Source organism: Sphingomonas sp. CROZ-RG-20F-R02-07, assembly GCF_022662335.1.
GTDB lineage: Bacteria > Pseudomonadota > Alphaproteobacteria > Sphingomonadales > Sphingomonadaceae > Sphingomonas.
Genome location: NZ_JAKNQJ010000014.1, coordinates 1 through 55,103, shown reverse-complemented (window position 1 = coordinate 55,103; position 55,103 = coordinate 1). Strand labels below are relative to the sequence as shown.

Annotated in this window: 61 protein-coding genes, 1 tRNA gene and 1 pseudogene (1 of these 63 running past the window's edge); 44 read left to right on the top strand and 19 right to left on the bottom strand. The window is 65.4% G+C overall.

Going from position 1 to position 55,103, the window contains the following annotated elements:
- The 3 genes in view from L8H00_RS16070 to L8H00_RS16060 are tightly spaced (at most 11 nt apart) and all read left to right on the top strand, a layout consistent with a single transcriptional unit that may run on beyond the window.
- Positions 1–484 carry the end of an efflux transporter outer membrane subunit gene (locus tag L8H00_RS16070; protein ID WP_242098317.1) on the top strand. The gene continues 917 nt to the left of window position 1, outside the view, so the window shows 484 of its 1,401 coding nt (coding positions 918–1,401); the start codon falls outside the window, past its left edge; the stop codon is at positions 482–484.
- Positions 481–1,641 (top strand): efflux RND transporter periplasmic adaptor subunit, encoded by a 1,161-nt coding sequence (locus tag L8H00_RS16065; protein ID WP_242098316.1) that lies wholly within the window; start codon positions 481–483, stop codon positions 1,639–1,641. The genes L8H00_RS16070 and L8H00_RS16065 overlap by 4 nt, the downstream gene beginning before the upstream one ends.
- Before the next feature lie 11 nt (positions 1,642–1,652).
- Positions 1,653–3,200, top strand: coding sequence for a DHA2 family efflux MFS transporter permease subunit (locus tag L8H00_RS16060; protein ID WP_242098315.1), 1,548 nt, complete (start codon positions 1,653–1,655; stop codon positions 3,198–3,200).
- 54 nt (positions 3,201–3,254) lie between these two features.
- Here L8H00_RS16060 and L8H00_RS16055 read toward each other — a convergent pair whose 3' ends face one another.
- Positions 3,255–3,590 carry a WYL domain-containing protein gene (locus L8H00_RS16055; protein ID WP_242098314.1) on the bottom strand — a complete coding sequence of 112 codons (336 nt, stop codon included), beginning with the start codon at positions 3,588–3,590 and terminating at the stop codon, positions 3,255–3,257.
- Between the two features lie 102 nt (positions 3,591–3,692).
- On the opposite strand from L8H00_RS16055, the gene L8H00_RS16050 reads away from it, so the two are divergent.
- Positions 3,693–4,229 carry a biliverdin-producing heme oxygenase gene (locus L8H00_RS16050; RefSeq protein WP_242098313.1) on the top strand — a complete coding sequence of 179 codons (537 nt, stop codon included), beginning with the start codon at positions 3,693–3,695 and terminating at the stop codon, positions 4,227–4,229.
- Here L8H00_RS16050 and L8H00_RS16045 read toward each other — a convergent pair.
- Positions 4,226–6,355: a histidine kinase dimerization/phosphoacceptor domain -containing protein gene (locus tag L8H00_RS16045; RefSeq protein ID WP_242098312.1), complete on the bottom strand. Its 2,130-nt coding sequence runs from the start codon at positions 6,353–6,355 to the stop codon at positions 4,226–4,228. The genes L8H00_RS16050 and L8H00_RS16045 overlap by 4 nt on opposite strands.
- Positions 6,356–6,478: 123 nt before the next feature.
- Between L8H00_RS16045 and L8H00_RS16040 the strand changes: the two genes are divergently transcribed.
- Both L8H00_RS16040 and L8H00_RS16035 read left to right on the top strand, forming a co-directional pair.
- Complete coding sequence (locus tag L8H00_RS16040) at positions 6,479–7,588, top strand: catalase family protein (RefSeq protein WP_242098311.1); 1,110 nt, start codon at positions 6,479–6,481, stop codon at positions 7,586–7,588.
- Entirely contained in the window at positions 7,585–8,337 is a 753-nt protein-coding gene (locus L8H00_RS16035) for a metallophosphoesterase (protein ID WP_242098310.1), read from the top strand. Before L8H00_RS16040 ends, L8H00_RS16035 begins: the two co-directional genes overlap by 4 nt.
- A 4-nt stretch (positions 8,338–8,341) precedes the next feature.
- Here the strand turns inward: L8H00_RS16035 and L8H00_RS16030 are convergent, their stop codons facing one another.
- From L8H00_RS16030 to rpoB, 5 genes are all read right to left on the bottom strand, one after another.
- Positions 8,342–9,088, bottom strand: coding sequence for a hypothetical protein (locus tag L8H00_RS16030; protein WP_242098309.1), 747 nt, complete (start codon positions 9,086–9,088; stop codon positions 8,342–8,344).
- On the bottom strand, positions 9,088–9,309 hold the full coding sequence (locus tag L8H00_RS16025) for a helix-turn-helix transcriptional regulator (protein ID WP_242098308.1): 222 nt from the start codon (positions 9,307–9,309) through the stop codon (positions 9,088–9,090). Before L8H00_RS16025 ends, L8H00_RS16030 begins: the two co-directional genes overlap by 1 nt.
- Positions 9,309–9,827, bottom strand: a complete 519-nt coding sequence (locus L8H00_RS16020) for a DUF2975 domain-containing protein (RefSeq protein WP_242098307.1) — start codon at positions 9,825–9,827, stop codon at positions 9,309–9,311. The genes L8H00_RS16025 and L8H00_RS16020 overlap by 1 nt, the downstream gene beginning before the upstream one ends.
- A 178-nt stretch (positions 9,828–10,005) precedes the next feature.
- Positions 10,006–14,295, bottom strand: coding sequence for a DNA-directed RNA polymerase subunit beta' (gene rpoC / locus L8H00_RS16015; RefSeq protein WP_242098306.1), 4,290 nt, complete (start codon positions 14,293–14,295; stop codon positions 10,006–10,008).
- A 73-nt stretch (positions 14,296–14,368) separates the two neighbouring features.
- Positions 14,369–18,547, bottom strand: coding sequence for a DNA-directed RNA polymerase subunit beta (gene rpoB, locus L8H00_RS16010; RefSeq protein WP_242098305.1), 4,179 nt, complete (start codon positions 18,545–18,547; stop codon positions 14,369–14,371).
- A 343-nt stretch (positions 18,548–18,890) separates the two neighbouring features.
- Here rpoB and L8H00_RS16005 point away from each other — a divergent pair, with 343 nt between their 5' ends.
- A complete protein-coding gene (locus tag L8H00_RS16005; RefSeq protein ID WP_242098325.1) occupies positions 18,891–19,988 on the top strand; it encodes a hypothetical protein in 1,098 nt (365 codons plus the stop codon).
- 25 nt (positions 19,989–20,013) lie between these two features.
- Here L8H00_RS16005 and L8H00_RS16000 read toward each other — a convergent pair whose 3' ends face one another.
- The 8 genes from L8H00_RS16000 to L8H00_RS15965 all read right to left on the bottom strand — a co-directional run bounded on the left by L8H00_RS16000 (position 20,014) and on the right by L8H00_RS15965 (position 24,904).
- Entirely contained in the window at positions 20,014–21,342 is a 1,329-nt protein-coding gene (locus L8H00_RS16000; protein ID WP_242098304.1) for a pilus assembly protein TadG-related protein, read from the bottom strand.
- Positions 21,343–21,344: 2 nt separating this feature from the next.
- Complete coding sequence (locus L8H00_RS15995) at positions 21,345–21,878, bottom strand: TadE/TadG family type IV pilus assembly protein (protein WP_242098303.1); 534 nt, start codon at positions 21,876–21,878, stop codon at positions 21,345–21,347.
- A complete protein-coding gene (locus L8H00_RS15990) occupies positions 21,875–22,462 on the bottom strand; it encodes a TadE/TadG family type IV pilus assembly protein (protein ID WP_242098302.1) in 588 nt (195 codons plus the stop codon). The genes L8H00_RS15995 and L8H00_RS15990 overlap by 4 nt, the downstream gene beginning before the upstream one ends.
- 128 nt (positions 22,463–22,590) lie before the next feature.
- Positions 22,591–23,283 (bottom strand): 50S ribosomal protein L1, encoded by a 693-nt coding sequence (rplA, locus tag L8H00_RS15985; protein WP_242098301.1) that lies wholly within the window; start codon positions 23,281–23,283, stop codon positions 22,591–22,593.
- A 4-nt stretch (positions 23,284–23,287) separates the two neighbouring features.
- Complete coding sequence (rplK, locus tag L8H00_RS15980; RefSeq protein ID WP_242098300.1) at positions 23,288–23,719, bottom strand: 50S ribosomal protein L11; 432 nt, start codon at positions 23,717–23,719, stop codon at positions 23,288–23,290.
- A gap of 199 nt (positions 23,720–23,918) precedes the next feature.
- Positions 23,919–24,455: a transcription termination/antitermination protein NusG gene (gene nusG / locus L8H00_RS15975; protein WP_242098299.1), complete on the bottom strand. Its 537-nt coding sequence runs from the start codon at positions 24,453–24,455 to the stop codon at positions 23,919–23,921.
- An 11-nt stretch (positions 24,456–24,466) separates the two neighbouring features.
- Positions 24,467–24,664, bottom strand: coding sequence for a preprotein translocase subunit SecE (gene secE / locus L8H00_RS15970; RefSeq protein WP_242098298.1), 198 nt, complete (start codon positions 24,662–24,664; stop codon positions 24,467–24,469).
- A 163-nt stretch (positions 24,665–24,827) separates the two neighbouring features.
- Positions 24,828–24,904, bottom strand: a tRNA-Trp gene (locus L8H00_RS15965).
- 85 nt (positions 24,905–24,989) lie between these two features.
- On the opposite strand from L8H00_RS15965, the gene L8H00_RS15960 reads away from it, so the two are divergent.
- Entirely contained in the window at positions 24,990–26,012 is a 1,023-nt protein-coding gene (locus L8H00_RS15960) for an alpha/beta hydrolase (RefSeq protein ID WP_242098297.1), read from the top strand.
- Here the strand turns inward: L8H00_RS15960 and L8H00_RS15955 are convergent.
- Positions 25,943–26,590, bottom strand: a complete 648-nt coding sequence (locus L8H00_RS15955) for a hypothetical protein (RefSeq protein ID WP_242098296.1) — start codon at positions 26,588–26,590, stop codon at positions 25,943–25,945. The two genes, L8H00_RS15960 and L8H00_RS15955, sit on opposite strands and share 70 nt — an antisense overlap.
- Before the next feature lie 244 nt (positions 26,591–26,834).
- Here L8H00_RS15955 and rpsL point away from each other — a divergent pair, with 244 nt between their 5' ends.
- From rpsL to L8H00_RS15780, 35 genes and pseudogenes are all read left to right on the top strand, one after another.
- Entirely contained in the window at positions 26,835–27,206 is a 372-nt protein-coding gene (gene rpsL, locus L8H00_RS15950; RefSeq protein WP_029936467.1) for a 30S ribosomal protein S12, read from the top strand.
- A gap of 42 nt (positions 27,207–27,248) precedes the next feature.
- Positions 27,249–27,719, top strand: coding sequence for a 30S ribosomal protein S7 (rpsG, locus tag L8H00_RS15945; RefSeq protein WP_242098295.1), 471 nt, complete (start codon positions 27,249–27,251; stop codon positions 27,717–27,719).
- A gap of 97 nt (positions 27,720–27,816) precedes the next feature.
- Entirely contained in the window at positions 27,817–29,913 is a 2,097-nt protein-coding gene (gene fusA / locus L8H00_RS15940) for an elongation factor G (RefSeq protein WP_242098294.1), read from the top strand.
- A gap of 164 nt (positions 29,914–30,077) precedes the next feature.
- Complete coding sequence (gene tuf / locus L8H00_RS15935) at positions 30,078–31,271, top strand: elongation factor Tu (RefSeq protein ID WP_242098293.1); 1,194 nt, start codon at positions 30,078–30,080, stop codon at positions 31,269–31,271.
- Positions 31,272–31,417: 146 nt separating this feature from the next.
- Positions 31,418–31,726, top strand: coding sequence for a 30S ribosomal protein S10 (gene rpsJ, locus L8H00_RS15930; protein ID WP_007406109.1), 309 nt, complete (start codon positions 31,418–31,420; stop codon positions 31,724–31,726).
- A 256-nt stretch (positions 31,727–31,982) separates the two neighbouring features.
- Positions 31,983–32,846 carry a 50S ribosomal protein L3 gene (gene rplC / locus L8H00_RS15925; RefSeq protein ID WP_242098292.1) on the top strand — a complete coding sequence of 288 codons (864 nt, stop codon included), beginning with the start codon at positions 31,983–31,985 and terminating at the stop codon, positions 32,844–32,846.
- 5 nt (positions 32,847–32,851) lie between these two features.
- The gene (gene rplD / locus L8H00_RS15920) at positions 32,852–33,478 is read left to right on the top strand and encodes a 50S ribosomal protein L4 (protein ID WP_242098291.1); all 627 of its coding nucleotides are present in this window, start codon (positions 32,852–32,854) and stop codon (positions 33,476–33,478) included.
- Entirely contained in the window at positions 33,471–33,782 is a 312-nt protein-coding gene (locus L8H00_RS15915; protein WP_242098290.1) for a 50S ribosomal protein L23, read from the top strand. Before rplD ends, L8H00_RS15915 begins: the two co-directional genes overlap by 8 nt.
- A 5-nt stretch (positions 33,783–33,787) precedes the next feature.
- A complete protein-coding gene (gene rplB, locus L8H00_RS15910; RefSeq protein WP_242098289.1) occupies positions 33,788–34,624 on the top strand; it encodes a 50S ribosomal protein L2 in 837 nt (278 codons plus the stop codon).
- Positions 34,625–34,628: 4 nt separating this feature from the next.
- On the top strand, positions 34,629–34,904 hold the full coding sequence (gene rpsS / locus L8H00_RS15905; RefSeq protein ID WP_242098288.1) for a 30S ribosomal protein S19: 276 nt from the start codon (positions 34,629–34,631) through the stop codon (positions 34,902–34,904).
- A complete protein-coding gene (rplV, locus tag L8H00_RS15900; protein WP_242098287.1) occupies positions 34,904–35,284 on the top strand; it encodes a 50S ribosomal protein L22 in 381 nt (126 codons plus the stop codon). Before rpsS ends, rplV begins: the two co-directional genes overlap by 1 nt.
- Positions 35,284–35,991, top strand: coding sequence for a 30S ribosomal protein S3 (gene rpsC / locus L8H00_RS15895; protein ID WP_242098286.1), 708 nt, complete (start codon positions 35,284–35,286; stop codon positions 35,989–35,991). The genes rplV and rpsC overlap by 1 nt, the downstream gene beginning before the upstream one ends.
- 28 nt (positions 35,992–36,019) lie before the next feature.
- Positions 36,020–36,454, top strand: a complete 435-nt coding sequence (gene rplP, locus L8H00_RS15890) for a 50S ribosomal protein L16 (RefSeq protein ID WP_242098285.1) — start codon at positions 36,020–36,022, stop codon at positions 36,452–36,454.
- Between the two features lie 4 nt (positions 36,455–36,458).
- A complete protein-coding gene (gene rpmC, locus L8H00_RS15885) occupies positions 36,459–36,665 on the top strand; it encodes a 50S ribosomal protein L29 (protein ID WP_276589085.1) in 207 nt (68 codons plus the stop codon).
- A gap of 11 nt (positions 36,666–36,676) precedes the next feature.
- Entirely contained in the window at positions 36,677–36,949 is a 273-nt protein-coding gene (gene rpsQ / locus L8H00_RS15880) for a 30S ribosomal protein S17 (RefSeq protein WP_242098284.1), read from the top strand.
- Positions 36,950–37,113: 164 nt separating this feature from the next.
- The gene (gene rplN / locus L8H00_RS15875; RefSeq protein WP_242098283.1) at positions 37,114–37,482 is read left to right on the top strand and encodes a 50S ribosomal protein L14; all 369 of its coding nucleotides are present in this window, start codon (positions 37,114–37,116) and stop codon (positions 37,480–37,482) included.
- Positions 37,482–37,799 carry a 50S ribosomal protein L24 gene (gene rplX, locus L8H00_RS15870; RefSeq protein ID WP_242098282.1) on the top strand — a complete coding sequence of 106 codons (318 nt, stop codon included), beginning with the start codon at positions 37,482–37,484 and terminating at the stop codon, positions 37,797–37,799. Before rplN ends, rplX begins: the two co-directional genes overlap by 1 nt.
- The gene (gene rplE / locus L8H00_RS15865) at positions 37,792–38,373 is read left to right on the top strand and encodes a 50S ribosomal protein L5 (RefSeq protein ID WP_242098281.1); all 582 of its coding nucleotides are present in this window, start codon (positions 37,792–37,794) and stop codon (positions 38,371–38,373) included. The genes rplX and rplE overlap by 8 nt, the downstream gene beginning before the upstream one ends.
- A 64-nt stretch (positions 38,374–38,437) precedes the next feature.
- Complete coding sequence (gene rpsN, locus L8H00_RS15860) at positions 38,438–38,743, top strand: 30S ribosomal protein S14 (protein WP_242098280.1); 306 nt, start codon at positions 38,438–38,440, stop codon at positions 38,741–38,743.
- 9 nt (positions 38,744–38,752) lie between these two features.
- Positions 38,753–39,148: a 30S ribosomal protein S8 gene (gene rpsH / locus L8H00_RS15855; protein WP_242098279.1), complete on the top strand. Its 396-nt coding sequence runs from the start codon at positions 38,753–38,755 to the stop codon at positions 39,146–39,148.
- On the top strand, positions 39,148–39,681 hold the full coding sequence (gene rplF, locus L8H00_RS15850; protein ID WP_242098278.1) for a 50S ribosomal protein L6: 534 nt from the start codon (positions 39,148–39,150) through the stop codon (positions 39,679–39,681). Before rpsH ends, rplF begins: the two co-directional genes overlap by 1 nt.
- The gene (gene rplR / locus L8H00_RS15845) at positions 39,681–40,037 is read left to right on the top strand and encodes a 50S ribosomal protein L18 (RefSeq protein ID WP_242098277.1); all 357 of its coding nucleotides are present in this window, start codon (positions 39,681–39,683) and stop codon (positions 40,035–40,037) included. Before rplF ends, rplR begins: the two co-directional genes overlap by 1 nt.
- 2 nt (positions 40,038–40,039) lie before the next feature.
- Positions 40,040–40,849 (top strand): 30S ribosomal protein S5, encoded by an 810-nt coding sequence (gene rpsE / locus L8H00_RS15840; protein ID WP_242098276.1) that lies wholly within the window; start codon positions 40,040–40,042, stop codon positions 40,847–40,849.
- Between the two features lie 5 nt (positions 40,850–40,854).
- Entirely contained in the window at positions 40,855–41,031 is a 177-nt protein-coding gene (rpmD, locus tag L8H00_RS15835; RefSeq protein WP_242098275.1) for a 50S ribosomal protein L30, read from the top strand.
- Between the two features lie 94 nt (positions 41,032–41,125).
- On the top strand, positions 41,126–41,668 hold the full coding sequence (gene rplO / locus L8H00_RS15830) for a 50S ribosomal protein L15 (RefSeq protein ID WP_242098274.1): 543 nt from the start codon (positions 41,126–41,128) through the stop codon (positions 41,666–41,668).
- Between the two features lie 126 nt (positions 41,669–41,794).
- Entirely contained in the window at positions 41,795–43,159 is a 1,365-nt protein-coding gene (secY, locus tag L8H00_RS15825) for a preprotein translocase subunit SecY (RefSeq protein WP_242098273.1), read from the top strand.
- Positions 43,160–43,190: 31 nt separating this feature from the next.
- Complete coding sequence (locus tag L8H00_RS15820; RefSeq protein WP_242098272.1) at positions 43,191–43,838, top strand: adenylate kinase; 648 nt, start codon at positions 43,191–43,193, stop codon at positions 43,836–43,838.
- A 282-nt stretch (positions 43,839–44,120) separates the two neighbouring features.
- On the top strand, positions 44,121–44,813 hold the full coding sequence (locus L8H00_RS15815) for a response regulator transcription factor (RefSeq protein WP_242098271.1): 693 nt from the start codon (positions 44,121–44,123) through the stop codon (positions 44,811–44,813).
- Complete coding sequence (locus L8H00_RS15810) at positions 44,810–46,150, top strand: HAMP domain-containing sensor histidine kinase (protein ID WP_242098270.1); 1,341 nt, start codon at positions 44,810–44,812, stop codon at positions 46,148–46,150. Before L8H00_RS15815 ends, L8H00_RS15810 begins: the two co-directional genes overlap by 4 nt.
- 201 nt (positions 46,151–46,351) lie before the next feature.
- The gene (gene rpsM, locus L8H00_RS15805; protein WP_242098269.1) at positions 46,352–46,720 is read left to right on the top strand and encodes a 30S ribosomal protein S13; all 369 of its coding nucleotides are present in this window, start codon (positions 46,352–46,354) and stop codon (positions 46,718–46,720) included.
- 107 nt (positions 46,721–46,827) lie between these two features.
- Complete coding sequence (gene rpsK / locus L8H00_RS15800; RefSeq protein WP_242098268.1) at positions 46,828–47,217, top strand: 30S ribosomal protein S11; 390 nt, start codon at positions 46,828–46,830, stop codon at positions 47,215–47,217.
- An 85-nt stretch (positions 47,218–47,302) separates the two neighbouring features.
- Positions 47,303–48,370 carry a DNA-directed RNA polymerase subunit alpha gene (locus L8H00_RS15795; RefSeq protein ID WP_242098267.1) on the top strand — a complete coding sequence of 356 codons (1,068 nt, stop codon included), beginning with the start codon at positions 47,303–47,305 and terminating at the stop codon, positions 48,368–48,370.
- 207 nt (positions 48,371–48,577) lie between these two features.
- Entirely contained in the window at positions 48,578–49,000 is a 423-nt protein-coding gene (gene rplQ, locus L8H00_RS15790; RefSeq protein ID WP_242098266.1) for a 50S ribosomal protein L17, read from the top strand.
- Between the two features lie 91 nt (positions 49,001–49,091).
- Positions 49,092–50,648: a glutamine-hydrolyzing GMP synthase gene (gene guaA, locus L8H00_RS15785; RefSeq protein ID WP_242098265.1), complete on the top strand. Its 1,557-nt coding sequence runs from the start codon at positions 49,092–49,094 to the stop codon at positions 50,646–50,648.
- Between the two features lie 315 nt (positions 50,649–50,963).
- Positions 50,964–52,220 (top strand): annotated as a pseudogene (locus tag L8H00_RS15780) (tyrosine-type recombinase/integrase).
- Here L8H00_RS15780 and L8H00_RS15775 read toward each other — a convergent pair.
- From L8H00_RS15775 to L8H00_RS15765, 3 genes are all read right to left on the bottom strand, one after another.
- Positions 52,198–52,440 carry an AlpA family phage regulatory protein gene (locus L8H00_RS15775; protein WP_242098323.1) on the bottom strand — a complete coding sequence of 81 codons (243 nt, stop codon included), beginning with the start codon at positions 52,438–52,440 and terminating at the stop codon, positions 52,198–52,200. The pseudogene L8H00_RS15780 and the gene L8H00_RS15775 sit on opposite strands and share 23 nt — an antisense overlap.
- A gap of 176 nt (positions 52,441–52,616) precedes the next feature.
- Positions 52,617–52,802: a hypothetical protein gene (locus L8H00_RS19010; protein WP_347340746.1), complete on the bottom strand. Its 186-nt coding sequence runs from the start codon at positions 52,800–52,802 to the stop codon at positions 52,617–52,619.
- Between the two features lie 131 nt (positions 52,803–52,933).
- Entirely contained in the window at positions 52,934–53,542 is a 609-nt protein-coding gene (locus L8H00_RS15765; protein WP_242098263.1) for an SOS response-associated peptidase, read from the bottom strand.
- A gap of 259 nt (positions 53,543–53,801) precedes the next feature.
- Here L8H00_RS15765 and L8H00_RS15760 point away from each other — a divergent pair, with 259 nt between their 5' ends.
- Entirely contained in the window at positions 53,802–55,016 is a 1,215-nt protein-coding gene (locus L8H00_RS15760; RefSeq protein ID WP_242098262.1) for a DUF932 domain-containing protein, read from the top strand.
- The last annotated feature ends 87 nt before the right edge of the window (positions 55,017–55,103 follow it).

Genomic DNA, 55,103 nt, shown 5'->3' with positions numbered 1-55,103 from the left:
CAACGTCAACCTGATGGCGCTGGCGGGTCTGCAGGCGATCGGCATCGGCAACGTGCTGACCGGCGATGCGGTGACCGCGGGCGGCGGCGCGGCGGTGCATCTGCCGATCTTCGACAATGGCCGGCTAAAGGCGCAATTGGCGGGCGCCACCGCCTTGGTCGATCTGGCCATCGCCGATTACAACGAGCGAGTCGTGCGCGCGGTGCGCGAGGCGGCGGATGCGAGCGCGCGGATCGGTGCGCTGGACGCCGAACGTCAGCGCTCGCGCGAGGTCGTGCGCGGCTTCTCCGCCACCGGCCGGCTGAACGCGATCCGCGTGTCGAGCGGTCTCGATTCCAAGCTCGACCTCGTCGACAACGACGTCCGCACGCTCGCTGCCCAACAGGACGATGCCGATCTCGCCGCTGATGCCGCCGACGCCCGCGTGGCGCTCGTGATGGCGCTGGGTGGCGGCTATGACAATCGACAGGAAACCCCGCGATGACCGATACCGAAACATCCGCCCCGCTGCCGCCGGCCGCCAAGCCGCGCGCGCGGCGCAACGGATTGCTGCTGCTGGGTGCCGTGGTGGTGATCGGCGCGATCGTCTGGGCGGTATTCCACCTGCTGCTCGCCACCCCCGAACAGGAGACGGACGACGCCTATGTCGCGGGCGACGTGGTGGCGATCACCGCGCGCGATGCGGGGCAGGTGACCGCGATCCACGCCGACAACACGCAGGCGGTGAAGGCGGGACAGCCGCTGCTCGACCTCGACGCCGCGACCGCCAATGTGAACCTGGCTGCGGCCGAGGCTGAGCTGGCGCGTGCGGTGCGATCGACCCGGTCCGACTTCTCGAAGCTCAACCAGACCGGCGCGGCCGTCGTGCAGGCGCGTGCCGAGCTGGCGCGCACACGCGACGATCTGGCCCGTCGCCGCGGTGCCGCCGCGCAGGGTGCGATCTCGGGCGAGGAACTGGCGCATGCCGAGGATGCGGTGAAGGTGGCGCGCGCCACGCTCGATCTCGCGCTCAGCCAGCAGGCGCAGTCGCAAACCGGCGTGCAGGGCACCACCGTTTCGACCAACCCTGCCGTGCTCGCCGCGATCGCCGCCTATCGCCGCTCCGCGATCACGCTCAGCCACATGCACATCGTCGCGCCGATCGACGGCGTGGTGGCGCAGCGCACCGTGCAGCTTGGCCAGCAGGTCGCGGCGGGAACGCCGCTGATGGCGGTCGTGCCGCTCGACCGGGTGTGGGTCGATGCCAATTTCCGCGAAACGCAGCTGAAGGATCTGCGCATCGGCCAACCGGCGACCGTGGTGGCCGATATGTATGGCAGCGGTATCGCCTATCATGGCCGGGTGATCGGGCTGGGCGCTGGCAGCGGCAACGCCTTCGCGCTGCTGCCGGCGCAGAATGCCAGCGGCAACTGGATCAAGATCGTCCAGCGCGTTCCGGTGCGAATCGGGCTCGACAAGGGCGAATTGCGCCGCAACCCGCTGCGCGTCGGCCTGTCGGTGAATGCGACCGTGGACACGACCGACGCCTCGGGCGCGCGGATCGGCGCGCCGGCGCAGGCTGCTTATAAGGGGCTCGCGAGCGACCAGACCGACCCCGCGGTCGAGGCGCGCATCCGCCAGATCATCGCGGCGAACCGGTGACGGAGCGATCGATGTCCGCCCCCAATCCTCCCGCGATGCCGGCGCCGCTGCAAGGCGCCTCGCTCGCGTTGATCGCGTTCGCGCTGGCGCTCGGCACCTTCATGCAGGTGCTCGACACCACGATCGCCAACGTGTCGTTGCCGACAATCGCGGGCAATCTCGGCGTCAGCAGCGACAATTCCACCTGGATCGTCACCGCCTTTGCGGTGGCGAACGGTGTTGCGGTGCCGCTCACGGGTTGGCTGATGGGGCGGTTCGGCGTGGTGCGCACCTTCTGCACCTCGGTGTTGTTGTTCACGATCGCGTCGTTCCTATGCGGGATCGCGTGGAATCTGCCTTCGCTGATCCTGTTCCGCGTGATCCAGGGCGGCGTGTCGGGGCCGATGATCCCAGGCAGCCAGGCGCTGCTGATCGCGATCTTTCCGCCGCATAAACGCTCCACCGCGCTCGGCATCTGGTCGATGACGACGCTGGTCGCGCCGATCATGGGGCCGATCCTCGGCGGCTATATCTCCGACAATTATCATTGGAGCTGGATCTTCCTCATCAACGTGCCGGTCGGGATCTTCTGCGCGTTCATATGCTGGCGCGGCCTGAAATCGCGCGAGACGCCGCTTCGCGTGCTGCCGATCGACCGGATGGGGCTGATCCTGCTCGTCATGTGGGTGTTCGCGCTGCAATGCGTGCTCGATCTCGGCAAGAACGACGACTGGTTCCAGTCGCAGCGCATCGTGATCTTCGCGGTCGTCGCCGCGATCGGCTTCGTCGCATGGCTGATCTGGGAACTGACCGATGCCAGCCCCGCGGTGAACCTGTCACTGTTCAAGAGCCGCAACTTCGCGATCGGCACCATCGCCTTCTGCCTCGGCTATGCGGTGTTCTTCGCCAACACGCTGCTGCTGCCGCTCTGGCTGCAGACGCAGATGGGCTATACCGCGACCTGGGCCGGGCTCGTCGCCGCACCCAGCGGGGCGGTGGCGGTGTTGCTTACACCCTTCGTCGCGCGGCTGTCGGGCAAGATCGATGCGCGGATCCTGGCGACGGTGGCGTTCGCCTCGTTCGCCTATTCCTATTATCTGCGCTCGGGCTACACCACCTATGCGAGCTTCTACGATCTGGCGCTGCCGATGATGGTGCAGGGGATCGCGATGAGCACCTTCTTCCTCGCGATGCTCACCATCTCGCTCGACCGCATTCCGGCGGAGCGTCTGCCATCGGCGACGGGCATCTCGAACTTCGCGCGGATCACCGCGGGCAGCTTCGCCGCGTCGCTCATCACCACGGCCTGGGACCGGCGCGAGACGCTGCACCAGAGCCGGCTGTCGGAAGCGGTGTCGACCGGTGCGCCGTTCCAGGCCGCGCGCGATCAGTTGATGCGGATGGGAATGACGGACGTGCAGGCCGCCGGCGCGATCACGCGGCAGATGGTGGGGCAGGCGTATCTGCTCGCCTCGACCGATCTGTTCCGCCTCTCGGCTTGGCTGTGCCTGGTGCTGGTGGCGATCGTCTGGTTCACCCGGCGCGCTTCGCCCCCACAAGGGCCCGTAGCGGCGGACTGATGCGGAGGTGGCACCGTCTCTCCACCCGTTTTCTACTGGGTGGAGAGAGGGCTGTCAGGCGTTGGCGGGGGCGGCGTCCACGGCGAACAAGGTCACGCCGCGATATTTCTCGGCGGCCGGATCGAAGATCGGCTCCGGATGGAACGGATTGCCGGCAAAGCCCAGCGCGCGCAGGCCATCGAGCTTGAACGTCCCGATCTTCTTCTCGCGTGGCGGCTGGCCGTCGCGTTCGAGCGTCACCGCATCGACATAGAGCTCGTCGTGGCGCGTGTAGAGGATGTGCGGGGCCAGCTTCACGACCATCCGGTTATAGGTCGCCTCGACGCACTTGCGCAGCGCGATGGCTTCGAGAAGGAGCGCACTGGGATTGGCGGGCGCTTGGGCGGACATGGGGATCTCCGGCATTTTGTGCGTTGCAGCATAGCGCATGGGGGGGCGTCAAGTTCCATCTTGGCTGGACAAGGTTACCGTCGGATTGCAGGCGTGCAATCGATGACCGCCGTCCAGAAACTTCGCGCTTCCACTGCCCCCGACCACGACATCGTCGATGCCGCTTTCGGCGGCTTCGATCTGGCCGACCGGCGCGATTACACCGCGTTCCTGATCGCCCATGCGCGCGCGCTGCCGGCGGTGGAAGCGGCGATGGCAGGGATCGCGGGCTTGCCTGCCACCCCCGCGCGTACTGCGCTGCTTGCCGACGATCTCGCCGCGCTGGGCGTGCCGATGCCGCCGCCGCTGCCGTTCGCGATCGGTCCGGCCGCTGCCTGGGGCGCGCTCTATGTCGCGGAAGGGTCGCGGCTGGGCGGGATCATGCTGGCCGGCCGGGTGGGGCAGGGGCTGCCGGCGGCCTATCTGTCCGCCCGGCATGGCACGGGCGCGTGGCGGGTGCTGCTTGCCGCGATCGATGCCGCGGTCCTGGGCGAGGACGCGATCGCCGCCGCCGTCGCGGGCGCACGCGCGACCTTCGCGCTCTATGCGGCGGCGGCCGGCGTCGCGCCCGATGACGGCCCGACGCGGCCCGGTCGTTAGCGGCTGGGTTCCTCGATCGGCACCGTCAGGATCACGCGCAGCCCCGGCGCGTTGTCGGCGAAATCGATCGTTCCGGACAGCCGCTCCACCATCGCGTTCATCATCCGGCTGCCGAAGCCTTGCCCCGTTCCGGTCTTGCCGCGCCCGTGATCGGCGACGATCAGGCGCATCCGGGTGCGATGCTGCTGCACCGCGATCGTCAGGGGGCCGCTCGCGCCGTCATAGGCATATTTGGTCGCGTTGATGACCAGTTCGGTCAGGATCAGCCCGATATTCACCGCGCGATCGGTCGGCATCAGCACGGGCGCGAGGTCGAGGCGGATGTTCCCGGCCCATTCGGCGCCGAGCGATCCCTTCATGTCGCCCACCAGCTCGTCCACGTACCGCGAGAGATCGACCGTCTGGACCTCGTCGTCGCGGTAGAGTCGGCGATGGACCAGCGCCACGGCCGAGAGCCGCGCCTGTGCTTCGGCCAAGTGATCCGCCGCCTCGCCCGGCCCCGCCGCCTTGGATTGCAGGCGCAGGAACGCGGAGACGAGCTGAAGGCTGTTCTGGACGCGGTGGTTGACCTCCTTCATCAGGATGTCCTTCTGCGCGATCAGCGCGTCCTTTTCGGCCAGCGCACGCTGCAGATCGCGGTTGAGCGCAAGCAGGCGGCGGTTGCGATAGGCGTCGGCGAAGGCGCGGCGCAGGCGTTGGGCAGCGGCCACCTCTTCCAGCGTCCAGCGCTGCGATCGGCCGCGCACGGTCTGCGTCCAGCTGTCGAAGGAGGCGCGGGGCGACAGCGTCTCGCCGGGCGTCAGGGTGACCGCCTTGTGCGGGTTTCCGGCCCATTCCACCTCTTCGACTAGCTCGGCACGAAACCACAGCAGGGTCGCACCGCCCTCGGGCAGCGGCATCGCCAGCAGCCCGCTCGCCTGCGCGCGCCATTCGGTCATGGCGGGCATCAGTGCGGACAGCTCGTGCGTGGCGAGCGGCTCGCCGGTGCCGCGGGCGCGCAGCCAGCAAGCGATGTCGTCCACCACGTCCGTATCGGGGCAACTGCCATAACGGTCGATGGTGCCGCCTTGCACGAACGCGACTCCGTCAGCGGTGAACATCCGGCACAGATCGTCGCTCATGCCCTGCACGATGTCGCGCAGCGGCAGATCGACCGCGAGCCGCGCCGTCAGCAGCGTTTCGTCGGCATGGAGGCGCAGCCGCTCGCGATAGGTTTCGGCCTCTTCCTTCGCGCGGATCTGGCGTGCGAGCCCGCCCGCCAGCGTCGCGGCGGTGGTCCGCATATCGGGCGGCAGCATCCGCGGGCTATGATGGTGGCAGGCGATCAGCCCCCACAACAGCCCGTCCTTCACGATCGAGATCGACGCGGAGGCCTTCACCCCCATGTTACGCAGATACTGGATATGGATCGGCGAGACGCTGCGCAGCGCCGCGTCACCCAGATCGAGATCGGCGAAACCCTCCGGACGGATCGGTGCGGGCGTATAGTCGATATCGGGAATGGCGCGCGTCCGGTTGCGCACATACAGCGCGCGCGCCTGCGCCGGAATGTCGGTCGCCGGGAAATGATGGTGGAGAAAGCCGTGCAGATGCGGTGCACGATCCTCGGCCAGGACGCGTCCGGCCTCGTCGTCGAGGAACCGGTACACCATGACGCGATCGAAGCCGGTCAGGCCGCGAAACGCGATGGCGGCGCGTTCGCACAGCGTCTGCAGATCGCCCGCGCGTTCGAACCCGGCGGCGGCGGCATCCAGCCAGCCGAGCACCGTGGCGGCGCTTGCCGGCTCGCCGATAACGGGCTCCAGCTCGATGAGCCACCGGTCTCCCGCGCGGTGGATCGTCACCGCGAAACGCTCGGTCGTGCCTTCGACGATGGCGTGGCCGGTGATTCGGTCGCCTTCCGCCGCGGCGATGGTCGCCATTACGGCCGGACCGACCAGCGCGTCGAGCGGCCGGCCCAGCCATTCCCCGGCGAGCCGCGCTTCTATGGCGCCGGCACCGGCAACGACCGCCAAGGTGGCGGCGTCCACGACGAGCAGAAGCCCGTGCGGCTGGATCGAGCCCGGAATGTGGATGGGTTCGCGGTCGCACGCGGTGATGTCGACGGCCGAGGCAGAGAGGTGCATATGGGTCCGTCGTTGGTCGGTTGATCCTGCCATTGCACGCGATCCGCGGCAGATCAACAGGTTGCGGTAACGGAACTCAAGCGCCGCCCTAGGGTTGGATGGAGGTCGCCAAAGGAGCCCCGGATGTCCAACCAGCCCGTTAACCACTCGACGCCCGTTCTTTATTCGAACGACGTCGAAACCATTCCTTCCGACGAGGCGGAGACGATCCGGCAACTGGAGGAACAGTTTCGATCGATCTTGGAGACCACCTCGCAGGATTACGATCACGCGGTGCGTGCCGTGCACGCGAAGGCCCACGGCATCGCACGTGGCACGCTGACCATCGCGGAGGGGCTGCCCGCGGCACTCGCGCAAGGCATGTTCGCGAAACCCGGCAGCCACGAGGCCATCCTGCGCATCTCGACCAATCCCGGCGACATTCTCGATGACAGTATCGCGTTGCCGCGCGGTCTCGCACTCAAGATCCTCGACGTTCAGGGCGAGCGCCTGCCGGGATCGGAGGGCGACACGACGCAGGATTTCATCATGGTCAACGGTCCCGTTTTCGCCGCGCCCGAACCCAAAGCCTTTCTCAAGAACCTGACGCTGCTGTCCAAGACGACGGATCGGGCCGAGGGTGCGAAAAAGGCGCTCTCGGGCGTGCTGCGCGCGTTCGATGCGGTGTTGAGCAGCGTCGGCGTGGAATCGGCGACGATCCGGCAATTGGGTGGTGCCCCGCAGGTCCACCCGCTCGGCCAGACCTATTATTCGCAGACGCCGTTCCGCTATGGTAACAACATCGCCAAATTCGCGCTCTTCCCGGTGTCCGAAGGGCTGACCAGCCTCACCGACACCACCATCGACGCGAGCGGCAAGCCCGATGCGATCCGCGAGGCGGTGCGCGAGGATCTGATCGAGCAGGGCGGCACCTGGGAGTTGCGCGTGCAGCTTGCCACCGATCTCGACGCCATGCCGATCGAGGATGCTTCCAAGGAATGGGACCAGAAGGCGAGCCCCTTCGTGACCGTCGCGACTTTGGTGGTGGAGCCGCAATTGTCGTGGGAGCATGGCGTCACCGAACATACCGACGACGCGCTTTCGTACAGCGTGTGGCATGGCATCGCCGAGCATCGGCCGCTCGGCGGCGTCAACCGCGTTCGCAAGGATACCTACAAGTTCTCCGCGAACTTCCGCGGGTCGTTCAACGGCTGCCCGATGCACGAGCCGGGCCGGTTGGCCGAACTCGCGTGATTCGACTGTTCCACGTCAGCGACGTTCATTTCGGCGCGGAGGATCCTGCCGCGATCGCCTGGTTCGACGGGCTGGTCGCGGCGGAGCGTCCCGATGCGGTCATCATGACCGGTGACCTGACGATGCGCGCGACCAAGCGCGAGTTCGAGGCGGGGGGGGCGTGGCTGCGCGGGCTGGGCGTGCCGGTCACGCTCGAGATCGGCAATCACGACATCCCCTATTATTGGGATCCGTTCCGCCGGCTTTTCTCTCCCTATCAGCGTTACCACGCCGTGGAGCGGATGATCGAGCGGCCGCTCGAATTGCCGGGCGTGACGATCGTGCCGCTCACGACCATCGTGCGCGCGCAGTGGCGGTGGAACTGGTCGAAGGGCCGCGTGAGCCCGGGCGCGCTGCGCCGCACGCTGGCGTTGATCGCGGCGGCGCCGAGCGGCAACCTGATCCTCGTCGCCGCGCATCACCCCCTGATCGAGGGGCCGACCAAGGGCTCCGCGCGCACCCGGCATGGCGACGCCGCGTTGATCGCGCTGGCCGAAGCCGGCGCCGATGCGGTCCTGTCGGGCCACGTCCATGATCCCTTCGACGTTCCCGTCGAGCGCGCCGGTCGCACGCTGCGCATGATCGGCGCAGGCACGCTGTCCAAACGCGTCCGCCACTCGCCCCCGGCGTTCAACGAACTCCGCATCGAGGCCGGCCGGCTGGAAACGATCGCCCGGGCGATGGAGGCGGCGGACCAACGGATGGGTTGATCCGTCAGGGCTTGCGATCCCAGCCGCGCCAATTCGGCCCGTAGCGAAATCCGACGAACGCCGCCGATCCGACGAGCGCCGCGAACAGGCCGACGAACAGCGCGTCCCAGATCATGATCGGCATGACGACTGCCAAGGGTGATCCGATCGCGAGCCGATGATCGAGCAGGTGCAGAAGCTGGCATGGGACGAAGACGGTAACGGCAAGCAAGGTCATCATGACGGCCTTCGGCCATCCCGCCGTGAAGCTCCAGCGAAGGGTAATGCGCTCGTCGTCGAGCAGCGCACCCATGAGGTAGAGCGTCAGCGCGGTGGAGATCAGGAAGTCAATGATGCTTGCCGCCACCGCGATCGGGCCGCCTTGGCGAGCGAGTCCGTGGTCGGCCGCGGCGATCGCGAACGAAGCGAGTATCCCGAGCGCCAGCCGCCCACCGGCACGACCACTGATCCGCGGTATGCGCGCCATCACGCCATCCACCGCCCAGAAACGCGCCACCAGCAGCGTCGTAAGCAGGAAGCCAGCGACCTTTGCATAGCCGAACGCCCACCGTGTCGGATCCATCGCCAATCCGCGAAAGGCGGCCAACGACGCGAACATGCCGAGATGAATCTCCGCGGCATGCTGCACAAGCTCGGTGACGATCGCCGGGAAGACGAGCATGGGCGCAAAAACCAGCGCTCGGCCGCCAAGTCGATAGGCGAGGGCGATGCGTCTTGCGCTTCCTCCCGCCGCGCTGCGGATGATGGTCATCATGGCTCGTCCCCCGCTTCGGCCTCGACGGCCAGAATGTCGCCCGGCTGGCAGTCGAGCGCCAGGCAGATCGCTTCCAGTGTCGAGAAGCGGATCGCCTTTGCCTTGCCCGTTTTCAGGATCGACAGGTTCGCCAGGGTGATGTCCACTGCCTCGCTGAGCTCGGTCAGTGTCATGCGCCGATCATAAAGCCGTGCATCGAGATGGATGCGCACCGGCATCAGATGGTGCCCTCCAGATCGGCGCGCAGGGCGGCGCCCTGCGCAAATACCTGCGCAAGCACGAACGCAACGAGCACGCCGAGCCAGCCAGTCAATGACGGCGTCCAGTCGAGCACGCGCATATGCTCCGATTTCGCCCACCAAATCGTCAGACCCAGCATTGCATCGACTATCTGGAGTGCGAGAAGCGCCCAGCCGATGATTCGCAGCCTGCCGGCATTGGCCGCCGCGAACGGCTCGCCTCGACGCAGCGTTCCGATCACATCGGCAAGCGCGCGGAACAGCCGCTCGGCGATAAATGCGAGCGGTGCAGAGCTGATCATCAGAACGCGGATGTAGAGCAGCGCGGCGTGACCGGTGGGGCCATATTGCCCCCGCAGATGCTCCAGCAGCGGAGTCGCCCACACGAACGTAGCCGTGAGAGCGAGGATCGCGATGCCTAGAACCGCGATGTTGGCGACACGCAAGATGCCGATGATGGTGCCGAACATTGCTATCAGCCGCGACCGTTTCCGCATGCCTGCCTCCTGTCGCTTCAGAATGGCAGTTTATCGATAAACGGCAAGAGGATTATTGATTAGCAATATGAACATACCAGGCGATTGGTTTTCCGAGTAGCGGAACTGCAAACAAAAAGCCGCCGCCCGGCATCCCGGGCGGCGGCTTCTAGATCCCGGCACCGCAGTGCCCGGCGGATCAGTCGTTCAGATACTCGCCGGCATCCGCATCGGTGCCGGTGCCCGAGGTGACGACCTCGGCGAGCGGATCGCTGCCGGTGCCTTCGCTGTCACGGGCCGAGCGGGCCAGCTCGGCGTCATGCTCTTCCTTGGCGCTGGCGGGTGCCACCAGCGACACTTCGGCCATGCGGCGCTGCTGCACGCGGAGTGCGGCATCGCGGCTGGAGGCGGCGACGCGGAGGCGGTTCATGCCCGCACCCGTGCCCGCCGGAATGAGCCGGCCGACGATGACATTCTCCTTCAGGCCGTTCAGCGAGTCGATCTTGCCCTGCACCGAAGCCTCGGTGAGAACGCGCGTCGTCTCCTGGAACGAAGCCGCCGAGATGAAGCTGCGGGTCTGCAGCGACGCCTTGGTGATGCCGAGCAGGACGGGCTTGCCCTGGGCCGGCGTCTGGTTCTTCTCCAGCTTCTCGTTCGTGGCGTCCATCTCCTCGCGGTCGACCTGCTCGCCCTTCAGCAGCGTGGTGTCGCCGCCATCGGTGATCTCGACCTTCTGGAGCATCTGACGGACGATCGTCTCGATGTGCTTGTCGTTGATCTTCACGCCCTGAAGACGATAGACCTCCTGGATTTCGCTTACCAGATATTCGGCCAGGGGCTCGACACCCATCGTCTCCAGAATGTCGTGCGGATCGGGGCTGCCGCCGATCAGGTTATCGCCACGCTTGACGTAGTCGCCTTCCTGAACGTCGATCACCTTCGACTTGGGCACGAGATACTCGACGACCTCGCCGCCATCCTCGGGCTGGATGCCGATCTTGCGCTTCGCCTTATAGTCCTTGCCGAACACGACGCGGCCCGAAACCTTGGCGATGATCGCCGAGTCCTTCGGAATGCGCGCTTCGAACAATTCGGCGACGCGAGGCAGACCGCCCGTGATGTCGCGCGTCTTGGCCGATTCCCGGCTGACGCGAGCAATCACGTCGCCGCCCTGCACCTGTGCGCCGTCCTCGACCGAGAGCGTGGCGCCGGCGGCCAACATGTAGCGACCCGCTTCGCCCGACGCGTCGTCGAGCAGGGTGATGCGCGGACGCAGATCCTCCTTCGACTTGGTCGCCGCACGATATTCGGTCACGACGCGCTGGGCGATGCCGGTGGCCTCGTCGGTCTGCTCGGTGAGCGTCTTGCCCTCGATCAGATCGACGAACTTCACCGTACCCGGATTCTCGGTGATGACCGGCATGGTGAACGGATCCCATTCGGCCATCCGGTCGCCCTTGGCCAGGATATGGCCGTCGTCCATCAGCACATAGGCGCCGTATGGGATGCGGTGCGTCGAGAGTTCGCGGCCGTCCATGTCGACGATCGCGATCTCGCCCGAGCGGCTGAGCACCACGCGACGACCGCGTTGGTCCTCGATGATACGCAGATCGCGGAACTGGACCGTGCCGTCGACCGGCGCTTCCAGGTTCGACTGCTCGTTGAGCTGCGCCGCACCGCCGATGTGGAAGGTGCGCATCGTGAGCTGCGTGCCCGGCTCGCCGATCGACTGCGCCGCGATGACGCCGACCGCCTCGCCGATGTTCACCGGCGTGCCGCGGGCGAGATCGCGTCCGTAGCACTTGCCGCACACGCCGATCTTCGATTCGCACACCAAAGGCGAGCGGATCTTGACGGCCTGCGTGTTCAGCGCCTCGATCGTCACGATCATCGGCTCGTCGAGCAGCGTGCCCGACTTGATGACGACCGCGTTGGTCTTGGGATCGAGAATGTCCTCCGCCGTGGTGCGGCCCAGGATGCGCTCGCCGAGCGAGGCGATGGTGCTGCCCCCCTGGACGATCGCCTTCATCTCCAGCGCGCGCGTCGTGCCGCAATCCAGCTCGACGATCGTGCAATCCTGCGAAACGTCGACCAGACGGCGGGTCAGGTAACCCGAGTTCGCCGTCTTGAGCGCCGTATCCGCCAGGCCCTTGCGGGCACCATGCGTCGAGTTGAAATATTCGAGGACGGTCAGGCCTTCCTTGAAGTTCGAGATGATCGGCGTCTCGATGATCTCGCCCGACGGCTTGGCCATCAGGCCGCGCATGCCGGCAAGCTGCTTTATCTGCGCCTGCGAGCCACGCGCACCCGAATGCGCCATCATGTAGATCGAGTTGATCGGCTTCTCGCGACCCTTGTTGGGGCCGTCGTCGTATTTCTTGACCGCCTTGATCTCGTTCATCATCGCGTTCGCCACCTGGTCGCCGCAACGGCTCCAGGCGTCGATCACCTTGTTGTACTTTTCCTGCTGGGTGATGAGCCCGTCCTGATATTGCTGCTCATAATCCTTCACCTGGTCGCGCGTCTCGTCGACGAGCGCGATCTTGGCGTCCGGAATAATCATGTCGTCCTTGCCGAACGAAATGCCCGCCTTGAACGCGTGACGGAAGCCGAGCGACATGATCGCGTCGGCGAACAGCACGGTCTCCTTCTGGCCAGTGTGGCGATAGACCTCGTCGATCACGTCGCCCACGTCCTTCTTGGTGAGCAGGCGGTTGACGGTGTCGAACGGCACCTTCGACGATTTCGGGAGCGTCTCGCCGAGCAGCATGCGGCCCGGCGTCGTCTCGAACCGCTTCAGATACTGGTTGCCCTTCTCGTCGGTCTGCGGAACGCGGCTGACGATCTTGGTATGCAGCGTCACCGCCTTCGCCTCGAGCGCCTGATGCACCTCCGACATGTCGGAGATCAGCATGCCCTCGCCGGGCTCGCCTTCCTTCATCATCGACAGATAATACAGGCCCAGCACCATGTCCTGCGACGGCACGATGATCGGCTTGCCGTTGGCGGGCGACAGGATGTTGTTGGTCGACATCATCAGGACGCGCGCTTCCAGCTGCGCCTCGAGGCTCAGGGGCACGTGAACGGCCATCTGGTCGCCGTCGAAGTCGGCGTTGAACGCCGAGCAGACCAGCGGGTGAAGCTGGATCGCCTTGCCCTCGATCAGCACCGGCTCGAACGCCTGGATGCCAAGACGGTGCAGCGTCGGGGCGCGGTTGAGCATCACCGGATGCTCGCGGATCACCTCGTCCAGGATGTCCCAGACTTCCTTGCGCTCCTTCTCGACCCACTTCTTCGCCTGCTTGAGCGTCATGCTCAGGCCCTTGGCGTCGAGGCGCGCGTAGATGAACGGCTTGAACAGCTCGAGCGCCATCTTCTTCGGCAGGCCGCACTGGTGCAGCTTGAGCTCCGGACCGGTCACGATGACCGAACGGCCCGAATAGTCGACGCGCTTGCCGAGAAGGTTCTGACGGAAGCGGCCCTGCTTGCCCTTCAGCATGTCGGACAGCGACTTCAGCGGACGCTTGTTGGCGCCGGTGATCGTGCGGCCGCGACGGCCGTTGTCGAACAGGGCGTCGACCGCCTCCTGCAGCATGCGCTTTTCGTTGCGGACGATGATGTCCGGCGCACGCAGCTCCATCAGCCGCTTCAGGCGGTTGTTGCGGTTGATGACGCGGCGATAGAGGTCGTTGAGATCCGACGTCGCGAAGCGGCCGCCGTCCAGCGGCACCAGCGGGCGCAGCTCGGGCGGGATGACCGGCACGACCTCGAGGATCATCCACTCGGGGCGGTTGCCCGAATCGATGAAGCTCTCGACGACCTTCAGCCGCTTGATGATCTTCTTGGGCTTCAGCTCCGACTTGGTCGTCGCCAGCTCTTCGAGCAGCTGCGTGCGCTCGCCCTCCAGGTCGAGATCCTGGAGCATGATGCGCACGGCCTCGGCGCCGATCCCGGCGGTGAAGGCGTCCTCACCATATTCGTCCTGCGCGTCGAGGAGCTCGTCCTCGGTCATGAGCTGATATTTCTCGAGCGCGGTGATGCCCGGCTCGATGACGATATACGCCTCGAAATACAGCACGCGCTCGAGCTGCTTCAACTGCATGTCGAGCAGCAGGCCGATGCGCGAGGGCAGCGACTTCAGGAACCAGATGTGCGCGACGGGGGCGGCGAGCTCGATGTGACCCATCCGCTCGCGGCGCACCTTCGAGACGGTGACCTCGACGCCGCACTTCTCGCAGACGATGCCCTTGTACTTCATGCGCTTGTACTTGCCGCACAGGCACTCGTAATCCTTGATCGGACCGAAGATGCGCGCGCAGAACAGGCCGTCGCGCTCGGGCTTGAACGTGCGATAGTTGATGGTCTCGGGCTTCTTGATCTCGCCGAACGACCAGCTGCGGATCTTGTCCGGCGATGCGATGCCGATCTGGATCTGGTCGAAGGTTTCCGGCTTGGCCACCGGATTGGCGAAGGGGGTCATCTCGTTCATGTTTCAATTCCCTCTAGGGGTAAATTCCGTGCGCGCGGGGGCAGGGGGCGACCATCCGGCCGCCCCCGTTCCCTCATTCCGCCGCGATCTGGATGCCGTCGCTGTCATAGCCGAGTTCGGCGGTCGTCAGCTCGACGTTCAGGCCCAGCGAGCGCATTTCCTTGACGAGCACGTTGAAGCTCTCGGGGATGCCGGCCTCGAACGTGTCGTCGCCCTTGACGATCGCCTCGTAGACCTTGGTGCGGCCGACCACGTCGTCCGACTTCACCGTCAGCATCTCCTGCAAGGTGTAGGCGGCGCCATACGCCTGCAAGGCCCAGACCTCCATTTCGCCGAAACGCTGCCCACCGAACTGCGCCTTACCACCCAGCGGCTGCTGCGTGACGAGGCTGTACGGCCCGATCGAACGCGCGTGGATCTTGTCGTCCACGAGATGGTGGAGCTTCAGCATATAGATGATGCCCACCGTCACCTTGCGATCGAACATGTCGCCGGTGCGCCCGTCGAACAGATCCGACTGGCCCGACGTGTCGAGACCCGCCAGTTCCAGCATGTCGGACACGTCCGCCTCGCGTGCACCGTCGAACACAGGTGTGCCCATCGGCACGCCGCGCTTCAGGTTCTCGGCCAGTTCGACGATCTCGTCGCCGTCGCGCGCGTCGATCTCGGCGGTGTAGTTGTCGCCGTAGATCGTCTTGAGGCGCTCCTTCACCGCATCGGGCATCGCACCCGGCTTGGCGTCGGGGTTCGCCTCGCGCCAATCCTCGAGCCGGGCCGCGAGCTGCTGGCCCAGACCACGTGCGGCCCAGCCCAGATGCGTCTCGAAGATCTGCCCGACGTTCATGCGCGATGGCACGCCCAGCGGATTGAGCACCAGATCGACCGGCGTACCGTCGGCGAGGAACGGCATGTCCTCCGCCGGCAGGATGCGGCTGATGACGCCCTTGTTGCCATGACGGCCGGCCATCTTGTCGCCCGGCTGCAGCTTGCGCTTCACCGCGACGAACACCTTGACCATCTTCAGCACGCCGGGCGGCAGCTCGTCGCCACGCTCCAGCTTCTCGCGCCGATCGTGGAACTTGTCGGTGATGAGCTTGGCGGCATCATCATATTGCTGCTTCACCGCTTCCAGATCGCTCTGGACCTTGTCGTCGGCGACCGCGAACTTCCACCAGTCATGGCGGTCCACGCTCTCCAGCAGGTCCATATCGATCACGACGCCCTTCTTTACGCCCTTGGGCGCCGCGGTCGCGGTCTGGTCGAGCAGCATCTCGCGCAGGCGGCTCCAGGTCGCCCGATTGAGGATGGTGCGCTCGTCGTCCGAGTCCTTCTTCAGGCGCTCGATCTCCTCGCGCTCGATCGCCATCGCGCGTTCGTCCTTGTCGATGCCGTGGCGATTGAAGACGCGCACGTCCACCACCGTTCCGGCAACGCCCGGCGGCAGGCGCAGCGAGGTGTCGCGAACGTCCGAGGCCTTTTCACCGAAGATCGCGCGGAGGAGCTTTTCCTCCGGCGTCATCGGCGATTCGCCCTTGGGCGTGATCTTGCCGGCGAGAATGTCGCCCGGCTCGACCTCAGCACCCACATAGACGATGCCCGCCTCGTCGAGGTTGCGCAGTGCCTCCTCGCCGACGTTCGGGATATCGCGCGTGATGTCCTCCGGCCCGAGCTTGGTGTCGCGGGCCATCACCTCGAACTCGTCGATATGGATCGACGTGAACACGTCGTCCTTCACGATCCGCTCGCTGATGAGGATCGAGTCCTCGTAGTTGTAGCCGTTCCACGGCATGAACGCGACGAGCGCGTTGCGCCCCAGCGCCAGCTCGCCGAACTCGGTCGAGGGGCCATCGGCGATGATGTCGCCGGCCGCGACCACGTCACCCACCTTCACCAGCGGGCGCTGGTTGATGCAGGTCGACTGGTTCGAACGCTGGAACTTCATCAGCGTGTAGATGTCCACGCCCGACTTGCCCGCGTCGACCTCGCCGGTCGCACGGATCACGATGCGCGCGGCATCGACCTGGTCGACGATGCCGGCGCGCTTGGCGCCGATCGCCGCACCCGAATCGCGCGCCACCGTTTCTTCCATGCCCGTGCCGACGAACGGCGCCTCGGCCTGGACGAGCGGCACCGCCTGACGCTGCATGTTCGAACCCATCAGCGCGCGGTTGGCGTCATCGTTTTCCAGGAACGGAATGAGCGATGCGGCGACCGAGACGAGCTGCTTGGGCGAAACGTCCATCAGCGTGATGTTGTCGGGCAGCGCCATCAGGAATTCGCCCGCCTGACGCGACGAAACCAGTTCCTCGGCAAAGCCGCCATCGGCGGTCAGCTCAGCGTTGGCCTGCGCGATCGTGTGCTTGGCCTCTTCCATCGCCGACAGATACACCACGTCGTCGGTGACCTTGTGGTCCACGACCTTGCGGTACGGCGTCTCGATGAAGCCATATTTGTTGACGCGGCTGAACGAGGCCAGCGAGTTGATGAGACCGATGTTCGGACCTTCCGGCGTCTCGATCGGGCAGATGCGGCCATAATGCGTCGGATGCACGTCGCGCACCTCGAAGCCCGCACGCTCACGCGTCAGACCGCCCGGCCCGAGCGCCGAAACGCGACGCTTGTGCGTCACTTCGGACAGCGGATTGGTCTGGTCCATGAACTGCGAGAGCTGCGACGAGCCGAAGAACTCACGAACCGCGGCAACTGCCGGCTTCGCGTTGATGAGATCGTTCGGCATCACGGTGGACACGTCGACCGACGACATGCGCTCCTTCACGGCGCGCTCCATGCGCAGCAGGCCGACGCGATACTGGTTCTCCAGCAGCTCGCCCACCGAACGCACGCGGCGGTTGCCGAGATTGTCGATGTCGTCGATCTCGCCCTTGCCGTCCTTCAGGCCGACGAGCGTCTTCACCACCGCAAGGATATCTTCGGTGCGAAGCGTCGTCACCGTATCCTCGGCATCGAGGTCGAGGCGCATGTTGAGCTTCACACGGCCCACCGCCGACAGGTCGTAGCGGTCCGGATCGAAGAACAGGCCGGCGAACAGCGCCTCGGCCGTCTCGAGCGTCGGCGGCTCGCCGGGGCGCATCACGCGGTAGATGTCGGAGAGCGCCTGCTCGCGCTCCTCGGCCTTGTCCACCTTCAGCGTGTTGCGGATCCATGCACCGGTCGAAACGTGGTCGATGTCGAGCAGCTCGATCCGGTCGATCCCGGCCTTGTCAAGCAGTTCGAGATTCTCCTGGCCGATCTCGTCGCCGGCCTCGACATAGATCTCGCCGGTCTGTTCGTTGATGAGGTCATAGGCCGAATAGCGACCATAGATCTCCTCGGTCGGGATCAACAGGTCGGTCAGCCCGTCCTTGGCCGACTTGTTGGCGGCGCGCGGGCTGATCTTCTGGCCCGCCGCGAACACGACCTCGCCCGACTTCGCATCGACGATGTCGAACAGCGGCTTCACACCGCGCCAGTTTTCGGCGGCGAACGGGATGATCCAGCCGCCCTGGCCGCGCACATAGGTGACGCGGTTGTAGAATTCGTTGAGGATATCCTCGCTGGTCATGCCGAGCGCGTAGAGCAGCGCCGTCACCGGCAGCTTGCGCTTGCGGTCGATACGGACGTTGACGATGTCCTTCGCGTCGAACTCGAAATCGAGCCACGAACCGCGATACGGGATCACACGCGCGGCGAAGAGGTACTTGCCGCTGGCGTGGGTCTTGCCGCGATCGTGATCGAACAGCACGCCCGGCGACCGGTGCATCTGGCTGACGATCACGCGCTCGGTGCCGTTGATGAAGAAGGTGCCGTTCTCGGTCATGAGCGGCATGTCGCCCATGTAGACGTCCTGCTCCTTGATATCGATGACCGACTTGGCCTCGGTATCCGGATCGACCTCGAACGCGGTCAGACGGAGGGTGACGCGCATCGGCGCGGCATAGGTGATGCCCCGCTGACGGCATTCCTCGACGTCGAACTTCGGCGGTTCTAGGACGTAATCGTCGAAGTCGAGATAGGCGGTGCCGGCGAAATCCTGGATCGGGAAGACGCTGCGCAGCGTCTTTTCGAGGCCCGAGACATGGCCGATCGACTTGTCGGAGCGGAGAAACTGTTCGTAGCTCTCACGCTGGACCTCGATCAGGTTCGGCATCTGCACGACTTCGTGAATGTTGCCGAACACCTTGCGGATGCGGCGCTTGGCCGTGCTCTGCTCGGGGCGCCGCGCGGTGCCGCTTTCGATTGCCTTGGTAGCCATAGGATCGTTTTGCCTCGTCAGCCGTCTAATCTCTGCCCGGAGACCTCCGGGGCGGGGCGTGCGAAGACGCCGAAAAGCCGCTCGCATACGGGATGCGGCGGCGTTCGGCGTCCGGTAACCCCGGCATCCCATTCGATCGATCGGCTGCGCGACGGCCGCTCATTTCCCGGATGCTGTGGCGAACCCGCGATATAGGTGCCGTGTTGCCGGCTGTCAAACGCGGGCATCTGCTGGTAGCGCCCCGTGCGTGCTTCACCGCCGCCACGGCGCGGCTCGTCGCAACCCGGCTTGCACCGCTGGTCGCGCCGTGGCGGCAGAAACGATCATCAGGGAATTCGCGATCATGACATTCGAGAGGCGCCGTGCGGTATCGGCCGCGCCAATCCTCGCCGTAGCGTTGGCGGCACTTGGCGGACGGGCCGGCGCGCAGGACGCCGTGCGGACCATACCCAATCTCGGCAATTTCAGTCTCACGCCGTCCCAACCCCAGGCGAGCCCGACGCCCTATGCGACGCCGGTGCCGCTCGCATCGCCCTTGTCGCTGCCGGCGATCACGCCAACGCCTCAGCGGCGGGCGACCGCCACGCCCAAGCCCACGCCATCCCCCCGTGCCACGCCCACGCCGCGTGCCACCCCGACCCCCGATGTCGCCCCGACGTCCACGCCGGCACCGGTTCCGACGCCGTCGTCCGCCGCGGCAGCACAGCCTGCTGCCGTCGCGACGCCGACGCCAATGCCGACGCCGACGCCGGGCATCACGCTACCGCCTGCGTCACCGCAGCAGGTGGCATGGCCATGGCCATGGCTGGCCGGTGTCGGCGCGCTGGCGGTTGCGCTCGGCGGGGCGGGGCTGTGGTCGCGGCGCCGCGGGGCGAAGGCGGAGACCGGTGAGGGCGGCTCGGATACGGTGGCCGTGGCGCCGCTCACGCCGATCGTCCCGCGCGGCAGGCTCGCGCTTGCGTTGCGGCCGACGCGCGCGGGGCTCAACATGCTGAGCGCGACCGTCGACTGCGAGGTGACCGTGACGAACCGGGGCGACGCTCCCGCCACCGATATCCGCCTGAGGGCCCAGTTGCTCAGTGCATCCTCGGGGCAAGAGGCGGCGGTGAGCGGGTTTGCGGCCGAGCCGATCGCACGTCCGGCCGCGCCGACCTTCGCCCTGGCCCCAGGCGAGGAGCGTCGGCTTCGGATCGTCATGGCGCTGCCGCGCGACGCGATCGAGGCGCTGAGCGCGAACGGTCGCCCCATGTTCATCCCGCTTGCCGCGTTGAACGTGATCTATGCGGCGGGACACGGGGGCCTCGGCCAGACGGTGCAGGCATTCGCGGTGGGCGTGGAGCGCGTGGATTCGTCCAAGCTCGCGCCCTTCTGGCTCGATGTCCCGCCGCGGATGCAGGATGCGGTTGCCGCGCGCTCCCACGCGGTCTTGCTCGAGCGCTGATTGGAGGCGGCTGCCCGGCGCCGCATCACCCCGAAATTCGGGCGGTCGCGACGGCGTTCTGGAACAGCGTGTCGAGCGCGGTGTAGATATCCTGATCGGTCGACACCTTGGTATAGAGTCCGGGCGACGCGCAGGCCTGAAGCGCGGGTTCGATCTGGTTGAGATAGGGCGCGACGTTGGCCTGCGACCAGCTGTCGTTGGCCAGCGCCTGGGGAAGATATTCGGTATAGAGAACCGCGATCCGAATTCCCCGGCTCTTGATCGTGGTGCACTTGGCAGTGTCGAACCCGATTTCCGGACGGCCGCCGGGGCGGGACTCGTCACGCATGCCGTCCGTGATGAGGAACATGATGGCTTGGGGTTGAGCGCCGTTCAGCCCCGTTCCCGGCGACGGGGTGATGACTTTGTTCATCTGGTCGAAGGCGTCGCTGCTGCCCGTGTCCTGATCGTTATAGCCGACATCGGTGTTCTTGCAGGCTTGGGTCGGGCAACCGTTGCTGTAGTAATTGCTCGGCTTCAGGTTGGTAGTCGTGGTCGCGGCCAAGGACAGATTGGCCGTGAGCGACTGGATCATCGAAAATCCGCCGGCGCCATGAAACGAATGGATCGCCATCCGGTAGTTCGCGCCGTTTTTGCTCGACGTGCTCTGCGCATCCGCCGTCAGCTTTGAGACGGCGGTGCCTTCGTCGTCGATGCGCAGTGTGAGGCCGTAGGATTTGGCCACGCCATACAGATCCTGCATGTTGCCGTTCGCATCCTTCCCCTTCAGATCGTTCGTCGAATGGCAGGCGAACTGGCATCCGTTGCCGTTGCTCGCACCCACCTTACTCAGCCCGGCCGTCGTGGTGGGAAGCGCCATCGATCCTGATACGTCGAGCAGCATGTAGAAATCGATGTTGGGCGCGGTGGCGTTGGTGGTCTGGGAGGTGCCGTGGATGGTCAGCAACGGCAAGCCCAGGATATTGGCGAAGATGTTCGACGACGTGGCGACATAGCTGACGGTCGCGGTGCGACGGCCGGTCGAATCCGTCGGCGCGCTGGTCGACAGGCTTGTCAGCTTGACCGAGCCGTTGTTGAGAACGCTCTGGCTCTGGATCTGGAACATCTGGGTGGCGTAACCCGCGGCGCTGTTGTCATCCAAGCTCATCACCGTCTTGCTGACCGCCACCAGCGCGGCGGCATCGGCGACCGCGTTGAGCTTGGTCTGCGATTTCATCGCGCGGGCGTAATCGATGCCCATGCCCGTGGCGAACGTCAGCGGGATGAGCGCGAAGGCGAAGATCATGAAGACGTTGCCGCGGCGATCGTGCCGCAGCCGCTTCGCCAGATGGAGGAGCGGGCGCATGATCGTCATCTTCAGCAATCCGTGCAAGTGATGCTGTTCGAATTGCGCGGCAGCATGTACAGCGAATCCGACAGGTTCATGGCGTTGACGAAACCGAAATTGACCGACGGCGTGTAGGCATAGGATGTTTCGGCGAACAGGAAGTACGTGCCCGGTATGCGCATCGCGAGCGGGATCGTGGCGACCGCGCCCGGTTTGTAGGCGGCGCCATTCGCGGCACGGCTCCATTGCACCGTGGTCTTCAGATTATAGTCGGTGCCGACCTCGGTGATCCGGATGACCGCATTGCTGGCCGCGTAGGGGGCGAGCACCTGCGTCGCGGCGGACAGGTTGCTGTCCACTTCGCTGGCGGTCGTCGAGCCCGACTGGTTCTGTGCGATCAGATCGGCGATCGCGCGCGTTGCGATGGTGATCTTGCGGCTGCATGCGATTCCATCGCCCAGCTGGAACCCACCGAGATAAAGCGTCAGCAGGATCGGCAGGACGATCGCGAATTCGATGAGCGCGAGGCCGCGCGTGTCTGTGGCGAGCTTGCGCGACGTCACGAATAGCTCTCCGTCTTGGCGACCGAGGTGGCGACGATCAGTCGCTGCCCGTTGCCCACGTTGACGAGCCCCAGCTGCATCGGCGCCGCCTGGATCGGCCAGAGATACATCAGCCGCACGAGCACGACGGCGCCCTGGCTGCCGAGGCTGTAGCTCAGCGTGTTGTTGGGGTTGCCGTTCGCATCGAACGTGATCGTCGGCATACTGGTGTCCATGGCGTTCCAGCTGGTCGCGCTGCGCACGTCAACCAGCAGCTTGGCGCACGACATATAGCCGGGCAGCGTCGCGCATGCGGCGTTGCGGAACCGGGTCTGGAGCTGCGCTGGGCTCATGCCGCTGCTGGAACCGGTCGCGTCGGCGGCCTGCGCCTTTCCGGTGACGACGCTGCGTGCGGCGGCTTCGACGCTCGTCTCGAGCGCCTCCTGGCTGAAATAGATCAGGCTGGTCTGGAGAATGGCCATCAGAACCGCGAAAAAGGGTGTCACCACCAGCGCGAATTCGATGATCGTGGCGCCGTCGCGCGCGGGTACGATGCTGCGCCAGCCGCGCCGCGGCTTGCCCGATCGCTGTGCTGCCGATGCCATCACACGTCTCCCTGCGGAGACCGGTAGATCGCAGTGGCTAATTTTGCGTGAAGGTGGCGGCGTAACTTACGAAAAAGGGCCGGGATCGCTCCCGGCCCTCATTCGTCGATCCTGTCGATCGTCGCGGCTTAGGCGCCGGCGACCTCGGTCGTGTCGACCTTGATGCCCGCGCCCATCGTCGACGAGATCGCGACCTTGCGGACATATTTGCCCTTTGCGCCCGACGGCTTGGCCTTCACCACCGCATCGACCAGCGCGTCGAAATTCGCGCGCAGATCCTCGGCCGGGAAGCTCGCCTTGCCGATGCCCGAATGGATGATGCCGGCCTTCTCGACGCGATATTCGATCTGGCCGCCCTTGGCGTCCTTGACCGCCTGCGCGACGTTCATCGTCACCGTGCCGAGCTTCGGGTTCGGCATCAGGCCCTTGGGGCCCAGCACCTTGCCGAGACGCCCGACGATGCCCATCATGTCGGGCGTCGCGATGCAGCGGTCGAAATCGATCGTGCCACCCTGGATGGTCTCCATCAGGTCCTCGGCCCCCACGACGTCGGCACCGGCGGCCAGCGCCTCCTCCGCCTTCGCGCCGCGGGCGAACACGCCGACGCGGACGGTCTTGCCGGTGCCCTTGGGCAGGTTGACCACGCCGCGCACCATCTGGTCCGCATGGCGGGGATCGACGCCCAGGTTCAGCGCCACTTCGATCGTCTCGTCGAACTTCGACGTGGCGCCCGAACGCGCCAGCGCGATCGCCTCGTCGACGCCGTGCAGCTTCAGCGAGTCCACGGTGATCGTCTTCTGCTTCTTGGTCAGCTTGGCCATGGGATCAGCCCTCCGTCACTTCGAGGCCCATCGCGCGGGCGCTGCCTTCGATGATCTTGGTCGCGGCCTCGATATCGTTGGCGTTCAGGTCCTTCATCTTGGCCTGGGCGATCTCGCTCAGCTTGCTGCGCGCGATCGTGCCCGCCGACACCTTGCCCGGCTCCTTGGAGCCCGACTTCAGGCCGGCGGCCTGCTTGATGAGGAACGAGGCCGGCGGCGACTTCGTCTCGAACGAAAAGCTGCGATCGGCATAGACCGTGATCCGCGTGGGGATCGGCGTTCCCTTGGTCAGCTCGGTGGTGCTCGCGTTGAACGCCTTGCAGAACTCCATGATGTTCACGCCGCGCTGACCCAGTGCGGGGCCGATCGGCGGTGCTGGCTTGGCGTCGCCGGCCGGCACCTGGAGGTTGATGTAACCCGTAATCTTCTTTGCCATGTCACTCTCTTTCGAGGGGCGATGCCCCGATCAAGTCGAGCGGTTCGAACGGGCATGCCGACGGCACGCCCTCCCGCGATGTTTTTCCGTCAGCGTCTGCTTGGGAAGCGGCGGCCGATAGCCGAACGGCGGGCGGCTGTAAAGCCGCCCGCCGTTCGATTGGGGGTACGCCTGCTGACCTGACCGCTCAGGCCGCGCCTTACTTGCTGCGCTCGACCTGCTCGAATTCGAGCTCGACCGGGGTGGCACGACCGAAGATGCTGACCGAAACCTTCACGCGGCTGCGGTCGAAATCAAGTTCCTCCACGGTGCCGTTGAAGCTCGCGAACGGGCCGTCGAGCACCTTCACGGCGTCGCCGATCTCGTAATCCACCTTCACCTTGTGCTTGGGTGCGGCGGCCGCCTCTTCCTTGGAATTCAGCATCCGCGCGGCTTCGGCTTCGCTGATCGCCTGTGGCTTGCCCATGCTGCCGAGAAAGCCCGTCACCTTGGGTGTGTTCTTCACCAGGTGATAGACATCGTCGTTCATGTTCAGCTTGGCGAGCACATAGCCCGGCATGAACTTGCGCTCGACCGCGATCTTCTTGCCGCGACGGGCCTCGGTGATCGTTTCGGTGGGCACTTCGATCTGCTCGACCAGCTGGTCGAGGCCGAGCCGCGTCGCGTCGGCCATGATCTGGTCGCGAACCTTGCCTTCGAAACCCGAATAGGCGTGAATGATGTACCAGCGCGCCATGGGAACCTTTTCTACTGGGCCAGCTTGAGCAGCGCGGCGACGATCGCTTCGAAGATCGTGTCCACACCGAGGAAGAACACGGCCAGGATCGTCGTCATCACGACAACCATCACGCCGGTCATCACCGTCTCGCGCCGCGTCGGCCAGACGACCTTCGCGGTTTCGGCGCGAACCTGCTGGATGAATTCGAGGGGTGTCGTCTTCGCCACGTGTCTGTGAGCCCGCCAAACGGATGAGGATATCGAGGCATGGAACCCCGCCCCGCCGCCCTCTTGGGCGGAGGCGCTAGGCCGTCCTCGCTATCGGATGGTTTGCGCATCTAGCTTCGCACGCCAGGGAAGGCAAGGGGGTGCGGAGCGCCGGCAGCGGCGGTGGCAGGGGAGCTCGGACTCGAACCGAGGGCCTTCGGTTTTGGAGACCGACGCTCTAACCAACTGAGCTACACCCCTGTGCGGGGCTGCCCATAACGCCGGACGATGCCGCGGGCAATATGAAAGACTAGCGTTTCGCCTGCGAATCGATCATCGGGCGATCATGCCACGTTCTTTCTTGCTCGCCGTCCTGGCGCTTCCCCTGGCCGCCCTGCTGGCCGGCGCCGACACCCCGGCCGCGAGCCCCGATTTCGGCCCGATGCTGGAGCGTTTCACCTATCCCTGGCCCGTCCAGACGATGACCGTCGACGTGGTGGGGGCGCCAGTGCAGATGGCGTTCATGGATGTCGCGGCGGCACGGCCGAACGGCCGCACCGTCGTGCTGCTGCACGGCAAGAATTTCTGCGGCGCCACCTGGGAGCATAGCGTCCGCTCGCTCACCGATGCGGGCTACCGGGTGATCGTGCCCGACCAGCTGGGCTTCTGCAAATCGTCCAAGCCGCGGGCGGCGCAATACAGCTTCGAACTGCTGGCGACGCTTACCCACCGGCTGCTCGAATCGCGGGGGGTGACGCGCGCCACGATCGTCGGCCATTCGTTCGGCGGCATGCTCGCGATGCGCTACGCCATCCTCTTTCCGGATTCGGTCGAGCGACTCGTGCTCGTCAACCCGCTCGGGCTGAAGGACCGTTCGGAAGAGGGGCTGCCCTATGTCGATGTCGACACGCTCTGGGCGGGCGAGCGCCGGACGAGCTATGCCTCCATCAAGGCGTATCAGCAGGAGAATTACTATCACGGCACCTGGAAGCCGGCCTATGATCGCTGGGTGTGGATGCTGGCCGGCATGTATGCGGGTGCCGGACGCGACATGGTGGCGCTGGCCCAGGCGAAAACCAGCGAGATGGTGAAGACGCAGCCGGTCGCGCACGAGCTCGGCCGGATCGCGCCGCCCACCACGTTGCTGATCGGTACGCTCGACCGCACCGCGTTCGGGCGCGCGCAGACACCGCCGACGCTCCGGCGTTTCCTACTGGCCATCCCGTTGATCGCGCCCGATGCGGCGCGGCAGATGAAGAACGCCGTCGTCATGCCGCTCGACGGACTGGGCCATGCGCCTCAGGTCGAGGATCCCGCGCGGTTCGATGCCGCGCTGCTCGGCGTGCTGAAGGGGCGCCAGGGACGATAGGGCAGGGGGCGTATCCGGCCATTGTCGTTGGCCGCGACCGGTGCGGGGGGCGGCATGAGCGTCGCACCTGCCGCGATCAACGCCAGCGTGGCGTAGACGGGTCGGCCGTCGATCGCGAGAACGAGCGCCGCGACGACCGCCATGCCCAGCGCGGGTCGCCGCTCGACAATCGCGATTCCGATGGGCAGGACAAGGAGGGGCGCCATCGCGGGCGCGAGCAGCGCCAAGGCCAGACTGGCGCGCAGTGCATAGCGCGAATCGGGTGGCGACGCGGGCTTCGCGACGATGGTCGCGGTCAGCCAGGCGAGCGTTCCCGCCAGCAGGGCGACCAGCAGCGCGAACACGCTTCGGCCACCGTCCGGCGCCTGTGCGGCGAGGGGCCAGAGGCCGATCGCCGGCGATCGCGCGCCGGTTGCCACAAAGCCGCTTATGGCGATCAGCGCCCCGAGCGGTATGGCCATGGTGGACAGGGTGTCAGGCTGGCGCGTTATGCCGCGCTCGCCACCCATCGCACATGCGATCGTCCGGCCGCGCTTCGAAGCGGTGATCGGCAGCGGACGAGGATAGGGGATGCGCATGGCGATCCCTCTGCACGCCGCCGGGTTGCGAGGCGGTTAAGCCGATGCCGCGCCAGTTGACCGATCGGGACGGCATGCGTATAGGCGCGCCCTGTTCGACGGGACCGTTCCCGCCAGACATGCATGAACATTGCTGGATGCATTCCAGGGCTTGAGGGAGTCGAACGACGCCCGATGGTCCTTTTTGTATTCTCAGGCGCCGCGTGGCTCCAGCAAAGTAACCAATGGAAAGGTGAAGGCTTCAATGCCGACGATCAACCAGCTGGTCCGCAAGGGCCGCGAACCGCAGAAGGCCAAGTCCAAGGTCCCTGCGATGGAGCAGAACCCGCAGAAGCGCGGCGTTTGCACCCGTGTCTATACGACGACGCCGAAGAAGCCGAACTCGGCGCTGCGCAAGGTGGCCAAGGTCCGCCTGACGAACCAGCGCGAAGTCATCAGCTACATCCCGGGCGAGGGCCACAATCTTCAGGAGCACTCGGTGGTCCTGATCCGTGGCGGCCGTGTCCGCGATCTTCCCGGCGTCCGCTACCACGTCCTGCGCGGCGTGCTCGATACACAGGGTGTGAAGGACCGGCGCCAGTCGCGTTCCAAGTACGGTGCGAAGCGGCCCAAGTAAGCCGCTCCCGTTCTTCCAGCTGATTTGAAAGGTTAGCCCAGCATGGCTCGTCGTCGTCGTCCCGAAAAGCGGGAAATCCTGCCTGATCCCCGTTTTGGTGATGAGGTTCTCTCCAAGTTCATGAACTCCGTCATGTATGACGGCAAGAAGTCGGTCGCCGAACTGATCGTCTATGGTGCGATGGAAACCGTCGAGACCCGCGCCAAGCGCGAGCCGCTCGGCGTGTTCCACGACGCGCTGAACAACATCAAGCCCGGCATCGAGGTCCGCTCGCGTCGCGTCGGCGGTGCCACCTATCAGGTGCCCGTCGAGGTGCGTCCCGAGCGCGCCCAGGCGCTGGCGATCCGCTGGCTGATCTCGGCGGCGCGTGCCCGCAGCGAGAACACGATGGCCGCACGGCTGTCGGGCGAGCTGATGGACGCCGCCAACAACCGCGGCAACGCGGTGAAGAAGCGCGAAGACACGCACCGCATGGCGGAAGCGAACCGCGCCTTCTCGCACTACCGCTGGTAACCGGGCCGCTGGTGGCTTTTCACCGGTAGCTTAACCACCTATATATTGGGGAGCCGGCCGTCAGGCCTGCTCCCCATATCTTCAAGGAAGCACGATCATGGCCCGCAGCCATCCGCTCGACCGTTACCGCAATATCGGCATCATGGCACATATCGATGCCGGCAAGACGACGACGACCGAGCGAATCCTGTATTACACCGGCAAGTCCTACAAGATCGGCGAAGTGCACGAAGGCACCGCGACGATGGACTGGATGGAGCAGGAGCAGGAGCGCGGGATCACCATCACGTCGGCTGCGACCACCTGCAAGTGGCGCGCCGAAGAGGGTAAGGGCGAAGAGCACCTCATCAACATCATCGACACGCCCGGACACGTCGACTTCACGATCGAGGTCGAGCGATCGCTGCGCGTGCTCGATGGTGCGGTCGCCTGTTTCGACGGCGTCGCCGGCGTCGAGCCCCAGTCGGAGACGGTGTGGCGTCAGGCCGACAAGTATGGCGTTCCGCGGATGTGCTTCATCAACAAGCTCGATCGCACCGGTGCCGATTTCTACTTCTGCGTGAATTCGATCATCGAGCGCCTGGGCGCGCGGCCGGCGGTGCTGTATCTGCCGATCGGCATCGAGGGCGGCTTCAAGGGTCTCGTCGATCTCGTCGAGAATCGTGCGATCATCTGGCTCGAAGAGAGCCTCGGCGCGAAGTTCGAATTCCAGGACATCCCGGCGGACATGGCCGACAAGGCCGCCAAGTATCGCAGCGACCTGATCGAAATGGCCGTCGAGCAGGACGATGCCCTGATGGAGGCCTATCTCGAAGGCAATGAGCCGAGCGTCGCGGACCTGAAGAAGCTGATCCGCAAGGGTACGCTCAGCATGGCGTTCGTGCCGGTGGTGTGCGGCTCCGCGTTCAAGAACAAGGGCGTCCAGCCCCTGCTCGACGCCGTGGTCGACTATCTGCCGAGCCCGCTCGACGTTCCCGCGATCCAGGGTCTGAAGCTCGACGGCGTCACGCCGGACGAGCGTCCCTCGTCGGACGACGTGCCGTTCTCGGCGCTGGCGTTCAAGATCATGAACGATCCCTTCGTCGGCACGCTGACCTTTGCGCGCATCTATTCGGGCAAGCTGGAGACGGCGAGCCAGGTGACCAACTCGGTCAAGGACAAGAAGGAAAAGGTCGGTCGCATGCTGCTGATGCATGCGAACAGCCGCGAGGACATCCAGGAGGCATTCGCCGGCGACATCGTCGCGCTGGCGGGTCTCAAGGACACGACCACGGGCGACACGCTTTGCGCGATGAACGCGCCGATCATCCTAGAGCGCATGGAATTCCCGGAGCCCGTGATCGAGCTCTCGGTCGAGCCCAAGACCAAGGCCGACCAAGAGAAGATGGGCGTCGCGCTCAATCGTCTCGCCCGCGAGGATCCGTCGTTTCGCGTGTCGTCGGATGCCGAATCCGGTCAGACCATCATCAAGGGGATGGGCGAGCTCCACCTCGAGATCCTGGTCGACCGCATGAAGCGCGAGTTCAAGGTCGAGGCGAACGTCGGCGCGCCGCAGGTCGCGTATCGCGAGTATCTGAAGAAGCCGGTGGACGTCGACTACACCCACAAGAAGCAGTCGGGCGGCACGGGCCAGTTCGGCCGCGTGAAGGTCAAGGTCACGCCGGGCGAGCGCGGTTCGGGCATCATCTTCAAGGACGAGATCAAGGGCGGCAATATTCCGAAGGAGTATCTGCCGGCGATCGAGAAGGGCTTCCGCGAAACCGCGGCGACCGGTTCGCTGGTCGGCTTCCCGATCATCGACTTCGAGATCGTGCTGTATGACGGCGCCTATCACGACGTCGACTCGTCTGCGCTGGCGTTCGAAATCTGCGCGCGTGGCGCGATGCGTGAAGTGGCGCAGAAGTCGGGCATCACGTTGCTCGAGCCGGTCATGAAGGTCGAGGTCGTCACTCCGGAGGATTATCTGGGCGACGTCATCGGCGACATGAACAGCCGCCGCGGCCAGATCCAGGGTACTGATAGCCGCGGTAACGCGCAGACGGTCGAGGCGATGGTGCCGCTGGCCAACATGTTCGGCTATGTGAACTCGCTCCGCTCGTTCACCCAGGGGCGCGCGCAATATTCGATGCAGTTCTCGCATTACGACGAAGTCCCGCAGAACGTGGCGGACGAGGTCAAGGCGAAGCTGGCGTAAGCTCAGGGCGATCGGGGCCGAGGCGACTCAGTCCCGATCCGTCCAAAGCCGCCCTTCACGGCAAAATCGCGAAGGGCTGGCGTTCCCCATCATCACCCGCTATTGGGCCGCGTTCGCGTGAGCCCCTAAGCGGCACCGACATTCGACTCAGAAGGTAGGACATCATGGCCAAGGCAAAATTCGAGCGGAACAAGCCGCACCTCAACATCGGCACGATCGGCCACGTCGATCATGGCAAGACCTCGCTGACGGCCGCTATCACCAAGGTGCTGGCCGAGACGACCGGCGGCACCGCCGTTGATTTCGCCAACATCGACAAGGCGCCGGAAGAGCGCGAGCGCGGCATCACGATCTCGACCGCACACGTCGAGTATGAGACGACCGCGCGTCACTATGCGCACGTCGATTGCCCGGGCCACGCCGATTACGTGAAGAACATGATCACCGGCGCCGCGCAGATGGACGGCGCGATCCTGGTCGTGTCGGCCACCGATGGCCCGATGCCGCAGACCCGCGAGCACATCCTCCTCGCCCGCCAGGTCGGCGTGCCGGCGATGGTCGTGTTCATGAACAAGGTCGATCTGGTCGACGACGAAGAAATCCTCGAGCTGGTCGAGCTGGAAATCCGCGAGCTGCTCAGCTCGTACGACTTCCCGGGCGACGATATTCCGATCGTTAAGGGTTCGGCCACCTGCGCGCTCTCGGGTTCGAACGACACGTTCGGCAAGGAAGCCGTGCTCGAGCTGATGAAGCAGGTCGACGAGTACATCCCCCAGCCCGAGCGTCCGCTCGACAAGCCGTTCATGATGCCGATCGAGGACGTGTTCTCGATTTCGGGTCGCGGCACGGTCGTCACCGGCCGCGTCGAGACCGGCATCGTCAAGGTCGGCGAGGAAGTCGAGATCGTCGGTATCCACCCGACCGTCCGCAAGACCACGGTCACGGGCGTCGAGATGTTCCGCAAGCTGCTCGATCAGGGCCAGGCCGGCGATAACGTCGGCGCACTGATCCGCGGCGTCGCCCGTGACGAGGTCGAGCGGGGCCAGGTGCTCTGCAAGCCCGGCACGATCAAGCCGCACACCGACTTCCAGTCGGAAGTGTACGTGCTGTCGAAGGACGAGGGTGGCCGTCACACGCCGTTCTTCGCCAACTATCGTCCGCAGTTCTACTTCCGCACCACGGACGTCACGGGCACGGTCGAGCTGCCCGAGGGCACCGAGATGGTGATGCCGGGCGACAACGTCGCACTCGGCATCAAGCTGATCGCGCCGATCGCCATGGACGTGGGCCAGCGCTTCACGATCCGCGAAGGCGGTCGTACCGTCGGCGCAGGGGTTGTCAGCGGCATTTCCAAGTAATATAGGCGCAAGCCTGTCGGGGGGTCGGCATCGGGCAACCGGTGTCGACCCTTCGCTTTTAATGTAAGCATCACGAGTTTCTGGCTCCTTCGTCGTCGGCATCGCCGATCGGGGAGGCGCCCGCTCTTTCGCATCGGTAGGGATCCATGGACAGCAACATCCGCATTCGTCTGAAGGCGTTCGATCATCGCGTGCTCGATCAGGCGACCGGCGACATCGCCGACACCGCCCGTCGCACGGGTGCCCTTATCCGCGGTCCGATCCCGCTGCCCACGCGCATCGAGAAGTTCACGGTCAACCGTGGCCCGCACATCGACAAGAAGTCGCGCGAGCAGTTCGAGGTCCGTACCTACAAGCGCATGCTCGACATCGTCCAGCCGACCCCGCAGACCGTGGACGCGCTCATGAAGCTCGACCTCGCCGCGGGCGTTGACGTCGAGATCAAGCTCGCCTAAAGGGCTGTGACGCGCTGCGGTCGACTCCGGTCCCGCGGCGCTGTGGCATTTTAGAGATACCGCCGGCGCTCGTCGCCGGGGCAGCGTCTCCCGTCATGTTTCTGAACTTCCCGGTGTCCGGGAAATTGGAGGCAACCAGCCCGGGACGGGGGCACGCTTCGCATTTCCGGGCTGGACGGGCATCATCGGATCGGTCCGGTGGCGCCCGGCACGCATGTCGCAATCCCGCGATGTGCCTCTGTGAGGAGTGTGGATCATGCGCACCGGCGTGATCGCGAAGAAGATGGGGATGACCCGCCTGTTCCAGGACGACGGTCGGCACGTGCCGGTCACCGTTCTGCAGCTCGATGGCGTGCAGGTCGTTTCCGTTCGCGAAGAAGATCGTGACGGCTATACCGCCGTTCAGCTTGGCGCAGGCAGCGCCAAAGCCAAGAACCTATCGAAGCCGCAGCGCGGCCATTTCGGCAAGGCCGAAGTCGAGCCCAAGGCGATCATGGCCGAATTCCGCGTCGACGCGGACGGCCTGCTCGCGGTCGGTGCCGAGATTTCGGCGGCGCATTATGTCGCCGGTCAGCTCGTCGACATTCAGGGCCGGACGCAGGGCAAGGGCTTCCAGGGTGGCATGAAGCGTTGGGGCTTCGGCGGTCTGCGCGCGACGCACGGCGTGTCGGTATCGCACCGTTCGCTCGGTTCGACCGGTCAGCGCCAGGATCCCGGCAAGGTCTTCAAGAACAAGAAGATGGCCGGTCATATGGGCGACAAGAACCGTACCCAGCAGAATCTCGAGATAGTCTCGACCGACGTCGAGCGCGGCCTGTTGTTCGTCAAGGGCTCGGTTCCCGGCTCCAAGGGCGGTTGGCTGATCGTCAAGGATGCGGTGAAGGTCGCGCGTCACGCCGACGCGCCGTTCCCCGCCGGCCTTCGCGATCCGCGCCACGCCAATGAAGAGCATGTGATCGCCGCTGTCGAAGGTGACGCGGTTCATGAGCTCGCGCCGCTGCCGAGCGCCGAAGAGGTCGAGGCCGGTGTCGCCGCTGCCGACGCTGCGGGCGCCGGCATGGTCGACCCGGGCAGTATCCCCCCGGCCGACAACGGCCCCACCACCGGCCAGGAGGGCTGATCGTCGTGAAGATTCAATCCAAGTCCTTCTCGGGCGGCAACGGCACCGAGATCGAGCTCAACGACGAGGTCTTCGGCCTCGATCCGCGCGCCGACATCCTGCACCGCGTCGTCACCTGGCAGCTCGAAAAGCGCCGCGAGACGGCCCGCGGCACGCGCGAGCGTTCCGACGTCGCACGGACCGGCAAGCGTTTCGGTCGGCAGAAGGGTGGCGGTACCGCCCGTCACGGCGATCGCCGCGCCCCGATCTTTATCGGCGGTGGTAAGGCGCACGGCGCGCGTGTCCGCGACTTCAACCCGTCGCTGAACAAGAAGGTCCGTGCGCTCGGCCTGAAGATGGCGCTCAGCAGCCATGCGAAGGCCGGCACGCTGGTCGTCATGGATAGCCTGGGCGTCGCCGAGAACAAGACCAAGACGCTGATGGCGGATTGGGCACAGCTTGGCTTCGGCAAGACCGCGCTCGTCATCGACGGCGACATGGTTGAAACGAGCTTCGCGCTGGCCGCGGGCAACCTGCACACGATCAACGTGATGCCGGCGGCCGGTGCCAATGTGTACGACATTCTGAAGCATGACACGCTGGTGCTGACGCGCGCCGCGGTCGAGAAGCTGGAGGCCCGCTTCCATGGCTAAGCCGCAAAAGGCGATCGACGTCCGTCACTATGACGTGATCGTCGCACCGCACATCACCGAGAAGGCGACGCTGCTCAGCGAGCACAACGCCGTCGTGTTCCGCGTCCACAACGACGCGACCAAGCCGCAGATCAAGGCTGCCGTCGAGGCTCTCTTCGACGTCACCGTGACGGGCGTGAACACGATCGTCCAGAAGGGCAAGACGAAGAAGTGGAAGGGCGCGAACTACACGCGCTCCGACATGAAGAAGGCGATCGTCACGCTCAAGGACGGCCAGTCCATCGACGTTACGACGGGGATCTGAGGGTCATGGCACTCAAGCATTACAATCCGACCAGCCCGGCGCGCCGCGGCCTCATCCTCGTCGACAAGTCGTCGCTGTGGAAGGGCAGGCCCGTCAAGGCGCTGACCGAAGGCAAGCGCAAGACCGGCGGCCGCAACAACAAGGGCCATGTGACCAGCCGCGGCATCGCGGGCGGCCACAAGCAGCGCTACCGCTATATCGACTTCAAACGTCGCAAGTGGGACAGCGAAGGCACCGTCGAGCGGCTGGAATATGATCCCAACCGCACCGCGTTCATCGCGCTGGTCAGCTACACCGATGGCGAGCAGGCCTATATCATCGCGCCGCAGCGGCTTGCCGTCGGCGACAAGGTGATCGCCGGCAAGAAGACCGACGTGAAGCCGGGCAACGCCATGGAGCTGGGCCAGATGCCCGTCGGCACCATCGTCCACAATGTGGAGATGAAGCCGATGAAGGGTGGCCAGATCGCGCGTTCGGCCGGCACCTATGTGCAGGTCGTGGGCCGCGATCGCGGTATGGTGATCGTCCGCCTCAACTCGGGCGAGCAGCGCTACATCCACAGCGAGTGCATGGCGACGGTGGGCGCGGTGTCGAACCCCGACAACCAGAACCAGAACCTCGGCAAGGCGGGACGTTCGCGCTGGATGGGCATCCGTCCGCTGACGCGCGGCGTCGCCAAGAACCCGGTCGACCATCCGCATGGCGGTGGTGAAGGCCGCACCTCGGGCGGCCGTCATCCGGTCACGCCGTGGGGCAAGCCGACGAAGGGTGCGCGCACCCGTCACAACAAGTCGACCGACAAGATGATCATCCGGTCGCGTCACGCGAAGAAGAAGGGCTAAACGAATGGCTCGTTCCGTCTGGAAGGGTCCGTTCGTGGACCTCCACCTGCTCAAGAAGGCAGAAACCGCGCAGGACACCAACGCGCGCGCGCCGATCAAGACCTGGTCGCGCCGCTCGACGATCCTGCCGACCTTCGTCGGGCTCACGTTCAACGTCTATAACGGTCGCAAGTTCGTGCCGGTCTCGGTCAACGAGGACATGGTGGGAATGAAGCTCGGCGAGTTCGCGCCCACGCGCTACTTCCCCGGCCACGCCGCCGACAAGAAGGGCAAGCGCTGATGAGCAAGCAAGCAAGCCCGCGCAAGGTCGGCGACAAGGAAGCCTTGTCGGTGGGCACGCAGATCCGCGGTTCGGCGCAGAAGCTGAACCTGGTCGCGGCAATGATCCGCAACAAGCCGGTCGGCGATGCGCTGAACATTCTCCAGTTCTCGACCAAGGCCATGGCCGTGGACGTGCGCAAGGTGCTCGCCTCGGCGATCGCCAACGCGGAGAACAACCACAATCTCGACGTCGACGCGCTCGTCGTCGCCGAGGCCTCGGTAGGCAAGGGCATCGTCATGAAGCGCTTCGCGACCCGCGGCCGCGGCAAGTCGACGCGCATCCTGAAGCCGTTCAGCCGCGTCCGCATCGTCGTGCGCGAGCAGGAAGAGGAAGCGTAATGGGTCAGAAGAGCAATCCGATCGGGCTTCGGCTGCAGATCAACCGCACCTGGGACAGCCGCTGGTTCGCCGAGGGCGCCGATTATGGCCGCCTGCTGCTGGAGGATCTGAAGATCCGCCAGTTCATCATGAAGTCGCTGCCGCAGGCCGCGATCTCCAAGGTGGTGATCGAGCGTCCGGCCAAGCTGGCGCGCATCTCGATCTTCGCCGCGCGCCCCGGTGTCATCATCGGCAAGAAGGGTGCGGACATCGAGAAGCTGCGCTCGACGATCGGCAAGATGACGGCTTCGACCGTGTCGCTGAACATCGTCGAGATCCGCAAGCCCGAGGTCGACGCCAAGCTCGTCGCGCAGGGCATCGCGGATCAGCTGGAGCGCCGTATCGCGTTCCGCCGTGCGATGAAGCGTGCGGTCCAATCCGCGCTGCGCCTCGGTGCCGAGGGCATCCGCGTCGCTTGCGGGGGGCGTCTCGGCGGTGCGGAAATCGCCCGCTCCGAGAGCTATCGCGAGGGCCGGGTGCCGCTGCACACGTTGCGCGCGAACATCGATTATGCCGAGGCCACCGCGCACACCTCCTATGGGGTTTGCGGCGTCAAGGTCTGGGTCTTCAAGGGCGAGATCCTCGGCCATGACCCGATGTCGCAGGACCGGCTCATGATGGAGGCACAGACCTCCGGCGTGCGTCCGCCGCGCGACGACCGTCGCTAACTGGCGCCGCTAAGGGGCAGGAACAGACATGCTACAACCGAAAAAGACCAAGTTCCGTAAGGCGTTCAAAGGACGCATTCACGGCGACGCCAAGGGCGGCACCAGCCTGAACTTCGGCTCCTACGGGCTGAAGGCGATGGAGCCGGACCGGATCACCGCACGTCAGATCGAGGCGGCCCGCCGCGCGATCACGCGCCACATCAAGCGCCAGGGGCGTTTGTGGATCCGGATCTTCCCGGACGTTCCGGTCTCGTCGAAGCCGGCCGAAGTCCGCATGGGCAAGGGCAAGGGTTCTCCGGAATTCTGGGCCGCACGCGTGAAGCCGGGCCGGATTCTGTTCGAGCTCGACGGCGTCGAGGGCAAGATCGCGGCGGAGGCGTTCGAGCGGGCGGCGATGAAGCTGCCGATCAAGGTAAAGGTGATCGCCCGTCTCGGCGACACCTCGCATCTGGGAGGCGAGTGACATCATGGCTCGTATCGACGACATGAAGACGAAGAGCGACGACCAGCTGTCGGAGTCGCTTGGCCAGCTGAAGCGCGAGCAGTTCAACCTGCGCTTCCAGGCCGCCACGAACCAGCTCGAAAAGCCGAGTCGCGTTCGTGAAGTCCGCCGCGACATCGCGCGCATCAAGACATTGCAGGCTCAGCGCACCAGCGCTGACGCTGCCAAGTAAGGACGAGAGACATGCCGAAGCGCGTGCTGACCGGGGTGATCGTCTCGGACAAGACCGACAAGACGGTGGTTGTGAACGTCGAGCGCAAGGTTCGCCATGCGCTTTACGGCAAGATCATCCGCCGTTCGAAGAAGTATCATGCCCATGACGAGGGCAACGAATTCAAGCAGGGCGAAACGGTGCGGATCGAAGAGACCGCGCCGATCTCCAAGCTGAAGACGTGGAAGGTGATCGAGCGGGTGAACACCCACGCGACGCCGGAACGGGCTTCGGCCGAGGGCTGAAGCCGGATCGGGAGGGCAGGGTGTTCGCACCCGCCCTCTTGCGTCGCTTGCGCGGAGTGGCTAAAGGGCCGCTCCCCCCGCTGCGGTTTGTCCGCGGCGGGGTGATTTTTTGAGGCGGGTGCCGGTCAGAAATCGGCCCCAGATGAGAGAAGGGATACGGATCGATGATCCAGATGCAATCCAATCTCGACGTCGCTGACAATAGCGGCGCGAAGCGGGTGCAGTGCATCAAGGTGCTTGGCGGTTCCAAGCGCCGGACGGCAAGCGTTGGCGACATTATTGTCGTCAGCATCAAGGAAGCGCAGCCCCGCGGCAAGGTGAAGAAGGGTGACGTGCATCGCGCCGTCATCGTCCGCACCGCCAAGGACATCCGCCGCGCCGATGGCTCGGTCATTCGCTTCGACGGCAACGCCGCCGTCCTGGTCAACAAGAACGAGGAGCCGATCGGCACCCGTATCTTCGGACCCGTGGTGCGCGAACTGCGCGGCAAGAAGCACATGAAGATCATCTCGCTCGCGCCGGAGGTGCTGTAATGGCCGCCGCTCGTATCAAGAAGGGCGACCGTGTCGTCGTCCTGTCCGGCAAGGACAAGGGCAAGACCGGCAACGTGACCGTGTCGATGCCCAAGGACGGCAAGGTCGTGGTCGAGGGCGTCAACATCGCCGTTCGCCATACCAAGCCGACGCAAGGGGCCCCCGAGGGTGGCCTGGTCCGCAAGGAAGCGCCGCTTCACATCTCGAAGGTCGCGCACGTGACCGCCGACGGCAAGCCGACGCGCGTCCGCTTCGAAACGCAGGACGGCAAGAAGGTTCGCGTCGCCGTCAAGACGGGGGATAAGATCGATGGCTGATTACAAGCCCCGCATGAAGGCGATGTACGACGACTCGATCGCCAAAGCGATGACCGAGAAGTTCGGCTACAAGAACGTCATGGAGGTTCCCCGCCTCGACAAGATCGTCTTGAACATGGGCGTCGGCGAAGCCACCCAGGACAAGAAGAAGGTCGACCAGGCGGCGTCCGAGATGGAGCTGATCGCCGGGCAGAAGCCAGTCGTGACGAAGGCCAAGAAGTCGATCGCGCAGTTCAAGCTGCGCGAGGGCATGCCGATCGGCGTGAAGGTCACCCTTCGCCGCGAGCGGATGTACGAGTTTCTCGACCGTTTCATCACGATCGCACTGCCCCGCGTGCGCGATTTCCGCGGGCTGAACCCCAAGAGCTTCGACGGTCGCGGCAACTATGCCTGCGGCCTCAAGGAACAGATCGTGTTCCCGGAGATCAACTATGACCGGATCGACAAGGTCCGCGGCATGGACGTGATCGTGACGACGACGGCGAAGACGGACGACGAGGCGCGCGAGCTGCTCCGTTTGTTCGGCTTCCCCTTCCCGATCGAAGAGGGCGCCGAGGAAAAGAAGGCGGCCTGAACAATCCCCGCCACCACGGCCTCCGGCCGGGGTGGCGGCCATAGGAAAGAAAGAACTTAAGTCGATGGCGAAACTGAGTTCGGTGAACAAGAACGAGCGCCGCAAGGCGATGGTCAAGCAGTACGCGCCCAAATACGCGAAGCTGAAGGCCATGGCGGCGGACACCACGCTCGACGAGGGCGAGCGCCTGATCGCGCGCCTCAAGATGGCGGAATTGCCGCGCAACGCGAATCCCACCCGGATCCGCAACCGCTGCGAGCTGACCGGGCGCCCGCGCGCCTATTACCGCAAGTTCCGGCTGTGCCGTATCCAGCTGCGCGATCTGGCCAACAAGGGCCTGATCCCCGGCGTCACGAAGTCGAGCTGGTAAGGAAGCATCATGGCAGTGACCGATCCCCTGGGTGACCTGCTCACCCGCATCCGCAACGGCCAGCGCGCGAAGAAGGACAGCGTTCTGACGCCCGCGTCGAAGCTGCGCGTCCGCGTGCTCGACGTGCTGCAGCGCGAAGGCTATATCCGTGGTTACAGCGAAGAGCAGATGGGCCCCGCGGCCGGCATCCGCATCGAGCTGAAATATTTCGAGGGTCAGCCCGCGATCAAGCATGTCGCGCGCGTCTCCAAGCCCGGTCGCCGGGTGTACAGCGGCTCGCAGGAGCTGCCGCGCATCATGAACGGCCTGGGCATCACCATCGTCTCGACGCCCCGCGGCGTGCTCTCGGATGCCGAAGCGCGTGAGCAGAATGTCGGCGGCGAAGTTCTCGCGGAGGTGTTCTGATGAGCCGCATCGGTAAGAAGGCGGTGCCGGTTCCGGCCGGCGTCACCGCGAACATCGCCAACGGCACGCTGAGCGTGAAGGGCCCCAAGGGCACGCTTCAGCTCGCGATGCGCGACGAGATCACCTACACGATCGAGGATGGCGGCATTTCGGTGCAGCCCGCCAACGATGGCAAGCAGGCACGTGCCTTCTGGGGCATGCAGCGCACGCTGGTGCAGAACCTGGTGACGGGCGTGACGGACGGCTTCACCAAGAAACTGCTTATCACCGGCGTCGGCTATCGTGCCGCCGCGCAGGGCCGCAACCTGAAGCTGCAGCTCGGCTACAGCCATGACGTCAACATCGACGTGCCGGAAGGCCTCGAGGTGAAGACGCCGGACAACACCACCGTCGAGATCAGCGGCTCGGACAAGCAGAAGGTTGGCCAGCTGGCCGCCGAGATCCGTCGCTGGCGCAAGCCCGAGCCCTACAAGGGCAAGGGCATCAAGTACGACGGCGAGTTCATCTTCCGCAAGGAAGGGAAGAAGAAGTGATGACCAAGGGACTGTCTCTTTTCGCCAAGCGGCGTCGCCGCAACCGCACTGCGCTTCGTGCGCGCGCCGGTACGCGTCCGCGCTTGTCGGTGCATCGCTCGGGCAAGCACATTTACGCGCAGGTGATCGACGACGTCGCCGGCACGACCGTGGCCTCGGCCTCGACGCTGGAGAAGGACGTGCGCGGCACGACCGGCGCCAACATCGCAGCCGCGACCGAGGTCGGCAAGCGTGTCGCCGAGGCGGCCAAGGCGGCGGGCGTGACCCAGGTCGTGTTCGATCGCGGTGGCTTTCTCTACCACGGTCGCGTGAAGGCTCTGGCTGACGCTGCACGCGAAGCCGGATTGGAGTTCTAAGAATGGCCGATACCAACGATATCCAGTCCCAGCCCGGCAATCCTGCCGCGGTCGAGGCTTCCGCCGGCGATGCCGGCGCTAACACCGGCGCGGGTGCCGGTGGCGGCTATCAGGGCCAGGGCGGCGGTGGTCGCGGCCGTGGCGGTCCGGGCGGCGGCGGTGGCCGTGGCGGCCCCGGCGGCAATCGTGGCGGTGGCCCCGGCGGCAACCGTGGCGGCCGTGACGGCGGTCGCGGCGGTCGCGACAATCGCGGTCGTGGTGGCCCCGGTCAGGACGATGGCGGCGAAGAGCTGATCGAGAAGCTCGTCCACATCAACCGTGTTTCCAAGACGGTGAAGGGCGGTAAGCGCTTCGGCTTCGCGGCGCTGGTCGTCGTGGGCGACGGCAAGGGCCGGGTCGGCTTCGGTCATGGCAAGGCGCGCGAGGTGCCCGAGGCCATTTCCAAGGCGACGGCTGCCGCCAAGAAGAAGATGGTTCGCGTTCCGCTGAAGGAAGGCCGCACGCTGCATCACGACGGCAACGGCCATTTCGGCGCGGGTCGCGTGACGCTTCGCTCAGCGCCGCAGGGCACGGGCATCATCGCCGGCGGCCCGATGCGCGCCGTGTTCGAATCGCTGGGCGTGGCGGACGTGGTGACCAAGTCGGTCGGTACGTCGAACCCCTACAACATGATTCGTGCGACGTTCGAAGCGCTGGGTGACCAGACATCGCCCAAGGCCGTCGCGCAGCGTCGTGGCAAGAAGATCGCCGACCTGCTCGGCCGCGGTGGTTCGCAGACCGCCGAGGCGGATGCTGCGGCCATCGCGGAGTAACTGACATGGCGACGATCAAGATCACCCAGACCGGGTCCCCCATCCGCCGCAAGGCCGACCAGCGCGCGACGCTGATCGGCCTCGGCCTCAACAAGATGCACAAGACGCGGGAGCTGGAAGACAGCCCCGAGGTTCGCGGGATGATCCGCAAGGTGCAGCATATGGTGTCGGTCGAGGGCTGAGCCTTCGCCGATGCCGGTGACAAACACGGGGAAGGGGGCTATAGGCCCCCTTCTTTTATCCAGCGCGTAACAAGCGAAAGCGAGTGCATAGATCATGAAACTGAACGAACTTCGCGACAACCAGGGTGCCCGCAAGTCCAAGATGCGCGTCGGGCGCGGCATCGGCTCGGGCAAGGGCAAGACCGGCGGCCGCGGCCAGAAGGGCCAGAAGAGCCGCGAGGGCGTGTCCATCGCCGGCTTCGAGGGCGGTCAGATGCCGCTCCACATGCGTCTGCCCAAGCGTGGCTTCAACAACATCTTCGCCAAGGATTATGCCGAGGTGAATCTGGGCGCGATCCAGAAGGCAGTCGACTCGGGCAAGCTCGAGGCCGGCGCCACGCTCGATCACGACGCGCTGAAGGCCGCTGGCCTGGCACGCGGCGGCAAGGACGGCGTGCGCCTGCTCGGCAAGGGCGAGCTGACCGCCAAGTTCAGCTTCACCGTCGCCGGTGCGTCGAAGGGCGCAATCGAGGCGGTCGAAAAAGCCGGTGGTTCGGTCGACGTGATCCATGTCGTGCCCGCCGCCGAGAAGGCCGCCGCCAAGAAGGGCGTGAAGTACAAGGAGCGCGCCGCGCACAAGGCCTCGTTCAAGGCCTGACCGGTTCGGCCCGCTTTTGCGGGCCGGCGAGCCGCGGCATTAGACAAGCCCGACGGCATGACTATATGAGCGGCGGGGGCGGTTGAAGCGCATCCCGCCGTTTTTGTTTCCAGGACACCGACACGCATGGCATCCGCAGCCGACCAGATGGCGCAAAGCGTCAGCCTTTCGAAGTTCGCGAAGGCAACCGACCTCAAGAAGCGGCTGTGGTTCACCATCGGTGCGCTCATCGTGTTCCGCATGCTGAGCTATGTGCCGCTTCCGGGTGTCGACCCGACCGCGCTGGGCTTGCTGAGCCAGAAGACGAACGGCGGCGTCCTCGATTTCTTCAATACCTTTTCGGGCGGTTCGCTGAAGCGCATGAGCCTGATCGCGCTCGGCGTGATGCCCTATATCACCGCTTCGATCGTGGTGCAGCTCGCGACCTCGCTGTCGCCGCAGCTCGCCGCGATCAAGAAGGAGGGGGAATCGGGGCGCAAGAAGCTCAACCAATATACGCGTTATGGCACCGTGCTGCTGACCGCGATCCAGGGCTATTTCATTGCCGTCGGCCTCGAGACGCTGGGGGCGAACCAGGGCATCCAGGCGGTAGTCGATCCCGGCCTGTTGTTCCGCGTCGCCGCCGTTGTCAGCTTGATCGGCGGCACGATGTTCCTGATGTGGCTGGGCGAGCAGATCACCAGCCGCGGGATCGGCAACGGCGTGTCGCTCATCATCATGGCGGGCATCGTCGCGAACCTGCCTACGACATTGTTCAACCTGCTGGAGGGCGGGCGTTCGGGCTCGGTCGATCCGGTGCGGCTGATCGGCATCATCGTCGCGGTGGTGCTACTCGTCCTCTTCATCTGCTTCATGGAGCGCGCGCAGCGTCGCATCCTGATCCAATATCCCAAGCGCCAGACGCAGCGCGGCATGCAAGCCGATCGCAGCCATTTGCCGCTGAAGATCAACACCGCGGGCGTAATCCCGCCGATCTTCGCCTCGTCGCTGCTGCTGATGCCGCTCACCATCTCGCAGTTCGCGGGCAGCCGGGTCGCGGGCACGAGCCGCTGGGGCGATATCATCATCACGCTGAACCAGTATCTCCAGCACGGCGCGCCGCTCTATATGCTGCTGTACGGCGCGGGCATCGTGTTCTTCTCGTTCTTCTACACCGCCGTGGTGTTCAATCCCGAGGAAACCGCGGACAATCTAAAGCGCTATGGCGGGTTCATCCCCGGCATCCGTCCGGGCAAGAACACGGAGAATTATTTCGATTACGTGCTGACGCGGATCACGGTGATCGGCGCGGGCTATCTGCTCATCATCTGCCTGCTGCCCGAATATCTGGTGTCGGCGTTGCAGATCCCGTTCTATCTCGGCGGCACCAGCCTGCTGATCGTGGTGAACGTGACGATGGATACGGTGACCCAAATACAGAGCCACCTGCTCGCCCATCAATATGGCGACCTCATCAAGAAGGCGAAGCTCAAGGGCGGTCGTCTGCGCTGATGGTCCGGCACGGACGAGGGAGAGCGTGCGCGTGAATATCATACTTCTGGGGCCGCCGGGGGCGGGCAAGGGCACGCAGGCGAGCCGGCTCGTCGCCGAACGCGGCATGGTCCAGCTTTCCACGGGCGACATGTTGCGCGCGGCGGTCAAGGCAGGCACGCCGGTGGGCTTGCAGGCCAAGGCAGTGATGGAGGCGGGCGAACTCGTCTCCGACGCAATCGTTTCCGGGATCATCGGCGAACGGCTCGATCAGGAAGACGTCGGCACCGGCGTGATCTTCGACGGCTATCCGCGCACCGCCGTCCAGGCCGACGCGCTCGATGGCCTGCTGGCGGATCGCGGCCGGACGCTCGATCACGTCATCGAGCTGGAGGTGGACGAAGCGGCGCTGATCGAGCGGATCGTCGGCCGCTACACCTGTGCGCATTGCGGCGAAGGCTATCACGACGTCTTCAAACAGCCCGCCGTCGCCGGCGTGTGCGACGTGTGCGCCTCCACTGAATTCAAGCGCCGGCCCGATGATAATGCTGAAACGGTGCGCACGCGCATGGCCGAATATCGCGCGAAGACCCAGCCGATCCTGCCGATCTACGAGGCACGCAGCCTTGTCCACCGCGTCGACGGCATGGCCGATATCGCGCATGTCACGGCGGCAATCGAGTCGATCCTGGGCGCATAGGCCGCTGGAATGCCGCTTTAATCCGGGCGGATCGTCCGAAATGTAAAATGACGATGATGTCATCTCCGGTTCACCGGAGCCGACGGAAAGTCATGACATAGCGCGCCAGCGACCTTGATACGGGCGTTTGGCGCGCAGGCGCGCTGCGCGAGAAACCCGTGTCGACGATCCACGAGTTCGGTGCCCGACACTCCCGGGGGTGCCGTTGGGGCCGGCGGAAAGGTTGCTTTCCGCCGGCCTTTTCGTGTCTGATGCCGACGAACGCATGGAGGGAAGGCCAAGGTGACCCGCAAGATCCTGATCGTCGAGGACGATGTGTCGACCTCGGCCTATCTGACCAAGGGGCTCAGCGAGGCGGGTTATTCGGTCGAGAGCTGTCGTGATGGGCGCGACGGCCTGTTCCTCGCGAGCGAGGGCATCTTCGATCTCGTGATCGCCGACCGCATGCTGCCAGGCTTAGACGGGCTCTCGATGGTCAGCGCGATCCGCGCGGCGGGCATTCCGACGCCGACCTTGATCCTGTCCGCGCTCGCCAGCGTCGACGACCGGGTCGACGGGTTGAAGGCGGGCGCCGACGATTATCTCTGCAAGCCCTTCTCCTTTGCCGAACTGTCGGCCCGGATCGAGGCGCTGGTGCGCCGCTCCGATCGCTCCGCCGCCGAGCCGCAGAAAACCCGGCTGTCCGTGGGGGATCTGGAGATCGACCTGCTCGCGCGCAGCGTCGTTCGCGCTGGCCGCACCATCCCGCTGGGCGCACGCGAATTCAACCTGCTCGAATTTCTCGCACGCCATGCGGGCCAGGTCGTCACGCGGACGATGATGCTCGAAAAAATCTGGAACTATCACTTCGATCCGGGCTCTAACGTGGTCGACGTGCATATCGGCCGGCTGCGGCGCAAGCTGGAAGAAGGCTTTCCGACGCCGATCCTGCACACGGTGCGCGGTGCGGGTTACCGGCTCTCGCCCGAGGGGTGATTGGCCTGTCGGTCACGGCGCGGATCGCGCTGCTCGGGTTCGCGCTCGCCTTGCTGTCGAATCTGGTCGTCATGGGATTCGTCTGGCGCCAGACGCATGACGTGGCGATCGACACGGTCCGCCGCGAGACGACCGAGCAATCCGATGCGATGCGCGCGGTGTTCGCCGCGGGCGGCCTCGCGGCCGTCACCAATGCGATCAAGAAGGCGCGCGCGCCGGGCGACCATACGCTGCTGCTGGCGGTGATCGATCGCGACGGTCGCCGCGTCGCCGGCTTCGCTCCTGACGTCATCAGCGTGCCTTGGGTGCCGACTGCGTTCCGCGTGGCGGATATCGACGGCACGCCGCGGACGACCGATGTCGGCTATACGCTTTATCCGATCGGCGAACGCTGGCTGCTGACCGGGCGCAGCCTCGATCTGGTGGCGGCGGAGCAGCAGGCGATCGAGCGGGCGCTGGCGCTGGCGGTGCTGTTGTCGCTGGCCTTCGGGGTGATCGCGGGGCTCGTGATGGCGCGTTACGTGGCGGGGCGGCTCGACCGGATCGCCGCAGTGGTGGAGGCGGTGCGCGAGGGCGATCTGTCGCGCCGCGTGGCGACCGTCGGCGGCCGGGGCGACGCCTTCGATCGACTGTCGGTGCGGTTGAACGCGATGCTGGGCAAGCTGGAAGGCGTGATGGCTGAATTGCGCGTGGTGACCGACAGCCTGGCACACGATCTGCGATCGCCGCTCGCGCGGCTGCGCACCAAGACCGAACAGGCGGTGCTGATTTCCGATCCGGCCTTGCGCGAGGCGGCGCTCGGCGGACTGCTGGTCGAGACCGACCTCGTCATGCGAATGCTGACGATGGTGATCGAGATCAGCCGGTCCGAGTCGGCGTCGCGCAACCGCTTCACGATGGTCGCGCCTGCCGATCTGGTGGAGGAGATCGCCGAACTCTACGAGCCGGTGGCCGAAGAGGCGGGGTTCGATTTCGTGACCGCGATCGACGATCGCCCCGCGCCGCTGCCGCTTCATCGGGAGTTGCTGAGCCAGGCGATCACGAACCTGGTCGACAACGCGCTGAAGCACGCGTCCGCGGGCGGGCAGGTGACGCTCCGCATCGTACGGATCGCGCGGGGCATCGCGATCCAGGTCGAGGATCGCGGGCCCGGCATCGCCGCGGCGGATCGTGCGCGCGCGTTGAAGCGCTTCGTCCGGCTCGACAGCGCGCGATCGACTCCGGGCGCGGGCCTGGGCATGGCGTTGATCGAAGCCGTCGCGCGATTGCATGGCGGTGGCTTCGAACTGGCGGACAATCGGCCGGGTCTGGTCGCGCGGATCGTCCTGCCGGAATGACGGTTCGGTTGTGGAACCCGTCGCTTGACACGGCGTTTGCGCGACCCTAACTGCACATCCCTCCGATACTCCGGTTTCCGGCGGCGCTCGTTTGCGTTCGTCGCGCTTCGTGCGTTTGGGAAACCTTGGTGTCGGGTCAACGCGTCGAGATGGGGAACGTGGCAGCCATGCCGTACCCCGTGGAGCAGGAGAAGAAATTCCATGGCACGTATCGCGGGCGTCAATCTGCCCACCAACAAGCGCGTGGTGATCGCGCTGACCTATATCCACGGCATCGGTTCGACCAAGGCCAAGGAAATCACCGCCAAGCTGGGCATCGCCGAAACCGCGCGCGTCCAGGACCTGACCGATCAGGAAGTGCTGCAGATCCGCGAGACGATCGATGCCGATCACACCGTCGAGGGTGATCTCCGTCGCATGACCGCGATGAACATCAAGCGCCTGATGGATCTCGCTTGCTATCGTGGCCTGCGCCATCGTCGTGGCCTGCCGGTTCGCGGCCAGCGTACGCACACCAACGCACGCACCCGCAAGGGCAAGGCGAAGCCGATCGCGGGGAAGAAGAAGTAACGAAACCGTCCGGGGGACGATTTCTACTTCTTCTCCGTCGGAGACAGGTTCGAGGCTGATCGCCTCCCGGTTTCCGTACCACGACCCAAGTTCAGGATCTCAGATCAATGGCACAAGCACCGCAGCGCATTCGTCGGCGCGAACGCAAGAATATCACGTCGGGCGTCGCCCACGTCAACGCCAGCTTCAACAACACCATGATCACCATCACCGATGCGCAGGGGAACGCGATTTCCTGGTCGTCGGCGGGTGCCATGGGCTTCAAGGGTTCGCGCAAGTCGACCCCCTATGCGGCGCAGGTCGCAGCCGAGGACGCGGGCAAGAAGGCTGCCGAGCACGGCGTCCGCACGCTCGAAGTCGAAGTGAAGGGCCCCGGTTCGGGCCGCGAATCGGCGCTCCGCGCGCTTCAGGCGGTCGGCTTCCAGATCACTTCGATCCGCGACGTCACGTCGATCCCGCACAACGGCGTTCGCCCCTCCAAGCGCCGTCGCGTCTGATTTTTCGCCCGCGCGCCATCGAGTCGTCGCGGGCCGTTCCTTCGTGGTCGGCGCGTCGCGTCGGCCCCCAACCTAGGGGAAGCATGTGTCTGTCAACGCAAAGAACTGGCAGGAACTGAAGAAGCCGAGCGGCCTGGAACGCAAGTCCGGCGGCGACGCGAAGCGCAAGGCGACGTTCGTCGCGGAGCCGCTCGAGCGTGGCTTCGGCCTGACGCTCGGCAATGCGCTTCGCCGCGTATTGCTGTCGTCGCTTCAGGGTGCCGCCGTCACTTCGATCCGCATCGAGAACGTGCTGCACGAATTCTCGTCACTGGCCGGCGTCCGCGAGGACGTGACGGATATCGTCCTGAACGTGAAGCAGATCGCGCTGCGCATGCAGGGCGAGGGGCCCAAGCGCCTCCAGCTTTCGGCCACCGGCCCCACTACGGTGACGGCGGGCGACATCGCGGTGTCGGGGGACATCGAGGTGATGAACCCCAAGCTGGTGCTCTGCCACCTCGACGAGGGTGCGACGCTCAACATGGAGCTGACCGCCGATGTCGGTAAGGGCTATGTCGCGGCGGTCGCCAACCGTCCGGCGGATGCGCCGATCGGCCTGATCCCGGTTGATGCGCTCTACTCGCCGGTTCGGCAGGTGTCGTACAAGGTCGAGAACACGCGCGTCGGGCAGGAGCTCGATTACGACAAGCTGACGCTGAGCATCGAGACCGACGGCACGATCACGCCCGAGGATGCCGTCGGTTATGCCGGTCGCATCCTTCAGGACCAGCTCGCGCTGTTCGTGCATTTCGACGATTCGAGCGTCGCGCGCACCGCGGCACCGATCGGGCAGGCGGCGCCTGCGCAGACCGGCGAAGTCACGGGCGACACCCAGCAGATCAACCGCTACCTTCTCAAGAAGGTGGACGAGCTCGAACTGTCGGTGCGATCGGCGAATTGCCTCAAGAACGACAACATCATCTATATCGGCGATCTGGTCGGCAAGACCGAGGCCGAGATGCTGCGCACTCCCAATTTCGGTCGCAAGTCGCTGAACGAGATCAAGGAAGTGCTGTCGTCGATGGGGCTTCGGCTGGGGATGGAAATCCCCGGCTGGCCGCCCGAGAACATCGAGGAAATGGCCAAGAAGCTGGAACAGGAAATCATGGGCTGAGCCGCACGGAGCCAGCGATGCTGGCTCCGAGACGACGAAAGCCCGGCCGGCGGGCGTTCAGCCCGATCGACGCCGCGGCTTCGCCGCGGTCCGGCCGCACGAGATGGGTCCCGGTTCCGGCCGGGATGACGATAAGATGGGGTGGCCCGCGTCGCCACCCGGCTTGGGGTTCCGTGAGACGGCCCCCTGACGAACGAAGGACAGACCATGCGTCACCGCGTAGGCGGCCGTAAGCTTCAGCGGACCTCGGCCCACCGCATCGCGCTCTTCCGCAACATGAGCGCCGCGCTTATCAAGCACGAGCAGATCACGACGACCGTCGCCAAGGCGAAGGAGCTTCGCCCGTATATCGAGAAGCTCGTCACGCTCGCCAAGAAGGGCGGCCTGTCGAACCGCCGTCTGGCGCATGCCCGGCTGCTCGACGACGCGCAGCTCGTGAAGCTGTTCGACGTGCTGGCCGAGCGTTATGCCGGCCGCAACGGCGGCTATACGCGCATCATCAAGGCGGGCATTCGCGCATCGGACGCGTCGCCCATGGCGGTGATCGAGTTCGTCGATCGCGACATGTCCGCCAAGGGCCAGGATTCCGGCCCGGTGATGGACGACGACCAGTATGACGAGGCCGCGTAAACCCGCAGCCCCCAAGTGGTGAACAGAGGCCGCGCTTCCACCCGGAGGCGCGGCCTCTTTCGTTGTGGGCCCGGTCTGCTATGCGGCGCGGATGGACCATAGCGAAACCATCCTCATCGTCGATTTCGGCAGCCAGGTGACCCAGCTGATCGCGCGCCGCGTCCGCGAGGCGGGCGTCTATAGCGAGATCGCTCCCTTCCAGTCCGCCGACGAGGCGTTCGATCGCCTGGCGCCCAAGGGCATCATCCTGTCGGGCGGCCCTGCCTCCGTCACGGAGGCGACGTCGCCGCGCGCGCCGCAGCGTCTCTTCGAAGCGGGCGTGCCGATCCTCGGCATCTGCTATGGGCAGCAGCTCATGTCGGCGCAGCTTGGCGGCAACGTGATCGTCTCGGGCGACGGTGGCGAATTCGGCAGCGCGTTCATCGATATCGCGGAGGATTGCGCGCTGTTCGAGGGGCTATGGGCCAAGGGCGAGCGCCACCAGGTGTGGATGAGCCATGGCGACAAGGTCGACGCCATTCCGCCCGGCTTCACGCCCGTCGCGACTTCGGCGGGCGCGCCCTATGCGATCGTGGCGGACGAGGCGCGGCGCTTCTACGGCGTGCAGTTCCACCCCGAGGTGGTCCACACCCCCGATGGCGGCCGCCTGATCGCCAATTTCGCGCGCCATGTCTGCGGGCTGACCGGCGACTGGACGATGGCCGAATTCCGCGACGCCAAGATCGCGGAGATCCGCGCGCAGGTGGGCGACGGCAAGGTGATCTGCGGGCTTTCGGGCGGCGTCGATTCGGCGGTGGCCGCAGTGCTGATCCACGAAGCGATCGGCGAACAGCTCACCTGCGTCTTCGTCGACCACGGCCTGTTGCGCGCCGGCGAGGCGGATCAGGTGGTGAGCCTGTTCCGCGGCGCCTACAACATCCCGCTGGTGCATGTGAACGTCGAGGATACGTTCCTGGCTGGGCTCGCCGGCGTCACCGATCCCGAAGCCAAGCGCAAGTTCATCGGCAAGACCTTCATCGATGTGTTCGAGGCGGAGGCCAAGAAGATCGGCGGCGCCAAGTTCCTGGCGCAGGGCACGCTTTATCCGGACGTGATCGAAAGCGTCAGCTTCACCGGCGGCCCATCGGTCACGATCAAGAGCCACCACAATGTCGGCGGCCTGCCCGAGCGGATGGACATGGCGCTGGTCGAGCCGCTGCGCGAATTGTTCAAGGATGAGGTCCGCCTGCTCGGCCGCGAACTCGGCCTGCCCGAGGTTTTCGTCGGCCGCCATCCCTTCCCGGGGCCGGGACTCGCGATCCGCATTCCGGGCGAGGTGACCAAGGAACGCTGCGACATCCTGCGCAAGGCTGATGCGATCTATCTGGAGGAAATCCGCGCCGCGGGCCTCTACGATGCGATCTGGCAGGCCTTCGCGGTGCTGCTGCCGGTGCGTACCGTCGGCGTGATGGGCGATGCCCGAACCTATGATTCCGTGCTCGCCTTGCGCGCGGTGACGTCTACCGACGGCATGACGGCCGAGGCCTTCGCCTTCCCCGGCGACTTCCTGCCGCGCGTGACGACGCGGATCATCAACGAGGTGAAGGGCATCAACCGGGTGACGTACGACTATACGTCCAAGCCGCCCGGCACGATCGAGTGGGAATGATTCTGGGTCGTTCGGCAGCTATCGCCGACAGTCGGTTTATGACCCATATCCGGTTATAAATCAATAACCTAGACGTCGCCACCTATCGCTGGCAATTGCGGGTAAGCGATGCCACCTGACGGTATAGCCGACGGTATTTTTTTTGTGGCTCATCAGGCTCAAATGCCACGGCATCAAAACCGATTGTCAAACGGATTTCCTATCCGCCCGTATCCTACTGTTGTTACTAGCAAAAATGGACAGATTGACGGTATAATTTCTGACGGTAAGCTTAGATCGACGGAGCCCTAGCTTTACCGTCAGGAGCCTCGATCCATGCTCACCGACCTCGCTCTCAAGCGGCTGAAACCACTGGAAAAAACGTACAAGGTCGCTGACCGTGACGGTATGTACGCGGCGGTTTCGCCGACAGGCCAGATTGCCTTCCGCTATGACTACCGGCTGCACGGACGGCGCGAGACGCTGACCTTCGGCAAATATGGTCCGGGTGGGCTGTCTCTTGCCGAGGCGCGGGAACGCTGCATGATAGCCCGCAAGCTCGTCGCCGAGGGGAAGTCGCCTGCGCTGGAAAAGCAGCGAGAGAAGCGGCGCGTATCGGGAGAACACAGTTTCGGCGAGGTCGGTGCTCGCTACTTCAAGGAAGCACGCATGGCCGACAGCACCCGGTCCATGCGCAGGGCGATCTTCGACCGTGATATCGAGCCGGCTTGGAAGAACCGGCGGCTATCGGAGATTTCGCCCGACGACCTTCGTCAGCTCTGCGGCAAGGTGAAAGAACGAGGCGCACCGGCGACCGCGATCCACGTGCGCGACATCGTCAAACAGATCTTCGGCTTTGCGATCCTGCATGGCGAGAAGGTGCCCAATCCGGCCGACGAGGTCGGTCCGGCCTCGATCGCCACGTTCGAGCCGAAGGACCGGGCACTGTCGCCGGCGGAGATTTGCGTCCTGCTGACCCAGATCGAGAAAGTCGCCACGCTGCCCACCATCCGCATGGGATTGAAGCTGTTCCTGCTAACGATGGTTCGCAAGAGCGAGCTTCAGAATGCCACCTGGGACGAGATTGACTTCGAGCGAGCGGTCTGGACGATTCCGAAGGAGCGGATGAAGCGCTCGAAGGCCCACAACGTCTACCTGTCCCAGCAGGCGCTCGACATCATGATCGCGCTCAAGACCTGTGCCGGCAATTCGAGCTACCTGCTGCCGTCCCGCTACGATGCGGACGCTCCCATGTCCCGCGCGACCTTCAACCGGGTCACCTACTCCGTTGTCGATGCGGCAAAGACGAACGGGCAGGCGTTGGCGCCGTTCACGGTCCATGATCTGTGACGGACGGGATCGACGCTGCTCAACGAGCTCGGATTCAACCGCGATTGGATCGAGAAGGCGCTCGCGCACGAAGACTCTAGATCCTCCCGCGGCGTCTACAACAAGGCCGAGTATGAGCCGCAGCGACGGCACATGCTTCAGGAGTGGGCCAACATCGTCGACGCGTGGGTGGAGGGACGGACGTACACGCCCAAGCTCTATCCGCCGTCGCTGGAGCTGCTCAACCCTGAGACGTCCGCATAGGTCTGGAACGACGCAGCTTCACGTCTGGCCTGGTCGGCACTTCCGAGGCCCGCCGACGCGCCTCGAGCCAGGCCTCCACCTCATCGAGGTCCCACGCAGCGCAGCGGGGTGTCAGGTAAAATCTGCGGGGAAACTCGCCTCGCTGCTCCATCTCGTAGATCGTCGTGTCGGCCAGCGGAACGATGCGGCGAAGTTCTGGCCGCCGTACGGTCCGCTTCATGTAGCTGGCCGATGCGCCCGGTTTCGCCGGCACTGCCGCAACAGGCAAGCTATGTAGATCAATCATCTCAGCCTCCGTCGTGAGCTATCGCCACCAAACGGCAGCTCGTTGGTCCCGGGAAGGCCAAGGTGATCGTAGAAGTGCAGCGGGAAACGCTAGCGTGCAAAAGGGCGGCCCTAGTCCGTCGGGTCCAGCGCCGCAGCCCAATCCGCATAAGGCGTCGTTCTTGCCATGTGCCGGTTGTAATCGGGCGCGCCGTCGTCCCACCACACGGGGCCTCGCTCGCCCAGCGCGACCTTCGCTGCATCGACGGCTGTCCGCGCCGATGCGGTTTCGGCAGGCCTGCCGGCGGTGTCACGCACGGCTCGCCGTGCTGCCATCAGCTCGCGGACGAGCCGTTCCCGCTCGCTTGCCGAAAGGTGGGGATTGCTGGTCCTCCAGAGGCGCCCCCGGACGACGAAGTAGCGCCCATCAGGCGTGCGCGGATACTCCGTCAAGTCGCGCCCGCCCGAACCGTCTCGACGCTCAACGCGCCGGCAGGAAGCGGGCGCAGCAGCTCTGATTCGGGGCGGCTGAGGTCGATCCATGTGGACCAATCCTCAGGCCGGAGCACCACGATCTGACGGTTGTGATACGGCGCCACGTCAGGCCCAGGGGCCGTCGTCAGCATCGTGAAAGCGGCAGGCTCGGTCCCGTCGCGTTCGCGGCACAGCCCCGCGATGGCCATGAACGGTGCGTCGGTCAGCGTGAATCGATGCTTCGCCTTCGGATATTTCGAGCCGGTGAACTCGAAGAAAGCCGATGCAGGGATCAGGCAGCGGTGGCTCTTGTCGAACCGCCGCCCTTCCGACCGGAAGTTGAAGACCGGACCGCCCTTCGGACCCGATGGCGGAAAACCGAACCGCATGGGTGCCAGCTCGATGCCGTTCCCGGCCGCGCGCATGACCGGTCCGATGTCGTTGATCCTTATGTCGTCGGCTTGCGGAAGGTCGCGCTCGGACTGGTCTGTAGGTGTGCCCAGGGCGAGCGCCTGCATCATGTCTTGATACTCGCGCCACTTCACGTGCTGTTCGTAGTCGTTGCACATCCACTGTTCCGCCAAGCCCGAGTTCCGCTTCTGCGGGACAGGGTAGTTCAGGCGGACCGGAACGTGCAGGGAAAAGCCTTTCCTCGGCCGAGCCTCGTCTCGGCCGGCCGGCCCGTCCGGGGGGGGCGCGCGCAACGCGCGCGCAGCGGCGACGGTATCGTGCTGGGCCCTTTCGGTGGGGGGAGGCCGAAGAGAGGAAGAGGGCTGCGGCTGTCGCCGTGACGGGTTGAGGGTCGAGAGAGAGGCTCCCGGCCGGCCCGCGCGGAGACCTCCCATGCTTCAGACCTTTCCTTCCCGCCGCACCGATTCGGCTCGCCCGGCTTTGCCGTCCACCGGCGCCTACAAAGTTGACATCAGCCGCGGCGAGCGGATCGGCCGCGTCTCGTCCGAGTGGTTCAGCCGCCCCGACGACGAGCGCTACCTGTCTCTCGGCGCGCTGCACGCCGCGGTGCGAGCCCGGGCCGAGCGGGCGACCGCACGTACCGTCGAGACCAAGGCGCTTCGCGTCGAGGCGAGCCGCGACGATGCCGAGCGCCTTGCCCTGATCGTACCGGGCCAGGACACGCCCGTGGCGCCGACCCACTGGTCCTACGGCCAGCTGTGCAGTCTCGTCGGCGCGCCTGCCAGCTACATGCGCCAGCTCCCGGCGCCGCTCGCCGGCATCAACCTGCAGCACGGGTTGCTCTCGCACCGCGCTGAGTTGGTGAAGACGCTGGAAGCGGACGATGGCCGCATCGAGCTCCGTGCCGTCACTGGCCCGGATTACGGCCGCATTTGGGATCACGAGTTGGTCGAGGCGGTGATGCGCATCGCCGGCGACGGCACCGGCGACACGCGCTGGAAGGTGCCGGGCCTGCTCGACTGGTCGACCATGACCCACAACCCCTTCGTCGAAGTGACCAAGGACACCACGACGCTCTACGCCTCGGACCGCGACGTCTTCCTGTTCCTCGTCGACGATGCGCACCCGATCGAGGCCGGCCGCCTGCCGAACGGCGAACCCGATCTCTACTTCCGCGGCTTCTACTGCTGGAACAGCGAGGTTGGCTCGAAGACGCTCGGCATGGCCAGCTTCTATCTCCGTGCGGTCTGCATGAACCGCAACATCTGGGGTGCGGAAGGCTTCGAGGAGATCAGCATCCGGCATTCGAAGTTTGCCGGCCACCGCTTCGCGCATCAGGCGGCACCCGCGCTGGAGCGGTTCGCCACATCGTCGCCGGCGCCGTTCATGGCCGGCATCCGCGCAGCGCGCGAGGCGATCGTCGCGCGCAAGGACGAGGATCGCGAGACGTTCCTGCGCAAGCGTGGCTTCTCGCGTCCCGAGACCGAGAAGATCATCGCCACCGTGCTGGAGGAGGAGGGCCGGCCGCCGGAATCGATCTTCGACTTCGTTCAGGGGATCACCGCGCTCGCCCGCGACAAGCCGCACCAGGATGCGCGGCTGGAGCTGGAGGGCAAGGCCGCCAAGCTTCTCGCCAGCGTCGGATAGGCCGGGTCTGGAAGTCTGCTTCGGCGGCTTTCCGTATCCGAGGTTCTACGCTTCCCCGCATCGTCGGCTCTCCGGCTCGCCGCTTCC

Bases quoted from the DNA above. Each gene is read 5' to 3' on its own strand.
- rpoC (WP_242098306.1), bottom strand. From the start codon at position 14,295: ATGAACGAGATGACCCCCTTCGCCAATCCGGTGGCCAAGCCGGAAACC.
- rpsS (WP_242098288.1), top strand. From the start codon at position 34,629: ATGGCTCGTTCCGTCTGGAAGGGTCCGTTCGTGGACCTCCACCTGCTC.
- rplP (WP_242098285.1), top strand. From the start codon at position 36,020: ATGCTACAACCGAAAAAGACCAAGTTCCGTAAGGCGTTCAAAGGACGC.
- L8H00_RS16045 (WP_242098312.1), bottom strand. From the start codon at position 6,355: ATGCACCTCTCTGCCTCGGCCGTCGACATCACCGCGTGCGACCGCGAA.
- rplB (WP_242098289.1), top strand. From the start codon at position 33,788: ATGGCACTCAAGCATTACAATCCGACCAGCCCGGCGCGCCGCGGCCTC.
- rplQ (WP_242098266.1), top strand. From the start codon at position 48,578: ATGCGTCACCGCGTAGGCGGCCGTAAGCTTCAGCGGACCTCGGCCCAC.
- fusA (WP_242098294.1), top strand. From the start codon at position 27,817: ATGGCCCGCAGCCATCCGCTCGACCGTTACCGCAATATCGGCATCATG.
- rplA (WP_242098301.1), bottom strand. From the start codon at position 23,283: ATGGCCAAGCTGACCAAGAAGCAGAAGACGATCACCGTGGACTCGCTG.
- L8H00_RS16060 (WP_242098315.1), top strand. From the start codon at position 1,653: ATGTCCGCCCCCAATCCTCCCGCGATGCCGGCGCCGCTGCAAGGCGCC.
- rplC (WP_242098292.1), top strand. From the start codon at position 31,983: ATGCGCACCGGCGTGATCGCGAAGAAGATGGGGATGACCCGCCTGTTC.
- rplF (WP_242098278.1), top strand. From the start codon at position 39,148: ATGAGCCGCATCGGTAAGAAGGCGGTGCCGGTTCCGGCCGGCGTCACC.
- L8H00_RS16005 (WP_242098325.1), top strand. From the start codon at position 18,891: ATGACATTCGAGAGGCGCCGTGCGGTATCGGCCGCGCCAATCCTCGCC.
- L8H00_RS15955 (WP_242098296.1), bottom strand. From the start codon at position 26,590: ATGCGCATCCCCTATCCTCGTCCGCTGCCGATCACCGCTTCGAAGCGC.
- rpsQ (WP_242098284.1), top strand. From the start codon at position 36,677: ATGCCGAAGCGCGTGCTGACCGGGGTGATCGTCTCGGACAAGACCGAC.
- L8H00_RS16025 (WP_242098308.1), bottom strand. From the start codon at position 9,309: ATGCCGGTGCGCATCCATCTCGATGCACGGCTTTATGATCGGCGCATG.
- rpsC (WP_242098286.1), top strand. From the start codon at position 35,284: ATGGGTCAGAAGAGCAATCCGATCGGGCTTCGGCTGCAGATCAACCGC.
- rpsE (WP_242098276.1), top strand. From the start codon at position 40,040: ATGGCCGATACCAACGATATCCAGTCCCAGCCCGGCAATCCTGCCGCG.
- rpsN (WP_242098280.1), top strand. From the start codon at position 38,438: ATGGCGAAACTGAGTTCGGTGAACAAGAACGAGCGCCGCAAGGCGATG.
- rplK (WP_242098300.1), bottom strand. From the start codon at position 23,719: ATGGCAAAGAAGATTACGGGTTACATCAACCTCCAGGTGCCGGCCGGC.
- L8H00_RS15775 (WP_242098323.1), bottom strand. From the start codon at position 52,440: ATGAAGCGGACCGTACGGCGGCCAGAACTTCGCCGCATCGTTCCGCTG.
- rplV (WP_242098287.1), top strand. From the start codon at position 34,904: ATGAGCAAGCAAGCAAGCCCGCGCAAGGTCGGCGACAAGGAAGCCTTG.
- L8H00_RS16055 (WP_242098314.1), bottom strand. From the start codon at position 3,590: ATGTCCGCCCAAGCGCCCGCCAATCCCAGTGCGCTCCTTCTCGAAGCC.
- guaA (WP_242098265.1), top strand. From the start codon at position 49,092: ATGGACCATAGCGAAACCATCCTCATCGTCGATTTCGGCAGCCAGGTG.
- rpmD (WP_242098275.1), top strand. From the start codon at position 40,855: ATGGCGACGATCAAGATCACCCAGACCGGGTCCCCCATCCGCCGCAAG.
- L8H00_RS15760 (WP_242098262.1), top strand. From the start codon at position 53,802: ATGCTTCAGACCTTTCCTTCCCGCCGCACCGATTCGGCTCGCCCGGCT.
- L8H00_RS16040 (WP_242098311.1), top strand. From the start codon at position 6,479: ATGTCCAACCAGCCCGTTAACCACTCGACGCCCGTTCTTTATTCGAAC.
- L8H00_RS16050 (WP_242098313.1), top strand. From the start codon at position 3,693: ATGACCGCCGTCCAGAAACTTCGCGCTTCCACTGCCCCCGACCACGAC.
- secY (WP_242098273.1), top strand. From the start codon at position 41,795: ATGGCATCCGCAGCCGACCAGATGGCGCAAAGCGTCAGCCTTTCGAAG.
- rpsH (WP_242098279.1), top strand. From the start codon at position 38,753: ATGGCAGTGACCGATCCCCTGGGTGACCTGCTCACCCGCATCCGCAAC.
- L8H00_RS16065 (WP_242098316.1), top strand. From the start codon at position 481: ATGACCGATACCGAAACATCCGCCCCGCTGCCGCCGGCCGCCAAGCCG.
- rpsL (WP_029936467.1), top strand. From the start codon at position 26,835: ATGCCGACGATCAACCAGCTGGTCCGCAAGGGCCGCGAACCGCAGAAG.
- L8H00_RS16030 (WP_242098309.1), bottom strand. From the start codon at position 9,088: ATGACCATCATCCGCAGCGCGGCGGGAGGAAGCGCAAGACGCATCGCC.
- rplN (WP_242098283.1), top strand. From the start codon at position 37,114: ATGATCCAGATGCAATCCAATCTCGACGTCGCTGACAATAGCGGCGCG.
- tuf (WP_242098293.1), top strand. From the start codon at position 30,078: ATGGCCAAGGCAAAATTCGAGCGGAACAAGCCGCACCTCAACATCGGC.
- rpsJ (WP_007406109.1), top strand. From the start codon at position 31,418: ATGGACAGCAACATCCGCATTCGTCTGAAGGCGTTCGATCATCGCGTG.
- rpsK (WP_242098268.1), top strand. From the start codon at position 46,828: ATGGCACAAGCACCGCAGCGCATTCGTCGGCGCGAACGCAAGAATATC.
- L8H00_RS15990 (WP_242098302.1), bottom strand. From the start codon at position 22,462: ATGGCATCGGCAGCACAGCGATCGGGCAAGCCGCGGCGCGGCTGGCGC.
- rpoB (WP_242098305.1), bottom strand. From the start codon at position 18,547: ATGGCTACCAAGGCAATCGAAAGCGGCACCGCGCGGCGCCCCGAGCAG.
- rpsM (WP_242098269.1), top strand. From the start codon at position 46,352: ATGGCACGTATCGCGGGCGTCAATCTGCCCACCAACAAGCGCGTGGTG.
- rplR (WP_242098277.1), top strand. From the start codon at position 39,681: ATGACCAAGGGACTGTCTCTTTTCGCCAAGCGGCGTCGCCGCAACCGC.
- nusG (WP_242098299.1), bottom strand. From the start codon at position 24,455: ATGGCGCGCTGGTACATCATTCACGCCTATTCGGGTTTCGAAGGCAAG.
- rpsG (WP_242098295.1), top strand. From the start codon at position 27,249: ATGGCTCGTCGTCGTCGTCCCGAAAAGCGGGAAATCCTGCCTGATCCC.
- rplO (WP_242098274.1), top strand. From the start codon at position 41,126: ATGAAACTGAACGAACTTCGCGACAACCAGGGTGCCCGCAAGTCCAAG.
- rpmC (WP_276589085.1), top strand. From the start codon at position 36,459: ATGGCTCGTATCGACGACATGAAGACGAAGAGCGACGACCAGCTGTCG.
- rplX (WP_242098282.1), top strand. From the start codon at position 37,482: ATGGCCGCCGCTCGTATCAAGAAGGGCGACCGTGTCGTCGTCCTGTCC.
- L8H00_RS16000 (WP_242098304.1), bottom strand. From the start codon at position 21,342: ATGACGATCATGCGCCCGCTCCTCCATCTGGCGAAGCGGCTGCGGCAC.
- L8H00_RS15960 (WP_242098297.1), top strand. From the start codon at position 24,990: ATGCCACGTTCTTTCTTGCTCGCCGTCCTGGCGCTTCCCCTGGCCGCC.
- L8H00_RS15915 (WP_242098290.1), top strand. From the start codon at position 33,471: ATGGCTAAGCCGCAAAAGGCGATCGACGTCCGTCACTATGACGTGATC.
- rplE (WP_242098281.1), top strand. From the start codon at position 37,792: ATGGCTGATTACAAGCCCCGCATGAAGGCGATGTACGACGACTCGATC.
- L8H00_RS16020 (WP_242098307.1), bottom strand. From the start codon at position 9,827: ATGCGGAAACGGTCGCGGCTGATAGCAATGTTCGGCACCATCATCGGC.